The sequence below is a fragment of the Kineococcus deserti genome (assembly GCF_050871945.1).
Taxonomy (GTDB): Bacteria; Actinomycetota; Actinomycetes; order Actinomycetales; family Kineococcaceae; genus Kineococcus.
The window spans coordinates 1-57,671 of sequence record NZ_JBJLSI010000027.1; the positions used below are offsets into that span (position 1 = coordinate 1).

Below are 57,671 nucleotides of genomic sequence, written 5' to 3' on the forward strand. Positions count from 1 at the left end.
CGCCTACGCCCAGGCGCTGGCCGACGAGCGGCGCGACGACGTGCGCGCCGTCCTGGAGTCGTGGACCTCGGTCCGCGACGCCCTCACCCCGGCCCGCTGTCGGGCGCGGGGGGGGGGGGGGGGGGGGGGGCCCCCCCCCCCCCCCCCCCCCCCCCCCCCGACGTGGCCGGGGCGTCCTTCGAACCGGTCGCGCGGTGTGCGGCCCGGGCGTTCTCCGGGGACAGGTTCTCCGGTGCGGCGACGGTTCCGACGTCGGAGATGTTCTGGTCGGTCATCAGTTCCCCTTCACGGCGGTGGCCAGCGCCTGGTCCAGGTCCCACAGCACGTCCTCGACGTCCTCCAGGCCCACGCTGATGCGGATGAGGTCCTCCGGGACGCCGGCGGCCTGCAGCTGCTCCGGCGACAGCTGCTGGTGGGTCGTGGAGGCCGGGTGCAGCACGAGGGTGCGCGCATCGCCGATGTTGGCCAGGTGCGAGCACAGCTGGCAGCTCTCGATGAACCTTTCCCCGGCCGCGCGGCCGCCGACGACACCGAACGAGAACACCGCGCCCGGCCCCTCGGGCAGGTACTGCCGGGCGCGCCCGTGGTGCGGGTGCGAGGGCAGCCCGGAGTAGCGGACCCAGGACACCCGCTCGTCGGCCTCCAGCCAGGCCGCGACGCGCTGGGCGTTGGCGACGTGCTCACGCATCCGCTGCGGCAGCGTCTCCACACCCATGAGCAGCAGGAACGCCGAGTGCGGCGACAGGGTCGCGCCGATGTCGCGCAGCTGCTCGCTGCGCAGCTTGGTCAGGAAGCCGTACTCGGCGAAGTTGCCCCACCAGCTCAGGCCGCCGTAGGAGGCGACCGGCTCGGTCATCGCCGGGAACCTGCCGTTGTCCCACGGGAAGGTGCCGGCGTCGATCACCACACCACCCAGCGTGGTGCCGTGGCCGCCGAGGAACTTCGTGGCCGAGTGGATGACGATGTCGGCGCCGTGCTCGATGGGGCGGCACAGGTACGGCGTGGCCGTGGTGGCGTCGACGACCAGCGGGATGCCGGCCTCGTGGGCGACGTCGGCCAGGGCGCGGACGTCGGCGATGACGGTGGAGGGGTTGGCGACCAGCTCGGTGAAGACGAAGCGGGTCTTGTCGGTGATCGCGGCGCGCACCGTCTCGGGCTCGGGGTCGACGAACACGGTGTCGACGCCGAAGCGGCGCAGCGTCACGTCGAGCTGGGTGACCGTCCCGCCGTAGAGGTTGTTGGAGGCCACGACGTGGTCGCCGGCGCCGGCCAGGGCGGCGAAGGTCAGGAACTCCGCCGACTGCCCGCTGGCGCAGGCCAAGGCGCCCAGGCCGCCCTCGAGGGAGGCCATCCGCTCCTCGAAGGCCGCCACCGTCGGGTTGGAGATGCGCGAGTAGATGTTGCCGTACTTCTGCAGCGCGAAGAGGTTGGCGGCGTCGGCGGCGTCCTCGAAGACGAAGCTGGTCGTCTGGAAGATCGGGACGGCCCGCGCGCCCGTCGTCGGCTCCGGGACCGCGCCCGCGTGCACGGCGCGGGTGCGGAAGCCCCAGCTGCGGTCGTTCGGGCTGCTCTCTGCACTGCTCACAGGGGCGATCCTGCCACCCGGGGCGCCCGCGGTCGCCGCCTACACTCCACCCGTGGCCGGACGCATCCATCCAGACGATCTGATCGCGGTCAAGGAGCGGGTCCGGCTCGACGAGGTCGTCGGCGAGCAGGTCGCGCTGCGCTCCGGCGGGGTCGGCTCCTTCAAGGGCCTGTGCCCCTTCCACGACGAGCGCACCCCCAGCTTCACGGTCCGCCCCGCGACCGGACGCTGGCGCTGCTTCGGCTGCGGGGAGTCCGGCGACGCCATCGAGTTCGTCATGAAGATCGACGGCCTCGGGTTCGCCGACGCCGTGGAGCGCCTGGCCCAGCGCGCCGGCGTCCAGCTGCGCTACGTCGACGACGGCGGCCGCGCCGCCCAGCGGCCGGCGGGCAACGCCGGCCAGCGGCAGCGACTGCTGGAGATGCACAAGGTCGCCGAGGAGTTCTACAGCCGCCAGCTGGAGGCCCCCGGCCCGGCCGAGACGGCGCGCGGTTTCCTGGCCGCGCGCGGGTTCAGCCGTGAGGACGCCGCCCGGTTCGGGGTGGGTTTCGCGCCCAACACGGGCGATGCGCTGCTGCGTCAGTTGCGCGCCAAAGGGTTCGGTGAGGAAGAACTGGTCACCTCGGGCCTGGCCGGGCAGAGCCAGCGGGGGCTGTACGACCGGTTCCGCGGCCGGTTGGTGTGGCCGATCCGGGACGTGTCGGGGCACACGGTGGCCTTCGGGGCGCGCCGGCTGTTCGACGACGACCGCATCGAGGCCAAGTACCTGAACTCCCCGGAGACCCCGGTCTACAAGAAGTCGCAGGCGCTGTACGGCCTGGACCTGGCCAAGCGGGAGATCTCGCGCACCAAGCGCGTCGTGGTGGTCGAGGGCTACACCGACGTCATGGCCTGCCACCTGTCCGGGGTCGGCACCGCCGTCGCCACCTGCGGGACGGCGTTCGGCGAGGAGCACGCCCGGATCGTCCAGCGGATGCTGGGCGAGCCCGACGGCTCGGCCGAGGTCGTCTTCACCTTCGACGGCGACGCGGCCGGGCAGAAGGCCGCGATGAAGGCCTACGAGCTGGACCAGAGGTTCAGCGCGCAGACCTACGTGGCCGTCGCCCCGAACGGCCAGGACCCCTGCGACCTGCGGTTGTCGGCCGGGGAGACCGCTGTGGCGCAACTGGTCGACGGCCGGGTGCCGCTGTTCGAGTTCGCCATCCGCTCCACCATCGAACGCTTCGACCTGAACTCCGAGAACGGCCGCCTCGCGGCGCTGGACGCGGCCGCGCCGATCGTCGGCGCGATCCGCGACCGCGGCCTGCAGCAGCGCTACGCGATCAACCTGGACCGCTGGACGGGGTTCCTCGACGAGCGGTTCGTCCTGGACCGGGTGCGGCGCGCGTCCGGGAACCCCCCGCAGCACCAGGGCAGGCCGCCGCAGCAGCCGGCCCCCCGGCCGGCGGTGGACCTGAACGACCCCGTGGCCCAGCTGGAGCGGCAGGTGCTGTCCTGCGTGCTGCAGGCGCCGTGGGCGGTCGCCGAGGTCTTCGACGCCCTCGAGCAGGACGCGTTCGGCGCGCCCGGGCACCGCGCCGTCCACGACGCCGTCGTGGCCGCCGGGGGGCCGGTGGAGGCACCGCAGGGACCGGCGTGGCTGGCCTCGGTGCTGGAGTACGCCGACGGCCCGGTCGCGGCGCTCGTCGACGAGCTGGCCGCCACCGACCTGCCCGTCACCAGCGAGGAGGAGCTGGAGCGCTGGGGGCGGTCGCTGGTGGCGGCGCTGGCCGGGCAGTCGGCCACCCGCGCGGTGGCCGAGGCGCGGCGGGCGCTGCAACGACTGGACCCGGCCGGTCAGGCCGAGGAGTACCAGGCGGCCTCGGCGGAGCTGTTCCGGCTGGAGGCGGCCCGGCGGACCTGGCAGGAACGGGCGCAGGGACTGGGGTGAGGGCCCCGGTGCTGCCCCGGTGCTGCCCCGGCGGCACCCCGGCGGCACCACGGCGTCGCCACGCGCGGGGGCGTCACGGACTGGCCCGCAGGGCTGGTAACGTTGGACGCGTCGTCACGGGGGGTTCACCTCCTGCGGACGTCAAGTAGTCCCGCATAGCTCAATTGGCAGAGCAGCCGGCTGTTAACCGGCAGGTTGTTGGTTCGAGTCCAACTGCGGGAGCTTCCGCGAAGGGGGCGCACCGGTCGGTGCGCCCCCTTCGCGCGTCCCGGGGAGCCCGGCGTGCGGGACGAGCCGGCCGACCCGGCAGCACCCGGGGGTCGCTGGCGGACACCTGCAGGATTTCGTGACAGGTGGCCTCTTCGGGAGGATCGTGCTGCGGCATGGACGCACTGGCCCAGCCGGCCGACCTCGACCTGGAGTGGGGGGACTCGGAGTGGGCCGGTCCCGCGTGGACCGTCCCGGTCGAACCCGTGGCCGCCGGACCGCTCGCCGCCGCAGCGGCGCCGGTCGATCCCGTGGTCGCGGTGGCCGAGCGGCTGGCCGAGGCGGCACTGGGGATGGTGGACGTCCTGTCGGTCCACCTGGGGGACCGGCTGGGTCTCTACCGCGCGCTCGCCGGCGCCGCGGCCACTCCCGCCCAGCTCGCCCACGCCACCGGCAGCCAGCCGCGCTACGTCCTGGAGTGGTGTCGCCAGCAGGCCGTGACGGGTTTCCTGCAGTCACGTCCCGACGGCCGCTACGCGCTGGCTCCCGGGGTCGCCGAGGTCCTGCTCGACGAGCACCACCTGCGCTACAGCGCACCGCTGGCGCGGATGCTGGCCGGGCTCGCCGTGCAGGTCCCGCGACTCGTCGAGGCCTACCGGACCGGTGGGGGCCTGAGGTGGGCGGAGTTCGGCGCCGACGTGCGCGAGGCGCGGGCCGCGGCGCGCCGGCCCTGGTTCGAGAGCGCGCTCGTGGACGCGGTGAACTCCGAACCGCGGCTGGCCGCGCGGTTCGCCTCCGCCGGCCGGATCGCGGACATCGGCTGCAGGGCGGCGTGGTCCAGCATCGCGATGGCGCGTGGCTGGCCGGCGGCCGAGGTGGTCGGGTTCGAGGGGGACGAACTGTCGGTCGTGCTGGCCCGCGACAACGTCCACGCCGCGGGGCTGCGCGGCCGCGTCGAGATCCGTCGTTCCGGCCTCGCCGACCTCGCCGGTACGGCCGCACCGGGTGCGGTGGGCGGCTTCGACCTGGTCACCGCGTTCGATTCGGTGCACGAGACGCCCCACCCGGTGGCGGTCCTGCGGGCTGCGCGGGAGGCGCTGGCCCCGGGCGGGGCGGTGCTGGTCGTCGAGGAGGCGGTGGGCGACGTCCCCGGCCCGGTGGGCGATCCCGCCGAACGGATGCTGCACGGTCTGAGCCTGCTGGGGAGCCTGCCCGACGCCATGACGGCCGGGGGCTCGGCGGCCACCGGCACGGTGATGCGCCCCGCGACGCTGGCCACGTACGCGGGGGAGGCGGGTTTCTCCGTCGTCGAGCCGCTGCCGGTCCAGGGGTGCGCCCGGCTGGGGTTCACGTTGCTGCTGCCGTGAGGCGGGAGGGGTGACAGCGGTCCGGGGGTGGAGGATCCTGCGGGGGCATGGACACACTGGCAGAGCCGGCGACGACGCCGGCCGGCGCGGACCCTGCCGCCGCCCTCGCCGAGCGGCTGGGCAACGCCTGCGTGGAGATGATGGACGTGCTCTCGGTCCACCTCGGGGACCGGCTGGGGTGGTACCGGTCCCTGGCCGCGGCCCCCCGCAGCGCCGAGGAACTGGCCGCCGCGACCGGGACGCAGCCCCGGTACGCCCTGGAGTGGTGCCGGCAGCAGGTGGCCACGGGGCTGCTCACGGAGGAGGGGGAGGGCCGGTACCGGTCGGCCCCCGGGGTCGCCGAGGTGGTGGTCGACGAGCACAGCCTGCTGTACACGGCCGCGATGTGCCGGCAGGTCGTGGGGTTCGCCGCCCAGGTGCCGGCGCTGCTGCACGCCTACCGCCACGGCGGCGGGGTCAGCTGGGAGCAGTTCGGCCCGGACGTCCTGCAGGCGCAGGCGGACATGAACCGGCCCTGGTTCGAGCGGGAGCTGGCCGGGGCGATGGCGTCGGTCCCGGAACTGGCCGACCGGCTCGCCGGGACGCCGCGGATCGCCGACATCGGCTGCGGCGCCGCCTGGTCGACCATCGCCATGGCCGAGGGGTGGCCGTCGGCGCACGTGGTGGGGATCGACGTCGACGAGCCGTCGGTGGCGCTGGGCGGGCGCAACGTCGAGCAGGCCGGGCTGGCCGACCGGGTCGAGGTCCGGCTGGCCGACGCCGCCGCGTTGCCGGACGCGGGCACGTTCGACCTCGTGACCGCGTTCGAGTGCGTGCACGACCTGCCGTACCCGGTGGCGGTGCTGGAGTCGGCGCGCCGGGCCCTGGCGCCGGGAGGGGCCGTGCTCGTCGTCGACGAGGCCGTCGGCGACGTGCCCGCACCGCCCGGTGACCTCCTCGAGCGGCTGATGCACGGCTTCAGCATCCTGTGCTGCCTGCCCGACTCGATGACGCACGAGGGCTCGGCCGCCACCGGCACCGTCATGCGCCCGGCGACCCTGGCCGGCTACGCCCACGAGGCGGGCTTCTCGAGGGTGACGCAGCTGCCGGTCGAGGGTTTCGCGTTCTTCCGGTTCACGCTGCTGGAGCCGTGACCCGGGCGCCCGGGCAACTCGGTACGCTCCCGGGGTGGGCCGGTGCCGGCCCGCGCCCGGGGCGGTAGCTCAGCCGGTCAGAGCAGGGAACTCATAATTCCTCGGTCGTGGGTTCGAGCCCCACCCGCCCCACCCCGCGGCCCGGTCCGCCGGAGGTCGTCGTGTCATCGTGCGCGATCCTCGATCACCGAGCAGGATCGAGGAGTGATGCTGAGACTGCCCGGGACGTACCGGGCGCAGGGAGACACGTCCCTGCTGGCCGAGACGTTGACCCGCCGGGGAACCGTCGTCGGCCACCGCGTGCTGGACGTGGGCACCGGAGGAGGGGCGCTGGCCCTGGCGGCGGTGCGGGCGGGCGCCCGCACGGTCACGGCCGTCGACCTGTCGCTGCGCGCGGTCCTGTCCGCCCGGCTCAACGGGATGCTGCACCGGGCACCGCTGCAGGTGCTGCGCGGCGACCTGTTCGCCCCGGTGCGGGGCCGGACCTTCGACGTCGTGCTCGCCAACCCGCCGTACGTCCCGGCCGAGACGGAGGTCCTGCCGCGGCACCGGCCCGGCCGCTCCTGGGACGGTGGACGTGACGGCCGCGCGGTCATCGACCGCATCCTCGAAGGCGTCCCCGCCGTCCTGGCTCCCGGCGGGCGGCTGCTCATGGTCCACTCCGCCCTGGCGGGGGAGGAGCAGACGCTGGACGGCCTGCGCCGGCAGGGTTTCGAGGCGGAGGTCGTGGCCCGGGCCGACGAGCCGTTCGGCCCGGTCATGCGGGGGCGCGCGGAGATGCTGCGCTCCCGGGGGCTGCTGGAGCCCGGGCAGACGCACGAGGAGCTCGTGGTGGTCGAGGCCGTCGCGCCGTCGCGCACGATCGACGTGCGGGGATCGGACCTGCAGGACGCGCGCGAGGGAGGCTTCGAGGATGTCGCCTGACCGGCCGCACCGTGTCGTCGTCACCGACGGGCCCCTGCTGGTGGAGGGCCCGGTCGACATCGACCTGCCCGACGGCCGGCGCGTCAGCTCGCAGCGTCCCGTGACCGCCGTGTGCGTGTGCGGGCGCAGCGCCCGCTACCCCATCTGCGACACCAGTCACCGCACCCGCCGACCGAAGAAGTCCGAGGAGACGTCGTGACCACCTCCGTCACCAGCCCCGTGCGCCGTGCGGCGCCCGTCCTGCCGCAGGCCCGCGGTCCCCTCAGCGCCGCGGTGCTGCGGTACCTGCGCGAGCCGGGCGCGGACCTGCCCCTGGCGCGGGAGGTCGCCGGCGCCGACCCCTTCGGCGCCGACCTGCAGCTGGCCCTGTACGTCTGCTACGAGCTGCACTACCGGGGTTTCGCCGGTGTCGGGGACGACCTCGAGTGGGCGCCGGAACTGCTCGCCTTCCGGCGGGAGCTGGAGTCGGTGTTCCTCCCGGCGTTGCGGGCGGCCGTCCCCGGTGGCGACGACGTCGCCGCCGAGGTGACGTCGCTGATCACCGAGGTTCCGGGGGAGGCGGGCCTGTCGCACCACCTGCGGCGCCGTGGTGAGCTCTGGCAGTTCCGCGAGTACATCGCGATGCGTTCGGCCTACCACCTCAAGGAGGCCGATCCGCAGGCGTGGGTGATCCCGCGGCTGGAGGGAGCGGCCAAGGCGGCGCTCGTCTCGGTCGAGCACGACGAGTACGGCGCCGGCCGTGGGGAAGCCATGCACGCCAGGTTGTTCGGCGACATGATGCTCGAACTCGGGCTCAGCGACGAGTACGGTGCCTACCTCGACCACGCTCCCGCGGAGGTCCTGGCCGAGGTGAACTTCATGTCCATGGCCGGCCTGCACCGCTCCCTGCGGGGCGCGCTCGTCGGGCAGTTCGCCGTCGTGGAACTCACGTCCTCACCCGGTTCGGCGCGACTGGTCGCGGCCGCCCAGCGACTGGGCCTGGGGCCGGCGACGATCGGGTTCTACGCCGAGCACGTGGAGGCCGACGCCGTCCACGAGCAGGTCGTGCGGCACGGCATCATCGCGCCGCTGGTGGAGCAGGACCCCGCGATGGCCGCCGACGTGGTGTTCGGCATGCAGGCCGCCACCCACCTGGACGAGCGGCTGGGGGGACGCCTCATGGCCGCGTGGGCCGCGGGGGAGTCGGCGCTGGTGCGGGAGCTGGAACCGGTGGGCTGAACCGGCCCGGGCTCACCAGAGCTTCTTCCCCCACGAGAACCCCTTGAACAACCGCACGTGGACCCGGCCGTTGCTGGAGACGGTCAGCCGGCCGAAGCGCTTGGACACGCTCGCCCCGCGTTCGCTCAGGTGCGCGTCGAACCCGCGGCCGAGGCGTCTGGTGCGGCGGAAGCGGAAGGGCACGGTCGGCTCCTGGGGCAGGTGAGGGGGTCGGTTACCGGTCCAACGCGCGGGGACGCCGGAGCGTCCCCGGCGGTGCGCTCTCGCTAGTGGGCGGCTCGAGCGCGCAGCAGCTGCAGGACCCGTCCGCGGGGCGTGTGGATCCTCCGGGGCGGCACGGGCGTCGTGGCGTGCACGACGATCGGCCAGCCCGCCGGTGCAGCCGGCCAGGACGGGTCGGGGCGCCAGCCGGCGGGCGGCAGCCACCCGTCGGGGGCGGCCGGCCAGCCGGGGGCCGGGTTGAAGCGTGCAGCCATGGTTCTGGAGTACCTCTCGGTGCCGTGCGACACGGACGTCAGCTGGTGTCCTCCAGGAGTTCGGGCTGCGGGCGGTGTGACGACAGCCGCTGATCGGGTGACCCCCGGTCGCTCACAGGGCCCGGCCCATGGCCGCCAGCACCTGCGGCAGGGTCGGCGCCCCCGTGGCGCGGAAGACCTCGGCGCCGGCGGCGGTGCGCACCACGACGGTGGGGGTGCTCAGCACGCCGGCCGCCGCCGCCCGTTCGGTCTGGTCGGCGACGTCGACCTCCTCGACGCGGGCCTGCGGCACCAGCCGGCCCGCCTCGGCGACGACGGCGCGGGCCGCGCGGCAGGGGGCGCAGAAGGCGGAGGTGAACAGCTCGAGGACCACGGTGGGGCAACGCCGTGGGCGGCCGGCGGCTTCCCGGGCGACGCCCTCGCCCGGCGGGCAGCCGCCGGGGGGCTCAGAGCAGGTAGCGGTAGAGCGGTTCGGCCGCCGAGATCCGCTCGAACGTGGGGGGAGCGGCGGCCATCCGCGCCAGCAGTCCGGGCAGGTCCTCCGGGCCGGGGATCTCGATGCCCACCAGCGCCGGCCCGAACTCGCGGTTGCTGCGCTTGACGTACTCGAACAGCGTGATGTCGTCGTCCGGGCCGAGCACCTCGTCGAGGAACCGCCGCAGGGCACCGGGTTCCTGCGGGAAGTCGACCAGGAAGTAGTGCTTGCGCCCCTCGTGGACCAGGGCGCGCTCGATGATCTCGGCGTAGCGGCTGACGTCGTTGTTGCCGCCGGAGACGACGGCCACGACGCTCTGCCCGCGCTCGACCTGCACCGCACCGGCCAGCGCGGCCGTGGCCAGGGCACCGGCGGGTTCGGCGATGATGCCGTCGGTCTGGTACATCGCGAGCATCTCGACGCAGATCGCCCCCTCGGGCACGGCGACGAGTTCGACGTCGTGCCCGGCGACGACGGCGTGCGTCACGTCGCCGACGCGGCGCACCGAGGCGCCGTCGACGAACGTGTCGAGGTCGTCCAGCTTGACCGGCCCACCGGACTTCAGGGCCGCCGCCATGGACTGCGCCCCCTCGGGTTCGACGCCGACCACGCGCACGTGCGGGTGCCGTTCACGCACCCAGGTCAGCACACCGGCCAGCAGCCCACCGCCGCCGACGGGGACCACCAGGACGTCCGGCGGGGCCTCCCCGAGGTCGGCGAGCTGGGCGAAGACCTCCACGGCGACCGTCCCCTGACCCGTCAGCGTCCGGACGTCGTCGAAGGCCGGGACCATCGTCGCGCCGGTGCGTTCGGCGTCGGTGGCCGCTGCCGCGGCCGAGTCGTCGTAGGTGTCGCCGAGCACGATGGTCTCGACGAACTCCTGGCCGAGGGCCGCGATGCGGTCCCGCTTCTGGCGCGGTGTCGTGCGCGGCACGTAGATGCGTCCGCGCACCCGCAGGGCCGCGCACGCGTAGGCCAGTCCCTGCGCGTGGTTGCCGGCGCTGGCGGTCACGACGCCCCGCTCGCGCTGCTCGCCGGTGAGCTGGGCGACGAGGTTGTAGGCCCCGCGCAGCTTGTAGGAGCGCACGACCTGCAGGTCCTCGCGCTTGACCCGCACGTGCGCCTCGGTGATCGCCGACCAGCGGGCGTTGGTGCTCAGCGGCGTGCGGGTCACCACCGGGGACAGCCGCTGGGCCGCGGCCTCGACGTCCGCGGCGGTGGGCAGCACGGTGGTCAGCGCGGTGGGCACGGCGTCGAGCGACATGGGGAGGATCCTGCCCGTGCCACCCGGGCCGTGGCCAACGGGGGTGCACTCCGGCGGGCGGGGGGAGGAAGGTGCGCCGGACCGGGAAGCGCCTCACGGCGCATCGCCGCTCGTAGCGGCTTCACTTGGGACCCGGGGCTACCGCGGCCCGACGCCCTCCCATTGTAACGAGACGGCTTCGGGTGCCAACCCTCGCCGTGTCCCGGATCAGCCGAGTTCGCCGGCTCGCCAGCGCGTGGCGACGTGCTCGAGCTGTTCGGCCGTGCGCAGCAGCCGGGCGGCCGACCGGGTCAGCGTGGTCGCGGCGTCCTCCTCGGTGGGGGGCACGAGGGCGTCGGCGTGGTGGGCGCGGCCGACGGCCAGGATGCGGCAGAAGGCGGCCGCCCGCTCCAGCGTCACCGCGAAGTCCCCCTCGGCCACGCCGGTCAGCACGGCGTCGACGACGGCGACGACCTCCTCGGGGCCGGGGGGGTCGGCGACCCCGGCGACGACCTCGAGCACGGGTGCGTGCCGACGGCCCTCGGCGTACTGGCGGGAGACCGCCACGGGCTGGCGCAGCACCCAGGTGCGCAGGACGTACAGCCGCCACAGGGCGCCGGCCAGGGAGTCGGCGGGCGCGTCGGCCCACAGCTCGGCGATGACCTCCAGCCCTTCGTCCTGCGCGAGGCGGACGACGCGCCGGGTCACCTCGGCGTCCCGGGCGCTGCGGGCGCCGTGGACCAGGGCGCTGGCCGCGGCGTGCGCCGCCTCCTGGACGGCCGAGGGGTCGACCCCGCCGGCGATGGCGACGATCGCGTCGTCGCCGGGCATGGCGGGGCGGTGGTGGCGGCGGGAGGGCTGTGCGGGATCTGGCACCCGACGATGGTGTCACCGGGCTCCGACCCCGACGAATCGGCTCCGGGGGCCCCGACGGCGCGGGGGACCGGCGCCCTCGGAGCGGGTGTCAGCCGCGGAAGGGCGGCGGCGGAGCGGCCAGGGTGGCGCGCGGGCAGTCCTGCAGGCGCAGGCCGCCGTGGCCGAGCGCCTCGTCGCACAACGACTCCACGCTCCAGCCGAGCTGGCTGCCGAAGAGCGTGACCGTCACGCGGTAGATGGTGATCTCGTACTTGGTCGGGGTGCCGTAGGCGACGTGGATGCGGCCGATGAGCTCGGCGCCGGCGGCGTTCTCCGGGCCGTTCCACGGGCGGTCGTAGCGGCTCCACAGCGAGGGGCCGGCCTGCCAGACCCCGCCGTTCTGCACGTCCCGCAGGGCCAGCTCCACGAGGACGTCGCGGGCCGCCTCCTCCGGGACGATCGCGGCCGGGCGGATGACCTCGGAGATCTCACCTGCGGCGGCGCGGGGCGCGGGCCGGTCGAGCTGGTCGTCCACGCGGATCTCCTCGGAGCGGGCGGGTACGGGGCGGTCGGGGTGTCCATCGGCACGGACGGGTGCCGGCCTGAGTCGTCCGCGGCTCGTGGAGGAAGTGTGGGGGCGGTGGTCCGCACGGTGATCGGTGAGGCATGATGACCGGGTACGAAGCAACACGCCTAGTAGTTGAAACGCCACAGCCAGTCGCTTCTGTGTGACGTGAGGTCGTAGGGGAAGACGTTCCTCACACCGACGCAGAAGGAGACAACGGCATGTCCGGTGCGACGACCCGCGGCGTGCTCTTCGTGCACTCCGCACCGCGAGCGCTCGTCCCGCACATCGAGTGGGCAGCCGGCGGTGTCCTCGGTGTGCGCACGTCCTTCGACTGGACGAGCCAGCCGGTCGCTCAGGGCTGCCTGCGGGCCGAGGTCTCCTGGCAGGCGCCGCAGGGCAGCGGTGCCCTGCTGGCCTCCGCACTGCGCGGCTGGGCGCACCTGCGCTTCGAGGTGACCGAGGAACCGTCCCCGGGCTGCGACGGCGGCCGCTGGAGCCACACCCCCACGCTGGGGATCTTCCACGCCGTCACCGACGTCCACGGCAACGTCCAGGTCCCCGAGGACCGCGTCCACGCAGCGATGGCGCTGCTGGCCAACGGTGAGGCGGGCGCCGCGCGGCGCGCCCTCGCGCTGGCCGTCGGCGAGGCCTGGGACTGCGAGCTCGAGGCCTTCCGCCACGCCGGCGACGACACCCCCGTGCGCTGGCTGAACCAGGTCGGCTGACCCCGGCGATCGAGGGGTCAGCCCCTGCGGTCGAGGACTCGAAGCGTCGTCGAGTCCTCGACCGCAGGGGCTGACGGAGCCGGCGCGCAGCGCCGGACCTCGAGCGCGGGGTGGATCCCGCAGGTCAGTACGCGGCGAAGACCGCGCTGACGTTGTGGCCGCCGAAGCCGAAGGCGTTGTTCAGGCCGATGAGGCGGCCCTGCGCCGGCAGCGGACGCGGGTCCTTGCGGACCACGTCGAGGCTGACCTCGGGGTCGAGGTCGTCGACGTTGATGGTCGGCGGGGCCATCCGGTCGCGCAGGGCGAGGATCGTGAAGATGCTCTCCACCGCGCCGGCTGCGCCGAGCAGGTGCCCGGTCATCGACTTGGTCGCCGACACCGCGATGCCGTCGACGGCGTCACCCAGGGCCAGCCGCAGGCCCTTGTCCTCGGCGACGTCCCCGACCGGGGTCGAGGTCGCGTGCGCGTTGACGTGGACGATGTCGGCCGGGCTCACACCCGCCTGCGCCAGGCCGTCCAGGATCGCCCGGCTGACCCCGGCGCCCTCCGGTTCGGGAGCGGCGACGTGGTAGGCGTCGGCCGACAGTCCGGTGCCCAGGACCTCGGCGTGGATGCGCGCACCGCGGGCGGTGGCGTGCTCCTCGGACTCCAGGACCAGGATCCCGGCGCCCTCACCCAGGACGAAGCCGTCGCGGCCGGTGTCGAAGGGGCGGGAGGCGCGCTCGGGGTCCTCGTTGCGCCGGGACATGGCGTGCATCGAGGTGAACGAGGCGATGGGCAGCGGGTGGATCGCCGCTTCGGTGCCACCGCAGATGACGATGTCGGCGCGGCCGGTGCGGATCATGTCCACGCCGTAGGCGATGGCCTCGGCGCCCGAGGCGCACGCGCTGACGGGGGTGTGCGCGCCGGCGCGGGCGGTGAACTCGATGCTGATCGCGGCCGTCGGGCCGTTGGCCATGAGCATCGGCACCGTCAGCGGCAGGACGCGGCGGGCGCCCTTGGCCTTGAGGGTGTCGTAGGCCGTCAGCAGCGTCCAGATGCCGCCGATGCCGGTCGCGACGACCGATCCCAGCCGCAGCGGGTCCACCTCGGGGGAGCCGGCGTCGGCCCAGGCCTCGCGGGCCGCGATGACCGCGAACTGCTGGGACGGGTCCAGGCGCTTGATCTCGCGACGCTCGAGCACGCTGTCGGCGCGCACGGCGGCCTGGGCGGCGAAGGTCACGGGGAGCTCGAACTCCTCGATCCACGGGTCGCTGATCGGGCGGGCACCGGAACGGCCGGCGAGCGCGGCCTCCCAGCTGGTGCGGACGTCGCCGCCGAGCGGTGTCGTGGCGCCCAGCCCGGTGACGACGACGCGGCGCGACGAACTCGACGAGGTCGACGGGGTCGTGGTCATGGTCGGTCAGCTCCTCCTGAAGCTCTGACGGCGAACGGTGTCGGTGCGGGTGGCCGGCCCGCGGACGCGGGCCGGCCGGTCGTGCTGATCAGCCCTGCGCCTGCGAGATGTAGGCGACGGCGTCGCCCACGGTGCGCAGGTTCTTGACGTCCTCGTCGGGGATGCGGACGCCGAACTTCTCCTCCGCGTTCACGACGATCGTCATCATCGACAGCGAGTCGATGTCGAGGTCGTCGGTGAAGGACTTGTCCGACTGGACGCTGTCGGTGGGCAGGCCCGTCTCCTCGTTCACGATCTCGGCGAGACCGCTGAGGATCTCCTGCTCACTGGCCATGCGTTGCTCCTCCATCTGGTCGGCGCCCGCGGGGACGCCGGAACGACCCGACCGCGGGTGCGCGGTCGGGAGTGAACATCCGGCTACGGGAGCCGGACGACCTGGGCGGCGTAGGAAAGTCCTGCGCCGTAACCGATCAGCAGTGCGAGGCCGCCCGAGGGGGCGTCCCCGTCGGCCATCGCGCGTTCCATCGCCAGCGGCACCGAGGCCGCGGACGTGTTGCCCATGTCGACGATGTCGCGGGCGACGTGGACGCTCTCGGGCAGCTTCAGCTGCTTGACCATCGCGTCGATGATCCGCGCGTTGGCCTGGTGGGCGACGAACACGTCGATGTCCTCGGCGGTCACGCCGGCGGCGTCCATGGCGGCCTGGGCGACGGGGGCCATCTGCCACACCGCCCAGCGGAACACCGACTGGCCCTGCTGCTCGAGGAAGGGCCACCTCGCGGCCTCGGTGGCCAGCGCGTCGGGGTTCCCCGAGGGGTTCCCCCCGGAGTTCACGGTGGAGTCCTGGCGCAGTTCCAGCCAGGAGAACTTCGACTTGATGAGCTCGGACTGGCCGCCGTCCGAACCCCAGACGGTGGGGCCGATGCCCGGTTCGTCGGAGGCGCCGACCACGACGGCGCCGGCGCCGTCGGCGAACAGGAACGCCGTGGAGCGGTCGTGCTGGTCGGTGAAGTCGGACAGCTTCTCCGCGCCCACGACGAGCACGTTGCGGGCCGTCCCGGCGCGGACCAGGTCCCCGGCCAGGGCGACGCCGTGGCAGAACCCGGCGCAGCCGGCGGAGACGTCGAACGCCGCCGCGGGGGTCGCGCCGAGGCGGTGGGCCACGACGGCCGCCGCCGCGGGCGTCTGGAACGGGTAGGAGACGGTCGCCAGGATCACCGCGTCGACGTCGGAGCCGGTCAGGCCGGCCGCGGCCAGCGCCTTGGCGCCGGCGTCCTCGCTCATGTCGACGACCGAGACGTCGGGCGCGGCCCAGCGGCGGGTCCTGATGCCGGTGCGCTGCTGGATCCACTCGTCGGAGGAGTCGATCCAGGTGCACACCTCCTCGTTGTCGATGACGCGCGGCGGGCGGTGGGCGCCGACGCCGAGGATGCGGGCCTCGCGGATCGGGGCGCTCTTGAGCGTGGTCACAGGGAGGCCTCCGTCGCGAGGTCGGGGTCGGCGGTGTGCGCCGCGCCGCCGTGCTCGGCGATCATGGCGCGGGCCTTGTCCAGGTCGTCCGGCGTCTTCAGGGCGAGGACCTCCACGCCCTTCAGCGCCCGCTTGGCCAGGTTGGCCAGGGTGCCGGCCGGCGGCACCTCGATCAGGCCCGTGACGCCGAGACGGGCGAACGTCTCGGTGACCAGGTCCCAGCGGACGGGCCGGCTGACCTGGGCGACGAGCCGCGCCAGGAACTGCGCGCCGTCGGTGACGAGCTCACCGTCGGCGTTCGCGGCGATCGGCACGCGTGCGGTGCCCGCGTCGATGCCGGCGGCGAGCTGCTCGAGCGCGCCGACGGCCGGGGCCATGTGCTCGGTGTGGAAGGCGCCGGCGACCTGCAGCGGGATGACCCGGGCCTTGGCCGGCGGGTTCTCCTTCAACGCCTCCAGCGCCTCCAGGGTGCCGGCGGCGACGGTCTGCCCGCCGCCGTTGGCGTTGGCGGGGGTCAGGCCGAGCTCGCCCAGGCGGGCGGTGACCTCGTCGGGGTCGCCGCCCAGGACGGCGCTCATCCCGGTGGGCCGCACGGCGGCGGCCGCAGCCATCCCGCGGCCGCGTTCGCGGACCAGCACGAGGGCCTGCTCGGGGGTCAGCGCGCCCGCGGCGGCGGCGGCGGTGAGCTCACCGACGGAGTGACCGGCGACCACGGACGCGACGCCGGCGAGCTCGGCGGGGGAGGCGAACAGCTCGCGCAGGCCCAGGAGTCCGGCGGCGACGATGAGCGGCTGGGCGACGGCGGTGTCGCGCAGGGTGCCGGCGTCGGAGACGGTGCCGTGCGCCACGAGGTCGTCGCCGACGACGGCCGAGGCCCACCGCAACCGGTCCGCGACGCCCGGCAGTTCGAGCCAGGGTGCGAGGAAGCCGGGGGCCTGCGAACCCTGGCCGGGGAAGACGAAGACGAGCACCGGTTCAGCCTGCCTCTCCGGTGCCCGCCGGGGCGGTCACGACGCGAACCGAGTTCACGCGCGAGTCTTGTAGGGATCCTCCAAGCGGCCTCGTCCGGCCCCGGTCGCTGACCGTGACGATAGCTGGACTGTGCGTAGAACCGGTTCAGCGACCCGTGCTCGGTCCGTCACTGCGGGAACCGCCTCCCACCTGCGACAACCGGCCCAGGGCGAGTGCCGTCTGCAGCACGAAGCGCTCCCGCGGCGCGGTGGGCGTCCACGCGCACACCTCGGCGACCCGGCGCAGCCGGTAGCGGACGGTGTTGGCGTGGACGTACAGCGAGCGTGCGCACGCCTCGAGCGACCCGCCGTGCGCGAGGTAGGCCGTCAGGGTCTCCAGCAGCGCCCCGCCGGCCTCGAGGAGCGGGACGTAGGCGCGGTCGACGAGCGCGCGGCGGGCCGTGGCGTCCCCGCTCAGCGCGCGCTCGGGCAGCAGGTCGTCGGCCAGGACCGGGCGCGGCGCCTCGGGCCAGGCGCGGGCGGCGACGACCCCGGCCAGCGCTGCGCGCGCCGAGCGGGCCGCGACCGGCAGGCTGTCCACGGTCGGTCCCACGACGACCGGACCTGGGCCGAACTCGCTGCGGGCCAGGCGCTCGGCGGTCGCGACGGGGTCGAGGACGCCGGACAGGACGACGACCAGCCGGTCGCCCTGGACGCCGACGAGCGCCTCGCCGCCGGCCTCCTGGGCCAGGGACCGCACGCGTGCCACCGCTCCCACCGTCGGCTGCTCGCTGGAGGGGCCGATGACGACGGTCGTCGCGGCGTCCAGCGCCCAGCCCAGCGCGGCGGCGCGGGAGGCGATGGTGTCCTCGCCGTCACCGCGCAGGACCGCGTCGACGACCAGGGCCTCGAGGCGGGCGTCCCAGGCGCCGCGGGCCTCGGCGGCGCGGGCGTAGACGGCGGCCGCGGCGAAGGCGACCTCGCGGGAGTAGCGCAGCAGCGCCAGCCGGGCGCGCAGCTGCTCGTCGGGGCCGCCGTCCTCCCCGTCCCCGACGACGGCGTCCAGGCCCTCCTCCACGACCGTGATGGCCGTGCGCACGAGTTCCACGGTCTGCTGCAGGGTGACCGAGCGCATGAGCTCGCGGGGGGCGGTGCCGAAGACGCCGGTCGCGGCGCGCACGTCGTGGGCGGGGTCGGTCAGCCAGCGGACGAAGTCGGTGAACCCGGCCTGCGCCACCAGGCCCACCCACGACCGCTCGTCGGGCGGCAGGGAGGAGTACCAGGGCAGTCCGGTGTCCATCCGCGCGGTGATGGCCGAGGAGAACGTGCCGGCGGCCGCCTCCAGGCGCTTGACCGTCTCCCGGGAGACCGCGGGACCGGCCGCGAGCGCGACCTCGCCCTGCACCCCGGTGTCCTCCTCGCCGGTGGGGTCGGCCGGGGGGACGGCGGGGAGGGCGGCCTCGTCCGCGGACGGTGCGGGGTTGTCGGCGGACACGGTGGCGAGCGTACGGCCGACGGTCGTCGGGGGTGAGCCGGCCGAGGGTCGGCGCGGCGTCGCGCCGGTCCTGCCCGCTCGATCGGCGCGTCAATGCAATTGCAGTGAGTGATCAATCGGTGACTGTAATCATTTGGTTGCTGTGTGTGGAAGTTTGCGGGCCGGCGCCGGCTCGACGCGCACCCGGCGGTGGGGGGTTCCCGAAACTCGGCGCGGATCCGGTTGAGAGAGAGCACATGTCACGCTCCGCAAATGCGTGCAGAACAACGCGTCGATGATCGCGGGCTCTTATGGGCCAATTGCGGAACGGAATGCCTGCAAGGTTGTTCGAGTGGTTGACACGGCACTCACAGCTACTTCAAGGTGAGCGTCACGTTCTCCAGCCGGGTGGGGGCGCCGCAGCGATGCGGTGGTTGGAGGAAACGTCGCAACACTGCAAGCCCGCCCCCTCGTGTCCATGCCGGAACGCTGCTGGGTGGTGCGCGACATGTCCTCTGTCCATCGATCTCCTTCCTCGTCGGTCCTGACAGCGGGTGGGTGGAACCCCCACGTCCAGGCCGGCCGGCGCAGCGGTACCGCCGTCGTCCCCGACCTCGTCACCCCACCGACCCCGCGCGTGTCCGCGACCGTGGTTCCCCACGCCCGCGCCTCCGCCCCCGCCCCGTCCACCGGGGTGACCGTGCTGCTGTGCGACGTGCGACCGGTCGCCGCGCACGGGATCAGCGCCGCCGTGCAGCAGCACGGCATGCGCGGAGAACGGCTGCGCGACCTCGCGGACCTGCCGACCCGGCTCGCCGAGGAGACCGGCACCTTCGTCGTCCTGACCTCCCTGGAGACGATGCGCTCCGCCTCGCCGTTCCCCCGGCGCATCGGCGAGGCGCGGGTCGTGCCGGCCGTGCTGCTGGAGGACCCCAGTCCCGCCCAGCACATGGCGGCCCTGCGGGCCGGGGCCCGCGCGGTGACCCACTCCGGCGCGCCGCTGGCCGAGCTGATCGCGGTGCTGTCGGCCGCCGCCCGCGGGGGCACCGTCCTGTCGGCGCCGGTGGCGCGAGCCCTCGTGATGCCGCTGGCGGGTGTCCGCACCCCGGACGTCCCGGCCGAGGAGCGCAACTGGCTGCGGCAGCTGGCCCGCGGGGTGTCCGTGGCCGAGCTGGCCCTGCGCAGCTCCTACTCCGAACGCGAGATGTACCGGCTGCTCAACCGTGCCTACCAGCGGCTGGGTGCGGCCAACCGCACCGAGGCCCTGCTGGTCGCCCAGCGCGCCGGGTTGCTCGCGGTCTGAGGAGCCGGGCCGGACGGGGGCGGCGATGAGCACCGGCTCGGGGACCACCTCGTCCCGCCCGGCCGGGTCCTCAGCGTCCCAGCAGCTCGGCGGCGGTCCCCAGGTCGCCGGGCTCGCGCAGTCCGAGCAACCGGGCACCCGGGTGCGCCCGGCGAGCCATGCCGCTGAGCGCCCCGGCCGGCGGAAGCTCGACGAACGTCCCCGTCCCGGCCCGGCCCAGGGTCGCCGTGCACAGGTCCCAGCGCACCGGCGCGGCGACCTGGAGCACCAGCCGGCGCAGCACCTCCGTCCCGCTGGAGACGACGGCGCCGTCGGCGTTGGACAGCAACGGCCGCCTCGGGTCCGCCGGGACGACACCTGCGGTGGCCGCCCGCAGGGCGTCGACCGCACCGGCCATGGCCGGGGTGTGGAACGCGCCCGCCACGGGCAGCCGGCGGACGGCCGATCCCCGCGGGGGGTCCTGCACGAGCGCGTCGAGGGCCTCGACCGGTCCACCGACCACGAGCTGCCCGGCGCCGTTGTGGTTGGCCGGCAGCAGACCGGCGCGCGCGACCGCGGCCTGCACCTCCGCCGGATCGCCGCCCAGCACGACCGCCATGCCCGAGCGGCCACCGGCGCCGTCGTCACCGCAGCAGGCCGCCATCGCCCGTCCGCGGGCCGCGACCAGCCGCAGGGTCGTCACGTCGTCGAGCACCCCGGCCAGGGCGGCGGCGGTCCACTCCCCGACGCTGTGCCCGGCCAGGAAGCCCGGCGTGTTGCCGCCGGTGCGGTGCAGCAGTTCGCGCCCCACCAGCAGGGACGTCGCGACCAGCAGCGGCTGGGCGACCTCCGTCGGCAGGATCCGCTCGGCCGGCCACTGCGTCCCCGCCGCGACGAGGTCGAGGCCGGCGGCCTGCGACCACTGCTCCAGGCGACGGGAGGCGCCGGGCAGGTCCAGCCAGGGCGTGAGCTGTCCCGGGCGCTGCGCCCCCTGTCCCGGAGCCAGCAGCACGCTGGTGCCCGGATCCAGGGCTGGTTCCGGCCCCGTCGCACCGGGCTGGGTCACGGGCTGGGGCACGGGCTGGGTCACGGGCTGCGTCACGGGAGTGGCCTCCGGCGGTGGGATCGCGGCGCCCGGGCGGCTGCCCGGTGGCGGGGTGGAGGCTCCCCGGCGGCCGGGGGTGCGGGCAAGGCACCTCGCAGCTGGTCACCACCTGTCTGCCAGCACCCGGCAGTGATCTGTCCCGAAAGGTCCTGCGGCCGAACGTCGCCGTCCGCCACGCTGGAGCCACCCAGCCTCCAGCCGAGCGGCCCGCCCAGGCGCGCGCCCGCGCGCGGAGAAGCACGCCAAGGAAGCAGGTGCACAGTGCACATCGGCCGCCCACCCTCCCGACCGGTCGCATCCGAGCGGGGCCTCTCGTGACCGGCCCCGGCGCGGCCCCGGCATCCACCACACCGCTGGTCGTCCTGGCCGGTGTGCCGGAGGTCTACGGCCACGGCCTGACCCACGCGCTGCAGGCCGCCGGCGCCGACCGCGTCGTGCGCACCGACACCGCCGAACTGCTGCCGCTGCTCGAGAAGGAGCAGCCCGGCCCGACGGTGGTCATCGTGCCCGAGGCGGTCGCCGGCAGGGTCCGGTCGTCGCTGCAGGCGCTCCCGGCCCCGGGCCGGGTCGCCCTCGTGCACCTCACACCGGGTGCCGGGCGCAACAGCTTCGCCACCGCCGTGCGGTCCGGTGCCCTCGGCGTGCTGGACCCCGACGCCGAACTCGAGGTCGCCGTCGAGGTGGTGCTGTCGGCCGCGGCCGGCCGGGTCCTCGTCCCCGAGCACGTGCTGTCGGCACTGGCCGAACCGCCCGAGGAGACCGGTGGAGGGCCGGAGTTCACCGCCCAGGAGCGCGAGTGGCTGCGGGTGCTGGGGCAGGGCGGCACCGTGGCGGCGCTGGCCCGGTCGGCGTCCTACTCCGAGCGGGAGATGTACCGGCTGCTGGCCAAGCTCTACCGCCGGCTCGGCGCGCGCAGCCGCACCGAGGCGCTGCTGCGCGCGGTGGGCTGGGGACTGCTGGACGAGCACTGGGAGCAGGAACCGGGACCGCGGGCCGGGGAGACCGGAGCGGGCGGGGCGTGAGCACGGGCGTGGGCGGAGGACCGGGCGGGGAACTGGGCGGGGAACTGGGCGGGGCGGTGGCGCATCCGGATGCCGGGTGCTGCCCAGCCCACCGCCGCGTCGCTGGCAGTTCCGGCACCACCGCCTGGCACGGTCATGACACGCGGTGCCGGAAGCCCGCCCGCGGCGTTGACCCCGGAGCGGGCTGAGGACAGGCTCGGTCCTGCTCGGCCGTGGACCGACCGGAACCGCACGGTGCTCTCGGTCACGGAGTTCCGCCCGACGGTGCCACGCACCCGTCACCCGTCCAGGCCCCGCCCGGTCCCCGCTCTTCCTCGCCAGTTCCGGGACCGCGGTCGCGGCCGGCCCGAACACCGCCCGCCCCGGCGCCTGCGCGTGCCGGAGGACGGTCACGTCCTCACGAGGAGCCTCCATGACGTCGGCACCGCAACACCTGCCCGGGACGACCGGACCGCTCGACCGTGCGGTCAGCCGCAACCTGATCGTGGCGAAGATCGCGCCCGGCGCCGAGCCGGAGGTGGCCCGCATCTTCGCCGAGTCGGACGCCACGGACCTGCCCCACGCGCTCGGGGTCACCGAACGCAGCCTCTACAGCCTGGGTGACCTGTACGTGCACCTCGTGGAGTTCGACCGCAGCGCCGAGCAGGCCATGGGGAACGCGGCCCGGGAACCCGGGTTCGCGCAGATCAGCCGCGAACTCCAGCCCTACATCTCGCCCTACCTGTCGACGTGGCGCTCGCCCGCCGACGCCTCCGCCCGCCGCTTCTACACCTGGCGTCCCGAACGGTGAACGACGTCCGCGGAGACCGTGGGCACGACCGCGGTCCAGAGCAGGGCTCCGGTCAGCAGCGTGAAGGAGAACGACGATGACCACGACGACGACCCCGCCCACCGCCGCCACCGGGTGGGTCAAGTGCACCGGCTGCGGCCGGCCGCTGTACCTGCCCCGGCTCGTGCGCGAACTGGAGGTGTGCCACGAGTGCGGGCACCACCAGCGGTTGTCGGCGCGAGCCCGGATCACCCAGTTGACCGACCCGGACAGCTTCGCCGAACTGACCCCCGAACCCTCCCCGCACGACCCGCTGGGTTTCACGGACACCGTGGCCTACAGCGAACGGCTCGAGCGGGCACGCCGCGCCACCGGGGAGCAGGAGGCCACGGTCCTGGGCACCGCCCGCATCGAGGGCGAACCCCTGGTCCTGGTGGTGATGGACTTCCGCTTCCTGGGCGGCAGCATGGGCAGTGCCACGGGCGAGGCCGTCGTGACGGCCGCGGAGGAGGCCGTGCGCCGTCGGCTGCCCCTGGTGGTGGTCACCGCCTCCGGCGGTGCCCGCATGCAGGAGGGTGCGCTGTCGCTGGTGCAGATGGCCCGGACGAGCCAGGCGATGGCCCTCCTCGACGAGGCGGGTCTGCTGTCGGTGGTCCTGCTGACCGATCCCACGTTCGGCGGGGTCACCGCCTCCTTCGCCTCGCTGGGGCAGGTCCTGATCGCGGAAACCGGTGCGGCGGTCGGTTTCGCGGGCCGGCGGGTCATCCAGCAGACCGTTCCGCAACCGTTGCCGGCCGACTTCCAGCTCGCCGGGCAACTCCTGGCGCACGGGCTGGTGGACCGCGTGGAACCGCGCGACGGCCTGCGCCCGTTGCTGGCCCGCCTCCTGCGGTTGCACCGCCCGGCCGATGCGCCCGCCGGAGCGGGTCCGGGCCGGCTGCCGGCCCAGCGCACGAGCACCACCGCAGCCACCGCGGAGTTCTCCGGTCCGATCCCCGTCTCCGGGGAACCCGTGCCCGGCGGGACCGCGACCCCCGACCCCTGGGACGTGGTCCGCGCGGCCCGGCACCCCGACCGGCCCACCACGCTGGACTACCTCGAACTGGCCTTCGACGACTTCGTGGAACTGCACGGCGACCGCGCCCACGGCGACGACCGGGCGGTCGTGGCGGGGGTGGCGCGGATCGGGGAGCGCAGCGTCGTCGTCATCGGGCACCAGAAGGGGCACGACACCCGTGAACTGGTCGCCCGGAACTTCGGCATGCCGCACCCGGAGGGTTTCCGCAAGGCCCTGCGACTGCTCGAGCACGCCGAACGGTGCGGGCTGCCCGTCGTCACCTTCGTCGACACCCCCGGCGCCTACCCCGGGGTGGCGGCCGAGGAACGTGGTCAGTCCATCGCCATCGCGCGGGCCATCGCCCGCTCGAGCCGGTTGCGGGTCCCGGTCGTCAGCGTCGTCACCGGCGAGGGGGGTTCGGGTGGGGCGCTGGCCCTGGCCACGGGAGACCGGATGCTGATGCTGGAGAACACGTTCTTCTCCGTGATCAGCCCCGAGGGGTGCGCCGCGATCCTGTGGCGCGACGCGCAGGCCGCCGCGCAGGCCGCCCGGGCGTTGCGACTGACGGCACCGGACCTGCTCCGCCTGGGCATCGCCGACCGGATCGTCCCCGAACCCGACGGTGGCGCGCACACCGATCCGCTGCAGGCCGCGGCCCTGGTGGGGCACGCGGTGACCGAGGCCCTGGAGGAACTGTGCGCGCTGGATCCCGAGGAACTGGTGCGCCGGCGCAGCCTGCGACTGCGGTCGGCGGGTTCGGCCCGGGCGAGGGGGGGAGCGCTGTGAACGTCGAACCCGTGCAGAACGCGCACCCCAACGGCGCGCCGGCGACGAACGGCGCCGTCCCGCCGGCCGTCCCCGGCCACGAGGGCGCCCCCGCCACCGTGCACGAACTCGCCGACCACGCGCTGTCGTTGTCCCGGTCGTTGCCGGGTCCCCTGCAGCGCCTCGTGGTCGAGTCCGGGTCGGCGCGCGTGGAGGTGGACTGGCACAGCCGGGAGACCGTCGTACCGCTCGGGCCCGTCGTGGCCGCCGCGGCGGTGCCCGTCGTCCCCGGCGCCCCGGTGGCCGAGGAGACGGCGGGCCCGGAGGCGGGAACGCACACGGTGCGCGCACCGCTGGTGGGGACCTTCTACACCGCGGCCTCGCCGGGGGAACCGCCGTTCGTCGCGGTGGGCGACACCGTCGCGGCCGGGCAGACGGTGGGGATCGTCGAGGCGATGAAACTCATGAACCACATCACCGTCGACGTCTCAGGGACGGTGGTCGAGGTCCTGGCGGGGAACGGGGAGCCGGTGGAGTTCGACCAGCCGCTGCTGCGCGTCGCGCCCGCGACCCCCGGGGTGGGGTGAGAGGTGTTCTCCAAGGTCCTCATCGCCAACCGGGGCGAGATCGCCCTGCGGGTGGCGCGCGCGTGCCGCAGCCTGGGCATCGAGGTCGTCGCGATCCACTCGGCGTCCGACGCGGACTCCCCGGTGGTCCGGCTGGCCGACCAGGCCGTCAACGTCGGCCCGGCCCCGGCCCGGTTCAGCTACCTCAACATCCCGAACGTCGTGGAGGCGGCGCTGCAGACCGGCGCCGACGCCGTCCACCCCGGCTACGGGTTCCTGTCGGAGGACCCCGACTTCGCGCAGGTCTGCGCGGACGTGGGCCTGACGTTCATCGGCCCGCGCCCGGAGGTGATGGCCCGGCTGGGCAACAAGGCCACCGCCCGCTCGGAGATGGCCGCGGCGGGACTTCCGCTGCTGCCCGGTGTCGTCGAACCGGTCGCCACCGCGGAGGAGGGCGCCGCGATCGCCGACGACATCGGGTACCCGGTGGTCATCAAGGCGGCCGCCGGCGGCGGCGGCCGGGGCATCACGGTCGTGCGCGACCCGGCGCAGTTCCGCCGGGCGTACGCCGAGACCCGGCGGACCGCGCACACCGTGTTCCGCGACAGCACCGTCTACGTCGAGCGCTACCTGGACCGGGCCCGCCACATCGAGGTCCAGGTGCTGCTGGACGAGCACGGCGCCGGGGTCCACCTGGGTGAACGCGACTGCTCGGTGCAGCGTCGCCACCAGAAGCTCGTCGAGGAGGCCCCCGCCGCCGGGCTGAGCCCCGCGCAGCGCGAGGAGATCGGGGCCGCCGCCGTCCGCGCGGCGCAGGCCGTCGGCTACACCGGGGTCGGCACCTTCGAGTTCCTCCTCGACCAGCAGGGCCGGTTCTCCTTCATGGAGGTGAACTGCCGCATCCAGGTCGAGCACCCGGTCACCGAGGTGGTGACGGGCCTGGACCTGGTGCGCGAGCAGATCCGCGTCGCGGCCGGCGAACCGCTGGGTTTCACCCAGGCCGACGTGCGGCTGGAGGGGGCGGCGATCGAGTGCCGGCTGAACGCCGAGGACCCCACCCGGGGTTTCGCCCCGGCGCCGGGTCTGCTCGAGGTGTTCGACCTGCCCGGCGGCCCGGGGATCCGGGTGGACACCGGCTACACCGCGGGGGCCCGGATCAGCCCCCACTACGACTCCCTGGTCGCCAAGCTCATCGCGTGGGGCGCCGACCGGGAGCAGGCTCTGGCCCGGATGCGCACCGCGCTGGCGGAACTGCGCATCGACGGGCCGGGGGTCGCCACGACCAGGGACCTGCACCTGCAGGTCCTGGCCGACCCGGTGTTCCGGGCCGGTGCGCACCACACGGGTTTCCTCGAGACCAGCGCTGCGCTCAGCGCCTGAGGACGTCTCGGGGCGACCGGTCGAAGGAGGTGCTCGGAGGAATCCGCACCTGGAACTGCTCGGGGGAATCGAACGACCTGCCTCCACCACCCGCAGGACGAACAAGAGGGAGCACACCGTGACCGTCCAGAACAGCACCTTCACGCTCGAGGACCTGATGGACCTGCTCGTCGCCAAGGTCGGGCTGCCGGCGTCGGCGCGCACGGACGACCCCGACGCGATGTTCACCGACCTGGGACTGGACTCGCTGGCGTTCCTGCAGTTGCAGACCGAACTGCAGCAGACGTACGGGGTTCCGGTCGACGAGAACGCCCACGCCGAGGACCACTCGCTGGGCGCGATCGTCCACTCGGTGCGGCACTACGCGACGATCGGGGCGCAGGCGTGAGTGCTGACGTCCAGCAGGGTCCCTCCGAGCCGGGCCACGTCGACAACGCGATCGTCATCGACGCTCCGATGGACCTGGTGTGGGACATGACGAACGACGTCGCGTCCTGGCCGGACCTGTTCACCGAGTACTCCGCCGCGGAGGTCCTCGGGCAGGACGGGAACACGATCCGGTTCCGCCTGTCGATGCACCCCGACGCCTCCGGGACGGTCTGGTCGTGGGTCTCCGAACGGACCCCCGACCCGGTCACCCGGACGGTGGTCGCCCACCGCACCGAACCCGGGCCGTTCGAGTTCATGGACATCCGCTGGTCCTACGAGGAACGGCCCGACGGTGTCCTGATGCGCTGGGTCCAGGACTTCCGGATGCGCCCGCAGGCCCCCGTCGACACCCCCACGATGACCGACCGGATCAACGCCAACACGAAGATCCAGATGGAGGTCATCCGGGGCAAGGTCGAGGCGGCCGCCCGGGCGGCCGAGGGATCGGCCCCGACCGCGGGCCAGAAGGAGGCGAGCCACTCGTGACGACCGAGGTCCGTACCGACCAGCCGCGCGACGGCCACCCCGACGTCGGGTCCCCGGACCCCGTCCGGGCGCACCAGGCGCAGGCGCCCCGTCCCTCCGACATCCGCACCGTCAGCGCGGCCGACGTCCCGGCCAACCGCCGTCGCGGCGGGGACGTGCGCACGGTGCTGGCACCGTCCACCGTCGGGTCGACGACGGGTTTCATGGGCACCGTGACGCTGCAGCCGGGGGAGGTCGTCACCGAGCACTGGCACCCGTACTCCGAGGAGTTCCTGCTGGTGACCAGCGGTGAGCTCGGCATCCGGCTGGACGGGGAGCTGCGCACGCTGCGCGCCCAGGAGGGCGTCTGCGTGCCGATCGGGGTGCGCCACCGGCTGAGCAACGACTCCGCCGAACCGGCGACCGCGGTGTTCACCCTGGCCCCGCTGGCCCCGCAGCCGCGGCTGGGGCACGTCGACACCGAGCAGCTGCCGTGAGCGCCCCCGTGGGTGAGCGGCGCGTCGTCGTCACCGGTGTCGGGGTGGTGGCCCCGGGCGGGCCGACCCGCCAGTCGTTCTGGCAGCTGCTGGTGGACGGGCGCACCGCCACCCGACCGATCAGCTTCTTCGACGCCTCCCGGTTCCGGTCCCGCATCGCGGCCGAGGTCGACATCGACTTCACCGCGCGGGGTCTGAGCACGCACGAGATCGCGCGGACCGACCGCTTCACCCGGTTCGCGATGGTGGCCGCCGACGAGGCCGTGGCCGACTCCGGGCTGGACCTGGCGTCGGGGACCGGGGTCGACCACGACCGGCTCGCCGTCAGCCTGGGCAGCGCCGTCGGCGCGACCATGCGGCTGGAGGACGAGTACGTCCAGGTCAGCGACTCCGGGAAGGACTGGGTGGTGGACGCCGCCTACGGCACCCGCTTCCTGGACCGCGTCCTGATCCCCAGCAGCGGTGCCTCGGAACTGGCGGCCCGCTTCCACGCCCACGGCCCGGCCTCGGTCATGTCGACCGGCTGCACCTCGGGGCTGGACGCGGTCGGGTACGGCTACCAGCTGGTGCAGGACGGCGACGCCGACGTGGTCCTGGCCGGCGCGGCCGACGCCCCGATCTCGCCGATCTCGGTGGCGTGCTTCGACGCCATCCGCGCCACCTCGGCCCGCAACGACGAACCCGGCACGGCCTCGCGTCCCTTCGACGCGACCCGCGACGGTTTCGTCATGGGTGAGGGCGGGGCGGTGCTGGTGCTGGAGGAGTACGAGCACGCCCGCGCCCGCGGTGCCCATGTCTACTGCGAGGTCGCCGGCTTCGCCAACCGCTGCAACGCCTTCCACATGACGGGGCTGCGTCCGGACGGCACCGAGATGAGCCGGGCCATCGACGACGCGCTCGGCCAGGCCCGCATCGATCCGGGAACGGTCGACTACGTCAACGCGCACGGTTCGGGCACCAAGCAGAACGACCGCCACGAGACGGCCGCGGTCAAGCGCAGCCTGGGGCAGCACGCCTACGAGGTGCCGATGACGTCGATCAAGTCGATGGTGGGTCACTCGCTGGGGGCCATCGGCTCCATCGAGCTGGCCGCCTGCGCGCTGGCCATCGAGTTCGGCGTGGTCCCGCCCACGGCGAACCTGGAGAACCCCGACCCCGAGTGCGACCTCGACTACGTCCCCAAGACCGCCCGGGACGCCCAGATCGACGTCGCCGTCTCGGTCGGCAGCGGTTTCGGCGGCTTCCAGTCCGCCGTCGCGCTCACCTCGCCCCGCTGGAGCCGGTCGTGAGGCGCGCGGTCGTCACCGGACTGGGCGTCGTGGCGCCCACGGGGGTCGGCGCGGCCGAGCACTGGCACAGCGTGCGCGCGGGCCACCTGCGGGTGGGACCCCTGGAGGACTACGACTCCTCCGGCTACGGCGTCCACCTGGCCGGGCGGGTGCGGGGTTTCACCCCCGAGGACCACGTCGAACCGCGGCTGCTGGTGCAGACCGACCGCTGGACGTGGATGTCGCTGGCCGCCACCGCGATGGCCCTGGCCGACGCGGCGTGGGACCCGGCCGAGCACGACCCGTACGACACCTCGGTCGCCCTGGCGGCGTCCTCGGGGGGCAACGAGTTCGGGCAGCGGGAGATGACCGGGCTGTACGGCCGGGGACCGCAGGCGGTCACGGCCTACCAGTCGATCGCCTGGTTCTACGCGGCCAGCACCGGCCAGGCCTCCATCCGGCACGGCACCAAGGGCCCGGCCAGCGTCCTGGTCACCGAGGCGGCCGGCGGGCTGGACAGCCTCGGGCACGCCCGCCGTGTCGTGCGCCGGGGAACCCCCGTCGTCGTGGCCGGGGGCACCGAGGCGTCCCTGTCGCCGTACGCCCTGGCCTGCCAGTCGGTCGGTGGCCGGTTGTCGCCGGCGCGCGACCCCCGCGCGGGGTACAAGCCGTTCGACGCCGCCGCCTCCGGGTACGTGCCCGGCGAGGGCGGGGCGGTGCTGGTGGTCGAGGACGCGCACCGCGCCGCCGAACGCGGTGCACCGCAGGTGTACGGGGAGATCGCCGGGTACGCCGCGACCCACGACGCCGCCTCGCCGTCGGACCCGCTGAGCGACCCGGGCCAGTACGCCCGGGCCGTGCGGCGGGCGATGGGTGACGCGGGCGTCGGGCCCGACGAGGTGGACTTCGTCGTGGCCGACGGTGCGGGGGTGCCCGAACTCGACGCCGCCGAGGCGCAGGCGCTGCGGATCGCCTTCGCCGGCCGGGCCGCGCCCGTCCCGGTCTCGGCGCCGCAGGGCCTGTCCGGCCGGCTCAGCGTCGGCGGCTCGGCGCTGGCCGTGGCCACGGCACTGCTGGCGATCCGCGACGGCGTCGTGCCCGCGGTGGGCAACCTCGACGAACCCTCCCCGGAGGCGTACGGGCTGGACCTGGTGACCACCCCGCGCGAGACGCCCGTGACCACGGTCCTGGTGGCCTCCCGCGGACTGGGCGGGTTCAACAGCGCGATGGTGCTGCGGGCCGCTCAGGAGACCACGGGAGGCGATCGGTGAGCACGGTGCGGACGCTGCTGCGCATGCGGGCCCTGCCCGGGCGCGAGGCCGACTTCGAGGCGGCCTGGCGCCGGGCCGCGACCGGGATCAGCCGGGTTCCCGGCAACCTGCGGCAGGAACTGCTGCGCAGCCGGACCGAGGAGAGGTGGTTCGCGATCGTGAGCGACTGGGTGGACGAGGAGTCGCTCGCCGCGTTCAGCCGCAGCGCCGCGCGCGAGACGCTCACCGAGGCGCTGCGGGACCTGCGCGAGGACGCCGGCCGGGAGGTGTTCGAGGTGCTCGCGGAGGTTCCGGGAGCGGGCCGGAACCCCGGGCACGTGCGGGGCGCGGTCCGGGTGGACATCTCCACGTCGGTCAAACCGGGCGAGGAGGAGGCGTTCGAGAAGGCCTACCTGCTCGTGTCCGGCCGGGTCGGCGGCCGCGGCGGTCACCTGCGTGAGGAACTCCTGCAGGACCCCGCGACCGGACGGTTCCACATCTTCGCCGAGTGGGAGACCGCCGAGGGGTTCCGGCAGTGGGTCGAGGACCCGGCCCACCTGGCCGACTCGGCGGCGCTGGCGCGGTGGCTGTCGGTCGACTTCGAACGGGTCGTCTACGAGCTGCGCGCCCGCCCCGAACCCGGCCCGGACGAACCCCTCGCGTGGGAGTTCGTCCCCGGTGCCGTGCGCGTCGACGTCTCGACCACCGTCGCGGCGGCCGACGAGGCGGAGTTCGAACGGGCGTACCTGACCGTCGCCGGGCGGGCCCGGGACCGCAAGGGCCACCTGCGCTCGGAACTCCTGCGCGATCCCGACACCGGGCGCTTCCACCTCGTCGACGAGTTCGAGGACGAGGAGCCGGCGGGGAACTGGCTGGCCGACCCCAACGACCTCGGCGAGGCGGAACCGCTGGCGCCGTGGCTGTCGGCCGACCTGCGCCGCCGCGTGCTGCCGATCCGGCGGCGGCCGGCGGTGGGGGTGGGGTACGCGACCACCCCGGCGGCCGCGGCCACCACCGTGGACGCGCCGGCACCCGTCGCCGCACGACCCGACTCCCCGCCCGCGCCGCGGGTGGCCGAACCGGTCCGCACGGGTTCCACCGCGCCGGTCACCACGACGGTCGCCGCGAGCCCGCCGGGCAGCACCGACCCCGAGGTGCTCGTCGTCGGGGCCGGCCCGGCCGGCATGACGCACGCCCTCGAACTGGCCCGGCGCGGGATCCGCGTGCGGCTGGTGGAGGCGCGCGCCGAACCCTCGGCCCAGGCCGACAAGGCCATCGGCATCCACTGCCGCACCATGGAGATCTGGGAACGGCAGGGCATCGTCACCGAGGCGATGGACGCCGGCACCTGGCTGTACGGGCAGACGGTGCACGTCAACGGCGTCCTGACCCACCAGACCGACTGGTCGGGGCTGGAGGAGGTGCCGTTCGCGCACCTGGGCCTGCCGCAGTACGAGACCGAACGGCTGCTGGCCGACGCGCTGGCCCGTCACGGGGTCCGGGTCGAACGCGGGGTGGAACTGCTCACCTTCGCCCAGGACGCCGACGCCGTGACCTGCGTGCTGGGGACGGCCGAGGGGGAGGAGGTCGTGCGCACGCAGTACCTCGTCGGGTGCGACGGCGCGCACAGCACCGTCCGGGCCGGGCTCGGGCTGACGTTCGAGGGCGGCCTGTCGATGTTCCCGCAGCTGTTCATGCTCGGGGACGTCGACCTGGACTGGGACATGCCCGCCGGGCACCTGCTGCGGTTCGTCCGCATCGAGGACAACGGCGACTTCACCGGCATGCTCGTGTGCGTTCCGCTCAAGGGCGCCCACCGGTACCGGGTGGCGACCATGGCCCCGCAGCGCTTCGTCGACGCGGTCGGCACGGGGGTGGTGCCCGCGGGGTTCTGGCAGGAGTACGACCCGCCCGAGCTGGCCGACATCCAGGAGGTCGTCGACGAGCTCGCGCCGGCGGGCACCACGGCGAGCAACCTGCGCTGGTCCTCGATCTTCCGGATCAAGCACGGCATCGTCGACCGCTACCGCGACGGCCGCGTCTTCGTGGCCGGCGACGCCGCGCACCTGCACCCGCCGGCCGGTGGGCAGGGCATGAACACCGGGATCCAGGACGCCTGGAACCTCGGCTGGAAACTGGCGCTCGCGGTGCGCGGCGGGGCCGCCGAGGGACTGCTCGACTCCTACGAGGCCGAACGGCGGCCGGCCGGGCGGGCGATCGTGGACCGGGCGGTGAACCTGGCGTTCACCGACGAGATCGACATGGACGACGCCAAGGCGCAGTTCCTGCTGGAGATGCAGATGACGATGAACTACGCCGGCAGTCCGCTGGTCGGCGAGTTCCTCGACGCCTCCGTGGGCCCGCTGGGCGGTCCCGAGCCCGGTCACCGGGCGCCCGACGCGACCGGTCTGCGCCGGTTCGGCGTGGCGCACGACCTGCGGGTGTTCGACCTGCTGCGCTCGACGCGGTCGGCCCTGCTGCTGTACGCCGGTCACGGGGTGGAGGCCGAGGGGTTCGCCGCCCTGGAGTCCCTGGCGTCCCAGGCGCAGGTCGCCGCCGGCGGTGAACTGGACGTGCACCTCGTCGTCAGCCCGGACGCCGTCGTGCCGGCGACGCTGGGGCTGGGGGTGCACCGCGACGTGCGGGGGACCTACCGGGAGGCCTACGGCCTGCCGTCGTCCACGGGCGTCACCGCCGCCCACGTGGTGCGCCCGGACGGCCACGTCGGTTTCCGTTCGCTGCCGGCGCAGGCGTCGGCGGTCCTCGAGCACCTCGTCGTGGTCTTCGCCTGACGGCGACGGGTGGTGGCCGCCACGACGGGGTGGCCGGTGACGGCGGGTGCGGGTGCTCGAACAGCGGGGCACCGCATCCGCCGTCACTGCTGGCGGAACGGCCGGGAACTCGGCCGGGAACTCAATTGGGAACCCCACCGGGAACTCCGCCGACGGCGGAGTTCCTGCGGGCGTTGCTGCCCGCCGCGGTGCAGGTCGTGGAGGTCACCGGGGACGTGGGCGAGCACGTCCCGGGCGCCGACGTGGACCTGACGCCGGTCGCCCGGGCCGGGCCGGGGCGCCGGGCGGAGTACCGCACCGGCCGCTGGTGCGCCCGGCAGGCGCTGGACCGGCTCGGCGTCCCCGGTGCGACGTCGGCGCCGTTGCCGCCCGGACCGCACCGGGCACCGTCCTGGCCCGACGGCGTCGTGGGCAGCATCACGCACTGCACCGGCTACCGGGCCGCGGCCGCGGCGTTCCGCACCGGTTTCCGCGCCCTCGGGATCGACGTCACGGCCGACCACGCACTGCCCCCACGGGTCCTGGACGTGCTGCTGGTGCCGGGGGAACGCGGTGCGCTGACCCGCGCCGCGGTCGAACTGCCCGGTCACCACGTCGACCGGATCCTGTTCAGCGCCAAGGAGTCCCTCGTCAAGGCCTGGTCCGGGCGGCCGGGTTTCCGGGGGTTCACGGGTTTCCGCGTCGAACTGGCCGACGGCGTGTTCACCGCGCACGCGCTGGGCACCCAGGAGGTCGTGCGCGGCCGGTGGGGGGTCGCCGGCGGTTTCCTCGCGACCTGCGTGGTGGTGCCCGCGACCGCCGGGCCGTCCCGCGATCGCTGAGGGTCGGCGGTCGGCGGCCGAACGAGGGCGCGGTCCCGGTGGCCCCGGCGGGGATCTGCCAGCGCGGTGGGCTGCTGCGGGCCCGCGACGTCTGGTCCGATGGCGAGGTGACGACCGGACCGGGAGACCGACCCGCTGCGACCGCCACCACCCCCACCACCAGCGCCGACAGCGGCACCACGAGGCACGTCGCGAGGCACGCCGCGAGGCCGGCCGCCTCCGGGCTGTTCGGCCGCAGCCTGCTGTTCACCGTGGTCGCCGCCGCGCAGCTGGTGACCGGGGCGCTGGTCTCACCGGTGCTCGCGCACGTGCTGGACGACCCGGCGCAGGTCGGGCTGCTGTCCGCCGCCATCGCGCTGCACCAGCTCCTCGTCGTGCTGGCCCTCGTCGGCACCGACCAGGCCGTGGTCCTGCAACGCGCCCAGGACGGGCACGACCGCGAGGTCCGGGCGCTGGCGGCGGCCGCCGTCGCCCTCACCCTGGGGGTGACGCTGCTGCTGTGGGGCACCGCCGTGTGGTGGTCGCCGCTGTTCGGGTTCCCCGACGGCACGGTCGCCCTGCCGGGTCTGGTCGGGGTGACGGTGTGGTGGACGGTGCCGTCCACCGCCGTGATGATCGCCCTGGGGCTGCTGCTGGCCGGTGACCGGCTGCGCGCCTACACCGTCGTCAGCGTGCTCGCGGCGATCGGCGGCCAGGTCGCGGGCCTGAGCGCCGTCCTCCTGTGGGGCGGCGGCGCGACCACCTACGCGTGGGGACTGCTGGGCGCCGACCTGCTCGCCGCCGTCGTCGGCTGGCGGCTGACCCGGCCGCGCTGGCGGGGGATGCTCAACCCGCGCGTCCTGGCCCCCGCCCTCGCCCTGGGCGCCCCGCTGATGGTGGGGCAGCTGTCGGTGTTCGTGCTGAACGCCGGCGACCGCGTCGTCATCCAGCGCCTGGCCGGGGCCGGTGAACTGGGCCGCTACCAGATCGCCTACACCGTGGGTTTCCTGGCCCTGCAGCTCATCAGCCTGGCCGGGGGTTCCTGGCTGCCGCGGTTCGCCCAGATCGCCGACCCCACCCGCCGCCGGCGGCTGATCGCCACCACCCGCGACCACGTCTACCGGTTGCTGACCCCGGTGCTGCTCGGCCTGACGCTGGCCGCGCCCGTGGTGCTCGTGGTGGCCGCCCCGCCCTCCTTCGCCCCGCGCGACCTGCTGGGCGTCGTCGTCCTGGTCGCGATCAGCGCCTACCCCGTCGCCGCCGCCACCGCGAGCAGCCGGGTCCTGGTCACCGAGCGCCGCACCCGGCCGCTGGCGGTCTGCACCGCGCTGGCGGCGGCGCTGAACATCGCGCTGAACCTGCTGCTGATCCCCGTCGCCGGGATCGCCGGCGCGGCCGGGGCCACCGCGATCGCCTACTCCGTGCAGGCCCTGGCGCAGCGGACGGCCGTCCGCGCCCGGCCCGGTGAGTGGCCCGGGACGCCACCGCGCGTCCTGGCCGAGGTCGCCGCGGTCGTCGTGCTCGTCCTGGCGATGGTGGCGCTGCCCGCCACCACGGCCTTCGACGCCGTCCGGTTCGGCCTCGCCGTGGCCTGCCTGCCGTGGTGCCTGGTCCGGCTGCGCCGGGCCAGGGCGGCCGTGTGAACGCCGCCCCGGCCCCTGCCCCGGGCCTGTGCCGGCCCGGGTCGGTTCACGCGGACTCGCGACCGGTCGAGGTCAGCACCGTGCCCGTGGGCGTCGTGCGGAACGTCGTCGTGCTCTGGCCCACGCCGCCGGCGGCGTGGGCCCGCCGGCTGCGCAGGTAGGCGGCCGGCCCCTTGAGCATCCCGCCCACCTCCAGCCTCACCAGGTGCGGGTCCTTGGGACGGACGGGGTAGGCCGGGGGCACGGCGTGCCGCGCCTGCGACCACTGCGCGGACCACCGGGTGAGGGCGCGGTGCGCGACCGCCCACCCTGCGACGGGGGTCCGCCGGACCAGCGCCAGCAGGTGCCGCGGGTCGTCGAGCACCAGGCACGTGAGCAGCGCCGTGAAACCCGTCCCGTTGCTCACCAGCTGCCGCTCGAGCTGGGCCCGCTCGCGCCGGTGGGTGTGGTGCACGAGCGCGGTCGGTTCGTAGCCGAGGACGCCGCCCCCGGTGAGCAGCCGCACGAACACGGCCAGGTCCTCGGCCCCGAGCGTGGGGGTGGCCGGCCCCAGCCGGAGGTCGAAACCGCCGACGGCGCGCAGGCGCTCGGTGCGGAAGGCCATGTTCGCCCCCGCCCCGTAGGCGCCGATCCCGTACACGGCGAAGGTCCGCACGCGCTCGCCGCCGGGGGCGCGGACGTCGACCAGTCCCCACCGGGGCCGGTCCCGGCGGCCGTGGGCGGGGTGCAGCGAGACCGGCGCGAAGGTGCGCGGACCGCTGAAACCGCCGTAGTACTCCTCGTACTGCTGCTGGGCGGGTGTGAGCAGTTCCGACGGCATGATCAGGCCGGTGACCGCGTCCTCCTCGGGGTGCTCGGCGAAGCGGCGCACCAGGGCCGACAGCCACCCGGGGTCCACCCTGACGTCGTCGTCGGTGAAGGCGATGACCTCGCCGCGCGCCACCCGCAGCCCCGCGTTGCGGGCGGCGGCGGTGCCGGGCCGCGGCTCGTGCAGCACGCGCACCTGCGGCAGGCCGCGCAGCAGCGCCGGGAGCGGGTCGTCGGCGGGCAGCTGCGGGCGGTTGTCGACGAGGATCACCTCGGTGGCCGGGTGGTCCAGCGCCACCAGGCTCTCCAGGCAGTGGCGCAGCTCCGTCACCCGGGACACGATCGAGGGCACCACGACGGTCGCCGTGGGGAGCCGCTGCGCGCGGACCACCGGCCGGGGTGTGTGCGAACGCCCGACGCCGGCCGACCGCACCGCCAGCGCGACCTGCTCGGCCGACACCGGCAGCCGGACCGTGACGGCCGCCAGGGGAACCCCTGCGACCCGGATCAGCACGTAGGCCCCGTCGTAGGGCTCGTCGTCGGGGCCGTGGGGGCCGGCCGCGTCGGGGGACGCGGCACGCACGGCCGCGACGACGGCGGCGGTGACCTGCGCGGGGTCGGCCGAGTCGCTCGTGGCCTCCAGCACCAGACGCGGGGCGAAGACGGGCTCCTCCTCCCGACTGCGTCCACGGCGGGTGCGGCGCACGGCCGTGGTGCCTGATCCGGTCACGGGGCATCCTCCTCGTGAGGCATCCTGGAAGTGCTGGGGAACTGCGCGGGATCGTCCGGCGGCGGACGTGGTCGTCCGGTTCTGCATGCTGCTCGACGGGCACCGGCGCCGGGGCGGCCGTGGACCGGACCGGCGCGATGCTGCCAGCGGGAGGCTGCATGCTGCCTGGGCACGGCGGGAACCGGGCCATCGTGGGTTTCGTCCGTGCTTGTGGGGACGAGTGCCACCACGCTGGCGCGATGGTCACCACGGACAGCGACACCACCACGGCCGCCGCCCCCGACCCCGCCCACGGGAACTCCCCGGACCGGACCTGCGCGAACTCGGCGCCCCGCAACCCGCAGGGCGTCCGCACGGGCGTCGTCGAGGACCGGTTCCCCCCGGACCACCCCTGGCCCCGGTCCTTCGCCGAACGGTTCGCCCAGGTCGCGCAGCGGTGCGGCGACGAACCCGCCCTGGCCACGGCCACCGACACCCTCAGCTACCGCGAGACGGCCGACCGCGTGGCCCGCACCGTGCGCGCCCTGACCGAACGGGTGGGCCGACCGCGCGCCGGGACGTCCGGGGGGCCGCCGACCACCGTGGGCGTGCTCATGGGCAGTTCGATCGACAGCCTCACGGCGCTGCTGGGCGTGGTGTGCTCCGGTCACCTCGCCGTCCCGCTGGACGGGCAGCTCCCGCTGGCCCGCCTGCAGGAGATCGCGGTGCTGGCCGACCTCGCGATCTGCCTGACCGACGGTTCACGCCCGGACCAGGCACGCGCCCTGCGCGAGGTGGTTCCCGAGGTCGTGACGACCGGGCGGTTCCTGGCGGAACCGCCGGCCCCCTGGAACGGGAACTCGAACGGGAACTCGAACGGGAACTCGGACGGGAACTCGAACGGGCACCTGAACGGGAACTCGCACGCGAACGCGAACGGGACGGTCCACCCCGACGGGGCGACCCGCCCGGCGGCCGTGCCCGGCGGCAGCGATCCGCTCGTGGCCGTGTTCACCTCCGGATCCACCGGATCCCCCAAGGGAGTGCTGCAGACCCACGACCTGCTGCTGGCGGGGGCCGCGACCTCGGGGACCCGGTTCGGGATCGGACGGGGCGGGAAGGTCGCCCTGGTGCTCACCCCGGCGTACGCGGCCGGCATGCAGACCCTGGCCGCCGCCGTGCTCAACGGTGCCTGCGTGTGGGCCCACGACCCGCGCGAGCACGGTGCGCGCGCCCTGGCCCAGGCGATGACGGTCCACGGCGTCACGCACGTGTACGCGACACCGCACCTGCTGCGCTCGCTCACGGCCACGCTGCCGGCCGAGGGCGGGTGGCCGACGCTGGAGGTCGTCATCACGGCGGGGGAGGCCGTCTTCGGGCGAGACGTCGCCGAACTCGCCCGGCACGTGCGGCCGGGCACGGTGTTCTGGAACTGGACCGGTTCCTCCGAGACCGGTGCCCTGGCGGGTTTCCCCGTCGTCTGCGGGGATCCCGTGCCCGACGGGGTCGTTCCCGCCGGGTTCCCCGAGCCCGGCAAGGAGATCCACGTCCTGCGGCCCGACTCCTCACCGGCGCCGGCCGGCGAACCGGGGGAGGTGTTCGTCGTCTCGGCCGAGCTGTCGGCCGGGTACTGGAACGACCCCGAGCGGACGGCCGAGCGGTTCGTGCGCGGCGCCGACGGGCGCACGACCTACCGGACGGGTGATCTGGGCCGCTACGACGACCAGGGACTCCTGCACCTCATGGGCCGCGTCGACGGTGCCGTGAAGGTGCGCGGGTACTTCGTCCACCTCACCGAGGTCGAGGCGGCGGTCCTGGCCTCGCCGTCGGTGGCCGAGACCGCCGTCGTCGCGGTCACCTCGGGCGGGACCAACCGCCTCGTGGCCTACGTCGCCCCGGCGCCGGAGGCGCCCGTCGAGTCACCGGCGGCGTTGCGCCGCAGGCTGCGCGAGCGTCTGCCGGAGTTCATGGTTCCCGCCGACGTGGTTCCGGTCGCGAGGTTGCCACGCAACCACCGCGGCAAGGTGGACCGTTCGGCTTTGCCGCCGGTCCCGCCGCGCGGAGGCGCCACCGCGCCCGACGGTGCCACCGAACTGGCCCTGGCGCGCATGTGGGCCGAACTGCTGGGACTGACCGGTTCCGACCCCGTCGGCCCCGACGACGACTTCCAGCAGCTGGGGGCCGACTCGCTGACCGTGGAGGAGATGCTCACCCGCGTCGAGCGGGACTTCGCGGTCACGCTGCTGGCCGCCGACCTGGTGAGCGCGCCCACGTTGCGCGAGTTCGCGCAGCGGATCGAATCGGGTTCGGCGTTGCCCCGGCACGCGACGGCGGTGGCGCTGAACTCCGCGACGGCCACCCCCGCGCTGTTCTGCTTCGCCGGGGGTGGGGCGCTGGCGACGTCGTTCGCGCCGCTGGCCGGTCTCGTCCGCGACCGCCGCGTCGTGGGTTTCCACGCGCGGGGACTGCAGGCCCGGGGCCTGCCGGACCGCAGCGTGCGGGCCGCGGCCCGCCGGCACCTGCGCGACCTGCGCCTGGTGCAACCGCGCGGGCCCTACGTCCTGGTCGGGCACTCCATGGGTGGCCTGGTCGCCCTGGAGGTCGCGCGGGAACTCACCGCCGCGCGCGAGGAGGTCGCGGCCGTCGTCCTGGTCGACACCTACCTGCCGCGCACGAAGGGACCGGCGCCGCAGCGCAACGGCGTGGCGGTCCGGCCACGCGACGCGGGGATCGAGCGGCCGCACGGTGGGTTGCTCGAGCGCGCCCGGTCGCTGGCCGGTCGCGTCCTGCCCGACGGGCTGCCGCCGCTGGCGCACGTGCCGCGCCGGGTGCGGGTCCGGCTGGCCGGTGTCGTCCCGTCCCGGCACGACCAGCTGCAGGTGTTCTACGACCACGGTCAGCTGCTCGCCCGGCGCCACCACGTCGAGCCCTACCCGGGCCGCGCCGTCTGCGTCCTGTTGCGGGACAACCCCGACGGCGAGCGGGCGTGGGAGAGCGTGCTGACGGGGAGCCGGCAGTTCGTGACCATCGACTGCGACCACAACTCGGTCCTGCGTGAACCCCACGTCGCGCGGCTGGCCGCCGTGGTGCAGGCCGAACTGGCCCGCGCGGGGGTGGTCGGCTGACGTCCTCGGGCAGGCGACTGCCAGGCGGACCAGGTTCCTGGGCGGTGCCCGGCGTGGAGACTGGTCCCGGAAGGCGTCGTCCCTTCGAGGAACTGCACGGCAAGCGACTCCACTCTTCCCCCCGTCTGGAGAAACGCATGGAACAGATCGATCACGACGTCCTCCCGGGACCGCGCATCAGCGTGGTGGTACCCACCTTCAACGAGGCCGAGAACCTGCCGCACGTCTTCGCCCTCCTGCCCGAGGTGCACGAGGTGATCGTCGTGGACGGCTGGAGCCAGGACGGCACGGTGGACGTGGCGCGCGAACTGCGGCCGGACGTCCGGATCGTGATGCAGAACCGCCGGGGGAAGGGGAACGCCCTGGCGTGCGGTTTCGCGCACGTGACCGGCGACGTCGTCGTGATGCTCGACGCCGACGGTTCGGCCGACCCCCGCGAGATCCCGAAGTTCGTGGAGGCGCTGACCAACGGTGCGCACTTCGCCAAGGGCAGCCGCTTCATGCCCGGTGGCGGCAGCGACGACATCACCTGGTTGCGTCGGCGCGGGAACCGTGCGCTGAACCAGCTGGCGAACGTGCTGTACGGAACGCGCTGGAGCGACCTGTGCTACGGCTACAACGCGTTCTGGACCGCCTGCCTGCCCGTCCTGCAGCTGGACCACCTGGGCGAGATCGCCGACGAGCGGCGCTGGGGTGACGGTTTCGAGATCGAGACCCTCATCAACGCCCGCGTCGCCAAGGCCCGGTTGTCCATCTGCGAGGTGCCCAGCTTCGAGTACCCGCGCCTGCACGGCCGCAGCAACCTCGACACCTTCCGCGACGGGATGCGGGTGCTGCGTGCCCTGGCCGTCGAACGGTGGGGCCGGCCCGGTCGCGGTGCCGCGGCCCCGACGGTGGAGGTCCCCCGCCAGGTCGAGACCAGCCGTCCCGAGGTGGCGGCCTCGCCGGACCACTTCGACGTGCGGTCCTGACCGCGGGGCGCTGCACGCCGCGGGGTCGCGGCAGGCCGGCCCCGGAGGTGACGGACGACGCGACGGGCGAGAGGGCCGGAACCCCGGTGGGTTCCGGCCCTGCGCACGTTCCGGCCCCCTGCGCGCCCGGGGTGCCGGCAGCAGGCTCAGGCGGCGAGGTCCTCCAGGTCGGGCACGACCGCCGCGGGGTCGGGCTGCGCGGCGATCTCGTCGGCCAGCCGGCGCGCCGCCCCCCGGTGGCGCTCGTCGCCCAGCAGCCGCGCGACGGCGTCGTGCACGGCGGCCGGGTTCAGGTGCTCGGGCAGCAGGTCCAGGCCGCACCCCTGCCGGCGCAGGGCGGCGCTGTTGGGGAACTGGTCGTGCGCCCGCTGCGGCAGGGCCAGCTGCGGCAGACCGGCGGCGGAGGCGCCCAGCAGCGTCCCGCTGCCGCCGTGGTGCACCACGACGTCCACCAGGTCGAACACGCGGGCGGCGGGCACGAACTCCTCCAGGTGCACACCCGGCGCCAGCGGCCCCAGGTCGGCGGGATCCACGTCGCCGCCGACAGCGGCCAGCACGTCGACGTCCAGGTCGGCCAGGCCGGCCAGCACGTCCCGCAGCACCGCCACCTCGCCGGCCGTGACGGTGCCCAGGGTCAGGTAGACCACGGGGCGGGTGCGCGGTTCCCGCAGCCACTGCGGCACCGGCTGGTCGTCCTCGGTCCAGGCGCTGGGCCGCACCGGCGCCGCGGGCAACGGCAGCGACGTCCCCTGCCGTCCCAGGGCGGCGGGCCAGACGTCCAGGTGCAGCTGCCCGAACACCTCCGGGCCCTCCGGGACCCGGTCGGCGCCGGCACCGCTGCGTCCCAGGGCGCTCAGCGACGCCGCGCAGGTCGCCTCCATCTGCGGCGGGGACCACGGGCCCACGCCGTGCCGGACGGCCGGCACCCCCGCGCGGGCCGCGGCCACCGCACCGCCCATCGCCAGCTCCTCGTAGACGACCAGGTCGGGCCGGGCGTCGTCGAGGACGTCGGACAGCTGCTCGTCGAGCGCGGCGGCCAGGACGTCGCCGAACATGGCCGCCGCCACCTGCCAGCGGTCGGGGGGCTCGAGCCGTCCCAGCCCCGGCCGTTCCCTCATCACCTGCCCCACGGCGGCGCCGATGTCGGCCTCCACCCGGTGCACCGTCCACCCGGCCGCGTCCAGCCGGGCGGCGGGTGCCCCACCGGTGGCCAGGGCGACGTCGTGGCCGGCCGAGCGCAGGGCCTCGGCCATCGGCATCACGGGGTAGACGTGCCCGAACGCGGGCAGGCTGCTGATGAGGACTCGCACGGTGCTCTCCTGGGGGGTCGGGTGCTCGGGTGGACACCCCGCCGTGCCTCAGCCGGCGGGGTCTGGGGCCCGCGGCCGCGCGCTGGAGTGCCGCGGCCGCGAGGAGGGGGAACGAGAGGGACGCGGCGTGCGCTGCCGCGAGGTCGTGACGTGCGCGCCTGAGCCGCGGCGGCCCGGAGCCAGGACGGCGAGGCAGGCGGCGGCCACCACCAGGACGCCGGAGGCGACGAGGAAGGCGTCGGCCAGACCGGCCGCGAAGGCGTCGGCCACCGCGACCCGCAGGGCCTCACCGGCTGCTCCCAGGGAGGCCGCGGTGCCCTGCGCCGGTCCGGCGCCGGACAGCGCCACCTCGGCCAGCGGCGGGGCGAGCCCGACCAGCGCCGGGTGCAGCTCGGTGCGGTAGGCCGCGAGCAGGACCCCGGACAGCACGGCGATGCCCAGCACGCCGCCGACCTCGCGGGCGATGTCGTTGACGGCGCTGGCCACCGACCGCCGGTCCTCGGGCAGCCCTTCGAGGATCAGCGTGGTCCCGGGGACCATCGAGGCCCCGAACCCCGCGCCGAACAGGACCAGGCTGACCAGCAGCGCCCACAGCCGCGGATCGGTCGCGGTCAGCCCCAGCCCCAGGAAGCCCGCGGCCATCAGGACCAGACCCAGGACGGCGGGCCAGCGCCGGCCGGCGCCGCGCGCCCCCAGCGCCGACCCCGCCCCGGTGCCGACCGTGGAGACCACGAGCACCAGCGCGGCCTGCAAGGGGGAGTAGCCCGGGACGATCTGCAGGTACTGCGGCAGCAGGGTGAACAGCCCCAGCGCCGTGGCGAACTGCACCCCCACCAGCAGGGTGCCCGTGGACAGCCCGCGGTTGACGAACAACCGCACGTCCAGCGCCGGTTCGCGCGCCGTCAGCTCCCGCAGCACGAAACCGGCGGCGGCGGCCAGCCCCGCGACCAGCGGCACCAGCACCCACGTCGAGCCCCAGCCGTGCAGCGGTGCCTCCAGGACGGCGAAGACGACGCCGCCCAGGGCCAGCACGGCCAGCACCGCCGCGGGGGCGTCCAGGGAGAGCCGGGGGTCGCGGTGCTGCGGCACGAGCGCCAGCACTCCGGGCACCAGCAGCACCGCCAGGACGCCGAAGAGCAGCTGCACGCTGCCCCACCAGAACGCCTCCAGCAGGAGCCCGGCGGCCAGCAGCCCGACGACGGCGCCGGCCGCGCTGACCGCGGACCAGACGCCGACGGCGAAACCGCGCCGCTGCGGGGGGTAGGCGGCCACCAGCGCCGACAGCGTCACCGGGAACACCGCGGCCGCTCCCACGCCGCTGACGGCGCGCAGGGCGATGAGCGTCTCGGGGGAGGTGGCGAAGGCCGCGCCCACGTTCCCCGCACCGAAGACGGTCAGGCCGGCGGCCAGCACCATCGGCCGGCCGAAGCGGTCCGCGGCGATGCCCGCGGGCAGCAGCAGCGCGGCGAAGAACAGCGCGTAGGCGTCGACGGCCCACGTCAGCTCCGTCTGTCCCGCCCGCAGGTCCGCGCCCAGCGCCGGCAGCGCCAGCGACAGCGAGGAGTTGCCGGCCATCACCAGGCACAGCGGGGTGCACAGCAGCACCAGCAGCGCCCGCAGACGCGCGGGTGTGGGCGCGGACCGCTCCGGCGGTGCGGGGTGCGGGACGGCTGGGCGGGTGGGGCTCCGGCGCTGCGCGCCGGCTCCAGGGCGGGTGGGGCTCGGGCGAGAGACCACGGGTCCTCCGGGGCCGGTCGGGTGTCCCGATCACCCTGCGCGAGGTCACCGGGGCGCGAGAACCGGTCGTGGCCCCGACGGTCAGTCCGCCGCCCGCCGCGTCACGTCCCTGCCCGTACCGGTCCCGGAACCGCCGGTTCGGGAGTGAACCGCCTTCCCGCGGTGCCGAACGCGGTCACCGGGCGAGGGCTCCCGGGCCGTCGGCGCCGCCGCGTGACCGACGGGTGCGACGACGCGGCCACCGCCGCCGCGCCCACCACGCCCCCACGGCCGGAGAACGCAGGAGCCCCGCACCGTCGGACGGTGCGGGGCTCTGCGGAACGTCGTGCGGACGGGTCAGCTCTCGCCGCCCGCGTTGCCGGAGCGGCCGGCGCGCACGTCGTGCAGCTGGTACTTCTCGATCGCCTGGCCCGGTGCGCGCCAGTCGACCTCACCGCGCTTGGCGAGCATCTCCAGGGCGCGGACCGCGACCGACGGGCCGTCGATGTGGAAGTACCGGCGGGCCGCGGCGCGGGTGTCGGACAGGCCGAACCCGTCGGCGCCGAGCGAGGCGAACTCACCCGGGACCCACTGCGCGATCTGGTCGGGCACCTGGCGCATCCAGTCGCTGACGGCCACGACCGGGCCGCTGGCGTCCTTCAGCTTCTGCGTCACGAACGGCACCCGGGACTCGTCGCCGGGGTTGAGGAACGCGTGCTCGTCGCAGGCCAGGCCGTCGCGGCGCAGCTCGTTCCAGCTCGTCACCGACCACACGTCGGCGACGACACCGAAGTCGTCCTTGAGCAGCTGCTGGGCCTCCAGCGCCCACGGCACCCCGACGCCCGAGGCGAGCAGCTGGGTCCGCGGACCGTCGCCCTCACCGGTCGAGATCCTGTGCATGCCGCGCAGGATGCCCTCGACGTCGACACCTTCGGGCTGCGCCGGCTGGACCATCGGCTCGTTGTAGACCGTCAGGTAGTAGATGACGTTCTCGGGGTCCTCGCCGTACATGCGGCGCAGACCGTCCTTGACGATGTGCCCCATCTCGTAGGCGTACGCCGGGTCGTAGGACACGACCGCCGGGTTCGTCGCCGCCAGCACCAGCGAGTGCCCGTCGCCGTGCTGCAGTCCCTCACCGGTGAGCGTGGTCCGGCCGGCGGTGGCGCCGATCATGAACCCGCGGGCCATCGTGTCGGCCGCGGCCCAGATGTTGTCGCCGGTGCGCTGGAACCCGAACATCGAGTAGAAGACGTAGATCGGGACCATCGGCTGGCCGTGCGTGGCGTACGACGACCCGGCCGCGGTGAAGGCCGCGATCGAGCCGCCCTCGTTGATGCCGACGTGCAGGATCTGCCCCTGCTCGGACTCCTTGTAGGCGAGCATCAGCTCGCGGTCCACGGAGGTGTACTGCTGCCCGTGCGGGTTGTAGATCTTGATCGTCGGGAACAACGAGTCCATGCCGAACGTGCGCGCCTCGTCGGGGATGATCGGCACGACCCGCGCGCCGAACTCCTTGTCCCGCATGAGGTCCTTGAGCAGCCGGACGAACGCCATGGTGGTGGCGATCTCCTGCTTGCCCGACCCCTTGGCCGCGATCTTGTACGCGTCGTCCGCCGGCAGGTGCAACGGCGCGTGCTGGACGCGGCGCTGCGGGACCGGCCCGCCGAGGTCGGCGCGGCGCTTGCGCAGGTACTGGATCGACTCGTCGCCGTCGCCGGGGTGGTAGTACGGCGGGCGGTAGGGGTCCTTCTCCAGCTGCTCGTCGGAGATCGGGATCCGCAGCGAGTCGCGCAGGAGCTTGAGGTCCTCGAGCGTGAGCTTCTTCATCTGGTGCGTGGCGTTGCGCCCCGCGAAGTGCGGGCCCAGGCCGTAGCCCTTGATGGTCTTGGCCAGGATCACCGTCGGCTGACCGGTGTGGTTCATCGCCGCCTGGTAGGCCGCGTAGACCTTGCGGTAGTCGTGGCCGCCGCGCTTGAGGTTCCAGATCTGCTCGTCGGACATGTCGTCGACGAGCTTCTTGGTGCGCGGGTCGCGGCCGAAGAAGTTCTCCCGCACGAACGCGCCGTTCTCGGCCTTGAACGTCTGGTAGTCCCCGTCGGGGGTGGCGTTCATGAGGTTCACCAGGGCGCCCTGGTGGTCGGCGGCGAGCAGGGTGTCCCACTCCCGGCCCCACAGGACCTTGATGACGTTCCACCCCGCACCGCGGAAGAACGCCTCGAGCTCCTGGACGATCTTGCCGTTGCCGCGGACCGGGCCGTCCAGGCGCTGCAGGTTGCAGTTCACGACGAAGGTGAGGTTGTCGAGTTCCTCGTAGGCCGCGAGCTGGGCGAAACCGCGCGATTCCGGCTCGTCCATCTCGCCGTCGCCGAGGAAGGCCCACACGTGCTGCTGGGAGGTGTCCTTGAACCCGCGGTTGTGCAGGTACTTGTTGAACTGCGCCTGGTAGATCGCGTTCGCCGGGCCCAGGCCCATCGAGACGGTCGGGAACTCCCAGAAGTCCGGCATGAGCCGGGGGTGGGGGTAGGACGACAACCCGTTCGGCGCCTTGGAGACCTCCTGGCGGAACCCGTCGAGCTGCTCGGTGCTCAGCCGGCCCTCCAGGAAGGCGCGGGCGTAGACGCCGGGGGAGGCGTGACCCTGGATGAAGACCTGGTCACCGCCGCCGGCGTGGTCCTTGCCGCGGAAGAAGTGGTTGAAGCCGACCTCGTACAGCGTGGCCGACGAGGCGTACGTCGAGATGTGACCGCCGACGCCGATGCCCGGCTGCTGGGCGCGGTGCACCATGACCGCGGCGTTCCAGCGGATCCAGGCGCGGTAGCGACGCTCGACCTCCTCGTCGCCGGGGAACCACGGCTCGCTCTCGGGGCCGATGGTGTTGATGTAGTCGGTCGCCGTGAGGCTGGGGACCCCGACCTGGCGTTCACGCGCGCGCTGCAGCAGCTGCAGCATCAGGTAGCGGGCCCGGTTCTGCCCGCGTTCGTCGACGACCCCGTCGAGGGAGGCCAGCCACTCGGCCGTCTCCTCCGGGTCGATGTCGGGCAGCTGCGAGGGCAGGCCGTTGAGGATGGGGCCCTTGCCGGCGGGGGCGTTGCCCGCTTCGTCGCGTCTGGCCACGGTGGTGGTCCTCCCGCTTGATCGAGGGTCCCGCGGTCCGGTCGGAAGCAGCGGGGGCCCAGCTCTTGATGGGATCAGGTTAGGACGGACGTCGTGGCCCGCCCCACCCCGGTCCCCGCTTCCCGCTCGCGCTCCGGCACGACCCGGTGCTCGCCCGCGTAGACGTTGGCCCGCGGCGGCCGGACGAACCCCAGCAGGGTCATGCCCGCCGCCCGGGCCAGCGAGACCGCCAGCGAGGAGGGCGCCGAGACCGCGACGAGCACGGGGACCCCGGCCATCGCGGCCTTCTGCACCAGCTCGAAGGAGGCCCGGCCGGAGACGACCAGGACGCTGTCGCGCAACGGCAGCGCCCCCTGGCGCAGCCCCCAGCCGACGACCTTGTCGACGGCGTTGTGCCGGCCGACGTCCTCGCGCAGGACGCGCAGCTGCCCCGCGGCGGAGAAGAGGCCGGCGGCGTGCAGGCCGCCGGTCTTGTCGAAGGTGGACTGCGCCTGGCGCAGCGCGTCGGGCAGCCCGGCCAGGACGGCCGCGTCCAGGCGCAGGTCGTCCCCCTCCAGCGGGGCGGGCACCCGCGCCAGGACGTCCTCGACGCTGGCCGATCCGCACACCCCGCACGCCGAGGTCGTGGTGAACGGCCGCGCCACCCGGTCCCCGGCCAGCCGGCTGCCGGGGCGCGCCGTGATCTGCAGCAGGTTGTAGGTCGGCTCGCCGTCGGGCCCCACGTCGGTGCAGTGCCGCATCGCCACGACGTCCCCGGCCTCGTGCAGCAGTCCCTCGGCGTGCAGGAAGCCCAGCGCCAGCTCGACGTCGTCCCCGGGGGTGCGCATCGTGACGGTCAGCTGCTCGCCGTCGACCTCCAGCTGCAGCGGTTCCTCGACGGCCAGGGTGTCGGCGCGCGCAGCCGCCGTCCCGGCGTCCAGGTCCAGGCGCAGCGTGCGCGTGCGGACGGTCACCCTTCCCACCACCCCACCCTCTCACCTCCGCGCCGCAGCGCTTCCCGGACGGCCCCGCGGAGGAACGCGTGGAGGACTCGTGAGGGTCGGACTGGCGCTTCGTCTTGCGCGCAGGAGGCCTTCTCCGCTCCACTAGGAGGTCACGACGATCAGCGTCCCCCACCGGGAGGGGGCCTCGAGGAAGGCAGGACATCAGGTGGGTGCGACCGCGGACCCTGCGGCCGATGTGGCGGCAGTGGCCAAGCTGGGCTTCAAGTCCGGACAACTGGTCCAGGAGTTCGGCTGGGACGAGCAGGTCGACGAGGACTTCCGGCAGGCCGTCGAGGCCATCGTCGGCAGCGAGTTGCTCGACGAGGACGCCGACGACGTCGCGGACGTCGTCCTGTGCTGGTACCGCGAAGGCGACGGTGACCTGGTCGACGCGCTCGTCGACGCCATCACCAACCTCGCCGACGGCGGCATCGTCTGGCTGCTGACGCCGAAGAAGGGCCGGGCCGGGCACGTCCAGGCCTCCGAGATCGACGAGGCGGCACCGACGGCCGGCCTGCACGCGACGAGCAGCGTCAGCGCGTGCGCCAACTGGGCCGGCACGCGGATGACGACGCCCAAGAACGGCCGCCGCTGAACCTGTCGGTCGGGGACGGCTTCCCCGTCCCCGACGCCGTCCTGCCCGACCAGCACGGGGATGGGGTGGCCCTGCGCGAGCTGTGGGAGCAGGGACCGGCGCTGCTGGTGCTGGTCCCTGCCGCCTTCTCGACGCACTGCACCGCCGAGCTGGGGGCCCTCGCCTTCGAGATCGACCGCTTCGACGCCGCGGGCGTGCAGCTGGCGGCCCTGTCGTGCGATCCCGTGCCGGCGTTGCGGGCGTGGGCCGACGACCGGATCTACCCGTTCCCGCTGCTCAGCGACTTCTGGCCGCACGGCCAGGTCGCGCGGGCGCTGGGGGCGTTCGACGCCGAGCGCGGGGTGGCGCAGCGCCTGTCCGTCCTGGTGCAGGACGGGCGGGTGCGGTGGCTGCTGCGCGGCGAGCACGGCGCCCCGCGCCCGCTCACGACGCACCTGGCGGCGCTGGACGGGCTGTGAGGGTGGGCCCGGCCGGTCTCGAACCGACGACACCCGCGGTGTAAACGCGGTGCTCTACCAACTGAGCTACAGGCCCTGGCCGGGGCCTGCGCAGGCCCGGCGGGACCACGGTAGCCGTTAGTGTCTGCCTCCGTGATCCCCGCGCCCCCCGACCCACAGGCCCCGCCGCCGTCGCTGCAGCAGGTCGTCGACGCGATCGAGGCGATGCACCCGCTGGAGTGGGCCCAGCCGTGGGACGCCGTCGGGCTCGTCGCGGGCGACCCGACCGCGCCGGTGCGCCGGATCCACTTCGCCGTCGACCCCGTCGAGGCGGTGGTCGAGGAGGCCGTCGCGGCGGGCGCGGACCTGCTGGTCACCCACCACCCGCTGCTGCTGCGGCCGGTGAACTCGGTGGCCGCCACCACCTTCAAGGGACGGGTGCTGCACCGCGCCATCCGCGCCGGACTGGCCATCTACGTCGCCCACACCAACGCCGACGCCGGGGCGCCCGGCGTCTCCGACGCCCTCGCCCGCGTCCTCGACCTCGACGACCTCGTCCCGCTGGACCCGCTGCCCGGCCGGCCCGACCTGGGGATCGGGCGGGTCGGCACCCTCGCCGCCCCCGAACGGCTGGCCGACTTCGCCGACCGCGTCGCCGGCGCGCTGCCCGACACCGAGCAGGGCGTGCGGGTGGCCGGTGACCTGGACGCCCCCGTGCAGCGGGTCGCCGTCTGCGGCGGGTCGGGCGACAGCCTGTTCGAGCAGGTGCGCGCCAGCGGCGCCGACGTCTACGTCACGGCCGACCTGCGCCACCACCCGGCCTCGGAGGCCCGCGAGCGCGCCGTCTTCGCCGAGCAGGGCCGCCCGTTCCTGGTCGACGTGGCCCACTGGGCCAGCGAGTGGCCCTGGTTGGCGGGCTGCGCCGACCGCCTGGTGGCCGCGCTCGCCGCCGACGGCCGTACCGTGGACGCCCACGTGTCCACCACGCGCACCGACCCCTGGACGTTGCGCGTCCCCAGCAGAGGAGAGTGACCGGCGGATGCCCAAGGCTCCGGCGATCGACCAGCAGCGCCTGCTGGACCTGCAGACCGTCGACACCCGGCTCGCGCAGCTCGCGCACCGCCGGGCGACGCTGCCCGAGCAGGCCGAGCTCGACGGTCTGGTCAAGGAGCGCCAGCGCTCCAACGACATCCTCATCGCCGCCCGCACCCTGGTCGGTGACGTCGAGCGCCAGGTCGCCAAGGCCGAGGCCGACGTCGCCCAGGTGCGCGAGCGCGCCGCCCGCAACACCCGGCGCCTGGAGGCCGGCACGGGGTCGGCCAAGGACCTGCAGGGGCTGCAGCACGAGCTGGAGTCCCTGGCCCGCCGCCAGAGCGTGCTGGAGGACGAGGAACTGGTGGTCATGGAGCGGCTGGAGCAGGTCCAGTTCGCCGCCGCCGAGCTCACCACGACCGACACCGAGCTGGCCGAGCAGATCGAGGACGTCACGGCCCGCCGGGACGCCGCGCTGGGCGAGATCGCCACCGAGGAGACGGCCGTCCTGGCCCGTCGGCAGGCCATCGTCATGGGCATCGACGACGCCCTGGTGAGCCTCTACGAGAAGGTCCGCGCACCCCGCGGCGGTGTCGGCGCGGCCCTGCTGCGCTCGCGGCGCTGCGGCGGGTGCCAGCTGGAGCTGAACGCCTCCGACCTCGGCGAGATCCGCAAGGCCGCCTCCGACGACGTGGTGTTCTGCGAGGAGTGCGGGCGGATCCTGGTCCGCACGGAGGAATCCGGCCTGTGAGCGAGGAGGGCCGCGTCGGCGGCTGGAGTGCTGGGACGCTCCGGCGGAGCCGTGTGCGGGCCGGCACGAAGCCGTCGACCCGGGCGGCCCGACCGGGTGAACGGTCGTCGCTGTGAGCAGGACCCTGCGGGTCGAGGCCGACGGCGGGTCCCGGGGCAACCCGGGCCCGGCGGGCTACGGCGCGGTCGTCAAGGACCCCGCCACGGGTGAGGTGCTGGCCGAGGTCGCCGAGTCGATCGGCCGGGCCACCAACAACGTCGCCGAGTACCGCGGGCTCATCGCCGGGCTGCGGGCCGCGGCCTCGATCGACCCCGGCGCGCGCGTGGAGGTCCGGATGGACTCCAAGCTCGTCGTCGAGCAGATGTCGGGGCGCTGGCAGGTCAAGCACGCCGACATGCGCAAGCTCGCCGAGGAGGCGCGCGCCCTGGCCGGTTCCCACGTGGACTACGGCTGGATCCCGCGTGCGCAGAACTCGCACGCCGACCGGCTGGCGAACGAGGCCATGGACGCCGCGGCCGCGGGCCGGCAGTGGCAGCGCGTCACCGGCCCGGAGGTCTCCGGAACGCAGACCGCTGCGGCGCCAGCCGATCCGGACGCCCCGCCGACCGTCGTGGTGCTCGTCCGGCACGCCTCGACGGCCCTGACCGAGCAGCGCCGGGTCTCGGGCCGCTACGGCGAGGACCCCGGGCTGTCCGAGCGCGGCCAGGCCGAGGCGCGGGAGGCCGCGGCCTGCCGCGACGTGCGGGGCGCCGACGTGGTCATCAGCTCCACCATGCGCCGGTCCCAGCAGACCGCCCGGGTCATCGCCGAGGCCCTGGGCGTCGAGGTGCTCACCGACCCGCAGTGGGACGAGACCGACTTCGGCGACTGGGACGGCCTGACGGCCGGGGAGGTCGTCAAGCGCTGGCCCGCCGAGTTCGCGGCCTGGAACGAGTCCGGCACCGCGGCCCCGCCCGGCGGGGAGTCGCTGCGCACGGTGGAGGAGCGGGTCCTGGCCGCCCGCGACGCGCTGCTGAGGCGCTGGGCGGGCAAGCGCGTCGTCCTGGTCACCCACGGCGACCCGCTGCGCGTCCTGCTGCGCTCGGTGCTCGGCGCCGGGCCGGCGCTGCAGCGCCGCATCCACGTCGACCCCGGATCGCGGACGCTGCTGCGCTACCGGGCCGACGGGACGTCGGAGGTGCTGGCGGTCAACCGCGTCTGACGGTGCCGCCCGCCCCCGGCGGCGCCGGGGGCGTCGAGCCGGCTGGGCCACCAGACCCGGTGGCCCAGCAGGGCGAACAGCGCCGGGACCAGCAGCGTCCGCACGAGCAGGGTGTCCAGCAGCACGCCGATGCCGACGACGACGCCGATCTGGGTCAGCACGATGAGGGGCAGGACCCCCAGCACCGCGAAGACGGCCGCCAGCAGGATCCCGGCGCTGGTGATGACCCCGCCGGTGACGGCCAGGCCCACCCGGGTGGCCTCCCGCGTTCCCCGGGCCGGGGTCTCCTCCCGGATCCGGGTGACGAGGAAGATGTTGTAGTCCACGCCGAGGGCGACCAGGAACAGCAGCGACAGCAGCGGCACCTGGTTGTCCAGCGCCGGGATCCCGGCCAGCCCGAACAGCACGTCCGCCGCGCCGAGGGCCGCCAGGTAGGTCGCCAGGACGGTGGCGACGAGCAGCACCGGGGCGAGGAGCGAGCGCAGCAGGACGACCAGCACCACGAGCACGACGACCACGACGAGCGGCGCGACGACGAGCAGGTCGCGGACGGTGGCGGCGCGGGTGTCCAGGGCCTGCGCCTCGGTGCCCCCGACGAGCGCCTGGTCGTCGACCGCGTGGACGGCCTCGCGCAGCGCCTGCACCGTCTCCCGGCTCGCGGCCGACCCGGGGGTGGCCTCGAGGGTGGCGAGCAGTTCGGTGGTCCCGCCGGCGCTGCGCCCGGGCCGCACGGAGCCGACGCCCTCGACGCCGCCGGCCGCCGCGAGCACGGGCTCCGGATCACCCGTGACGAGGATCTGGGCGGGTTCGGCGGCGGTGCCGGGGAAGTGCTCGGACAGGGTCCGCGAGCCCTCCACGGATTCGGCGGAGACCCGGAACTGCTCGGTCTGGGACAACCCCAGCCGGGCGCCGAGCAGGCCGGTGCCCAGGACGGCCAGCAGCAGCACGGAGCCCACGACGACGCGGCCGGGGCGGGCCAGCACGACCCCGCCGATGCGCGCCCACACTCCCGTCCGGGTCGTGTCGGGCGAGCCGACGGTGGGCACGAACGGCCAGAACAGCCTGCGGCCGCAGACGACCAGGGCGCTGGGCAGCACGAACAGCCCGGCCACCAGGGCCACGACGATGCCGATGGCCGCGTCCCGGCCGATGGTCCGGTCGTTCGGCAGCACCGCGGCCTGCAGCGTCAGCAGCGCCAGGACGACGGTCGTGGCGCTGGCGGCGACGGCCGGTCCGGCGCCCTTCAGCGCGGCCCGCATGGCCAGGCGGCGGTCGGGTTCGCGGCGCAGTTCCTCGCGGTAGCGGGCGATGAGCAGCAGCGCGTAGTCGGTGCCGGCGCCGAAGACCAGCACGCTCGTGATGCCCGTCGCGGAGGGGTCGACGGGGGTGTCGGTGAGCCGGCCGACGGCCTCCAGCAGCCGGGTCGTGACCTGGTCGGCCACGCCCACGACGGCCAGCGGGACCAGCCACAGCACGGGGGAGCGGTAGGTCACGATCAGCAGCAGCGCGACGACCGACGCCGTCACCAGGAGCAGCCGGGTGTTGGCGCCGGAGAAGGAGTCGGCGATGTCGACGCTGAACGCCGGGCCGCCGGTCACCTCGACCGTCAGGCCCTCGGGCAGGTCGGCCCGGGCCCGTTCCCGCACGTCGGCGACGGTGGCGGCGAGGTCGTCGCGGGGCACGTCGACGTCCACGGTGACCGGGACGAGGGCCGCCCGGGCGTCCTGGCTGGGGACCGGGGTGCCCAGCGTCGCCGCGGCCTGCAGGTCCTGCGGGGTGAGGGCCCCTTCCCGGGAGTAGACGACGAGCAGCGTGCCCCGGCCGTCGTCGGGGAGCGCGTCGGCGAGTCCGGCGGCGCGGACCGACTCCGCGGAGGCCGGGGGCAGGCCGGTCGCCCCGCTGCCCTCGGGGGCCTGGCCACCCAGGACGTTGACGCCGCCGGCGAGCAGCACCGCCACGAGCAGGACGATCCACGCCGACACCCGGCCGGTCAGAACCTTCACGACAACCTCATTCGCTTGACCTCTCAGTGACTGAGATGTCTAGCGCGGAAAGGGTAGGGTGGCAACCCGATGACCATGTACCGATCGCGGGCGAACCCCCGCGCCCGCCGCGAGCAGGAGATCGTCGACGAGCTGCGCGACCTCGTCGCCACCTCCGAGCGCATCGCGCACGCCTTCGCCCACCGCAACGGCCTGCACCCCACCGACCTGCAGGCGCTCATCCACGTCATGCGCCGCGAGGTCGCCGACGACCCGCTGACGGCCGGTGAGCTCGCGGGGCTGCTGAACCTCACGACCGGCGCGGCGACCGGGGTCGTCGACCGCCTCGAACGGCACGGCCACCTGCGCCGCGACCGCAGCGAGACCGACCGCCGCAAGGTCTTCCTGCGCTACGGCGACCCCGGCCAGGAGCTGGCCGCCGAGTTCTTCGGCCCGCTCGGGCGGCGCAGTTCGGCCGTCCTGGAGCAGTTCGACGACGCCGAGCTCGAGACCGTGCACCGGTTCCTGTCGGCGATGGGGCGGGCCTTCGCCGAGCACCACGCCGAGTTGTGAGCCGCGCGGCGGACCGGCCGGTCAGCTCGTGAGCTGCAGGGCGGCCGTGGCGGCCGGGACGCAGACCGCGACCCCGACGAGGCCGAGCAGCGCGAACCGGGGCATCGAGATCCGCACCCCCCGCGCACGGCAGCGGTCCAGCCACAGCAGCGTCGCCAGCGAGGCCCACGGGGTCACCAGGGGGCCGAGGTTCACCCCGACGAGCACCGCGACGAGCCGGGCGGCGCTGCCGGCGAGGGGTTCGACGGCGAGGTAGGCGGGCAGGTTGTCGGCGACGTTCGCCGTCAGCGCCGCCGTCCCGGCCAGCTGCAGGTGGTCGGCGAAACCCTCACCGCCGCCGGCCAGCGGCCGCAGCAGGTCCTCCAGCCCGTGCACCTGGGCGGCCTGCACCACCAGGAACAACCCCCCGACCAGGACGACGGTGCGCCAGGGCAGCAGAGCCGGCCGCAGCACCTCCCGGCGGCGCAGCGCGAACACGACGACGAGCACGACGGCGGCCACGGTGGCCGGGACGACGGGTTCCACGCCGCTGACGAACGCCGGCGCGAGCAGGCAGCACACCACGACCGAGGTCCGGAACAGCACCGGGTCGCGCGGTGGGGCGGGCGGAGGCGGATCGTAGGTTCCCCGCAACTGCCGCCGGTGGGCCAGGCCCAGCACGAGCACCGCGCCCACCAGGCCGGCCAGGAACGGGGCCCAGGTCAGCCCGGCGAAACCCGCGGTCCCGCCGACCCCGAGGCCGCGCAGGGTGTCCAGGGCGATGAGGTTGGTGAGGTTGCTGACCGGCAGCAGCAGCGAGGTCGTGTTCGCCAGCCACACCGTCGTCAGCGCGAACGGCAGCGGGTCCAGCCGCAGCTGGGCCGCCAGCGCCAGCACCACGGGGGTGAGCAGCACGGCCGTGGTGTCCAGCGACAGCACGACCGTGGCGAGCGTTCCGAGCGCGACGACCAGCAGCCACAGCACCCAGGTCCGGCCCCGGCCGATGCGTGCGGCCAGCCGCGCGGCCGCGTCGAAGACCCCCGCGGCGTCGGCCAGTTCGGCCACGACCGTCACGGCCAGCAGGAAACCCAGGACCGGGCCGGCGCGGCCGGCGACCTGCGCGACGTCGTCCCCGCTCAGCAGGCCGGTGACGACGGCGAGGGCCCCGGCGATCCCGCACACCCACCACACGTCAGGGCGCCTGGACCTGCAGGGTCCACGACCCGCCGCGCCGGGCCGGTTCCAGCAGCTCGGCGTCGAACGCCTCGCCGACGGCGTCGTGCAGCGCGCCCGGCGTGCGCGGGGCCCTGCCGGCGCGGGTCAGCAGGTGCCGGGCGACCAGCCCGCGGGTGTGCTTGGCGGCGTGCGAGACGACCTTCCCGCCGGACAGGACGCGGACGGCGACCGTGCGGGCCGCGGTGTCGGCGTCGGGCACCCAGGCCGCCGCGTACGCGGCCGACCGGCAGTCCACGACGACCCCCTCGGGCCGCAGGACCTCGGTCAGCTGCGGCCGCCAGAACGAGGCCAGCGACCCGATGCCCGGCAGGTCGGTGCCCATCGACAACCGGTACCCCGGCACGCGGTCGCGCGGCTGCAGGACGCCCCACAGCGCGGAGAACACCAGCACGCGGCGGGCCGCCGCGGCCGGGACCGAGGACAGGTCCAGGGCGTCGTAGAGGACACCGGTGTAGATCCGGGCCGCCGTGGCGGTGGGGCGGCTGCGCAGCGTCGTGTTGGCCGCGACGACGTCGGCCAGGCTCGCCCCGGCCCCCAGGACCGTGGCGGCGTCCGGCCGCGCGGAGACCGTGACGAGCGCGTCGAGCACCTGCTCGCGGGCGGTGGTCAGTTCCGGGTGGGACAGGGCGCCGGGACGGACCGGGGTGCCGCGACGCGGGCCGGTCCACTTGGTCTCCGACGGGGGGAGCAGCACGAGCACGAGGGACGAGCCTACGTGCCCGACGGCCTCGCCCGGTGCCCTAGTCTGGTGCACGGACGAGTCGGCCGGGCGACCGCGTCGGCCGGGTTTCCCGGTCGCCGAGGAAAGTCCGGACTCCACAGGGCAGGGTGGTGGCTAACGGCCACCCGGCGTGAGCCGCGGGACAGTGCCACAGAAAGGAAACCGCCTCCCCGGGGAACCGGGGCGGTAAGGGTGAAACGGTGGTGCAAGAGACCACCAGCGTGCTGGGTGACCAGCACGGCTAGGCAAACCCCACCCGGAGCAAGACCAGACAGGCAGCGTTCGAGGGCGGCCCGCCCGAGCTGCCGGGTAGGTTGCTCGAGGCGTGCGGCAACGCACGTCCCAGATGGATGGTCGCCGCCCGCTCCTTCGAGCGGGAACAGGATCCGGCTTACAGGCCGGCTCGTCCCCTCACCTCACCGCGTCGCCGACGCGGCCACCGGCCGGGCGTCGCCCGCGACCGTGTCGTGCAGCACCGCCTCGACGGCCGCCACGGTCTGGTCCAGGGAGAAGTGCCGCACGACGTGCCGGCGGCCGGCCAGGCCCAGGCCGGGGTCGGTGCTGCGCCACCGGAGGTTCTCCACCAGCTTGCCGGCGAGGGCGGCCTCGTCCCCGCGGGGGAACAGCAAGCGGCGCAGGTCACCCGTGAGGATCTCGGGGATCCCGCCCACCGCGCTGGCCACCACCGGCCGGCCCGAGGACAGGGCCTCGATGACGACCCGGCCGAACGGCTCCTGCCACTGGGCCGGCAGGACGACGAGGTCGCTGGCGTGCAGCAGGTCCGTGACGTCGTCCTGGGCCGGGAGACGGACGACGCCGTCGGCCCGGTCCCATCCCCGCGGAACCGCCGAGGCGTCGTCGGGGGAGGCGTTGCCCGCGCACACCAGGAGCGCCTCGGGGACCTGCCGCCGCACGTGGGGCCAGGCCCGCAGGAGGCTGCCCAGGCCCTTCTCGGGGACCAGGCGGCCGTAGTGCAGCACGACGGGGACGTCCGGCGGCAGGGACAGCCTCGTGCGGGCGAGGACCTGCTCGTCCGGTCCGCCGGCCGGGTAGCGGGCGGGGTCCACGCCGTTGTGGACGACGACGACCTTGTCGGCCGGGACCCCGGCGTCGACCCACTGCCGCTCGATGAAGTGCGACACCGCGATGAAGGTGTCCACGCCGCGGGCCAGCGCCCGGAACGTCCGGCCGCTGGGGTGGTGGCGCAGGTGCACCACGACGGGGCGCCGCGCGCGCCGCGACGACTTCCCGCCGGCCACCGCCCACAGCATGTGTTCCGGACGGTGGCAGTACACGACGTCGGCGTCGCTGCGCTGCACGGCCCGCACCCCCGGGACGAGGCG

Annotated in this window: 51 protein-coding genes, 3 tRNA genes and 1 other RNA gene (1 of these 55 running past the window's edge); 32 read left to right on the forward strand and 23 right to left on the reverse strand. The window is 74.7% G+C overall.

What is annotated here, in order from left to right; translation table 11 throughout:
• Positions 1-274: 274 nt before the first annotated feature.
• A complete protein-coding gene (locus tag ACRYR2_RS18220; RefSeq protein ID WP_432564316.1) occupies positions 275-1,585 on the reverse strand; it encodes an O-acetylhomoserine aminocarboxypropyltransferase/cysteine synthase family protein in 1,311 nt (436 codons plus the stop codon).
• A 52-nt stretch (positions 1,586-1,637) separates the two neighbouring features.
• On the opposite strand from ACRYR2_RS18220, the gene dnaG reads away from it, so the two are divergent.
• From dnaG to ACRYR2_RS18260, 8 genes are all read left to right on the forward strand, one after another.
• Positions 1,638-3,515, forward strand: a complete 1,878-nt coding sequence (gene dnaG / locus ACRYR2_RS18225; RefSeq protein ID WP_432564317.1) for a DNA primase — start codon at positions 1,638-1,640, stop codon at positions 3,513-3,515.
• Between the two features lie 149 nt (positions 3,516-3,664).
• Positions 3,665-3,737 (forward strand) — tRNA-Asn (locus tag ACRYR2_RS18230).
• Positions 3,738-3,898: 161 nt separating this feature from the next.
• A complete protein-coding gene (locus tag ACRYR2_RS18235) occupies positions 3,899-5,089 on the forward strand; it encodes a class I SAM-dependent methyltransferase (protein ID WP_432564318.1) in 1,191 nt (396 codons plus the stop codon).
• A gap of 47 nt (positions 5,090-5,136) precedes the next feature.
• A complete protein-coding gene (locus tag ACRYR2_RS18240; RefSeq protein WP_432564319.1) occupies positions 5,137-6,222 on the forward strand; it encodes a class I SAM-dependent methyltransferase in 1,086 nt (361 codons plus the stop codon).
• A gap of 58 nt (positions 6,223-6,280) precedes the next feature.
• Positions 6,281-6,354: transfer RNA gene (locus tag ACRYR2_RS18245), tRNA-Ile, on the forward strand.
• Between the two features lie 75 nt (positions 6,355-6,429).
• Positions 6,430-7,146, forward strand: a complete 717-nt coding sequence (locus ACRYR2_RS18250; RefSeq protein ID WP_432564320.1) for a HemK2/MTQ2 family protein methyltransferase — start codon at positions 6,430-6,432, stop codon at positions 7,144-7,146.
• Positions 7,136-7,345: a CDGSH iron-sulfur domain-containing protein gene (locus tag ACRYR2_RS18255; RefSeq protein ID WP_432564321.1), complete on the forward strand. Its 210-nt coding sequence runs from the start codon at positions 7,136-7,138 to the stop codon at positions 7,343-7,345. The genes ACRYR2_RS18250 and ACRYR2_RS18255 overlap by 11 nt, the downstream gene beginning before the upstream one ends.
• Positions 7,342-8,364 carry an iron-containing redox enzyme family protein gene (locus tag ACRYR2_RS18260; protein ID WP_432564322.1) on the forward strand — a complete coding sequence of 341 codons (1,023 nt, stop codon included), beginning with the start codon at positions 7,342-7,344 and terminating at the stop codon, positions 8,362-8,364. Before ACRYR2_RS18255 ends, ACRYR2_RS18260 begins: the two co-directional genes overlap by 4 nt.
• 12 nt (positions 8,365-8,376) lie before the next feature.
• On the opposite strand, the gene ACRYR2_RS18265 is transcribed toward ACRYR2_RS18260, so the two are convergent.
• From ACRYR2_RS18265 to ACRYR2_RS18290, 6 genes are all read right to left on the reverse strand, one after another.
• Positions 8,377-8,547, reverse strand: a complete 171-nt coding sequence (locus ACRYR2_RS18265; RefSeq protein ID WP_432564323.1) for a hypothetical protein — start codon at positions 8,545-8,547, stop codon at positions 8,377-8,379.
• A gap of 83 nt (positions 8,548-8,630) precedes the next feature.
• Positions 8,631-8,840, reverse strand: a complete 210-nt coding sequence (locus ACRYR2_RS18270; RefSeq protein WP_432564324.1) for a hypothetical protein — start codon at positions 8,838-8,840, stop codon at positions 8,631-8,633.
• Between the two features lie 112 nt (positions 8,841-8,952).
• Positions 8,953-9,213: a thioredoxin domain-containing protein gene (locus ACRYR2_RS18275; RefSeq protein ID WP_432564325.1), complete on the reverse strand. Its 261-nt coding sequence runs from the start codon at positions 9,211-9,213 to the stop codon at positions 8,953-8,955.
• Between the two features lie 73 nt (positions 9,214-9,286).
• Positions 9,287-10,579: a threonine ammonia-lyase IlvA gene (gene ilvA / locus ACRYR2_RS18280; protein ID WP_432564326.1), complete on the reverse strand. Its 1,293-nt coding sequence runs from the start codon at positions 10,577-10,579 to the stop codon at positions 9,287-9,289.
• 207 nt (positions 10,580-10,786) lie between these two features.
• A complete protein-coding gene (locus tag ACRYR2_RS18285; protein WP_432564377.1) occupies positions 10,787-11,389 on the reverse strand; it encodes a hypothetical protein in 603 nt (200 codons plus the stop codon).
• A 133-nt stretch (positions 11,390-11,522) separates the two neighbouring features.
• Positions 11,523-11,948 carry a hypothetical protein gene (locus tag ACRYR2_RS18290; protein WP_432564327.1) on the reverse strand — a complete coding sequence of 142 codons (426 nt, stop codon included), beginning with the start codon at positions 11,946-11,948 and terminating at the stop codon, positions 11,523-11,525.
• Between the two features lie 251 nt (positions 11,949-12,199).
• Here ACRYR2_RS18290 and ACRYR2_RS18295 point away from each other — a divergent pair, with 251 nt between their 5' ends.
• Positions 12,200-12,706 carry a DUF3145 domain-containing protein gene (locus tag ACRYR2_RS18295; RefSeq protein ID WP_432564328.1) on the forward strand — a complete coding sequence of 169 codons (507 nt, stop codon included), beginning with the start codon at positions 12,200-12,202 and terminating at the stop codon, positions 12,704-12,706.
• Between the two features lie 124 nt (positions 12,707-12,830).
• Here ACRYR2_RS18295 and ACRYR2_RS18300 read toward each other — a convergent pair whose 3' ends face one another.
• The 5 genes from ACRYR2_RS18300 to ACRYR2_RS18320 all read right to left on the reverse strand — a co-directional run bounded on the left by ACRYR2_RS18300 (position 12,831) and on the right by ACRYR2_RS18320 (position 18,017).
• Entirely contained in the window at positions 12,831-14,102 is a 1,272-nt protein-coding gene (locus ACRYR2_RS18300) for a beta-ketoacyl-[acyl-carrier-protein] synthase family protein (RefSeq protein WP_432564329.1), read from the reverse strand.
• 88 nt (positions 14,103-14,190) lie between these two features.
• Positions 14,191-14,436: an acyl carrier protein gene (locus tag ACRYR2_RS18305; RefSeq protein WP_432564330.1), complete on the reverse strand. Its 246-nt coding sequence runs from the start codon at positions 14,434-14,436 to the stop codon at positions 14,191-14,193.
• Positions 14,437-14,519: 83 nt separating this feature from the next.
• Positions 14,520-15,572 (reverse strand): beta-ketoacyl-ACP synthase III, encoded by a 1,053-nt coding sequence (locus ACRYR2_RS18310; protein WP_432564331.1) that lies wholly within the window; start codon positions 15,570-15,572, stop codon positions 14,520-14,522.
• Positions 15,569-16,543: an ACP S-malonyltransferase gene (locus tag ACRYR2_RS18315; protein WP_432564332.1), complete on the reverse strand. Its 975-nt coding sequence runs from the start codon at positions 16,541-16,543 to the stop codon at positions 15,569-15,571. Before ACRYR2_RS18315 ends, ACRYR2_RS18310 begins: the two co-directional genes overlap by 4 nt.
• A 145-nt stretch (positions 16,544-16,688) precedes the next feature.
• Positions 16,689-18,017, reverse strand: a complete 1,329-nt coding sequence (locus ACRYR2_RS18320) for a PucR family transcriptional regulator (RefSeq protein WP_432564333.1) — start codon at positions 18,015-18,017, stop codon at positions 16,689-16,691.
• Positions 18,018-18,633: 616 nt separating this feature from the next.
• Here ACRYR2_RS18320 and ACRYR2_RS18325 point away from each other — a divergent pair.
• On the forward strand, positions 18,634-19,299 hold the full coding sequence (locus ACRYR2_RS18325; protein ID WP_432564334.1) for a hypothetical protein: 666 nt from the start codon (positions 18,634-18,636) through the stop codon (positions 19,297-19,299).
• 70 nt (positions 19,300-19,369) lie between these two features.
• Here the strand turns inward: ACRYR2_RS18325 and ACRYR2_RS18330 are convergent, their stop codons facing one another.
• Positions 19,370-20,380 (reverse strand): ACP S-malonyltransferase, encoded by a 1,011-nt coding sequence (locus tag ACRYR2_RS18330; protein WP_432564335.1) that lies wholly within the window; start codon positions 20,378-20,380, stop codon positions 19,370-19,372.
• Positions 20,381-20,697: 317 nt separating this feature from the next.
• On the opposite strand from ACRYR2_RS18330, the gene ACRYR2_RS18335 reads away from it, so the two are divergent.
• The 13 genes from ACRYR2_RS18335 (at position 20,698) to ACRYR2_RS18395 (ending at position 35,086) form a co-directional block, all read left to right on the forward strand.
• Positions 20,698-21,405, forward strand: coding sequence for a helix-turn-helix domain-containing protein (locus ACRYR2_RS18335; RefSeq protein WP_432564336.1), 708 nt, complete (start codon positions 20,698-20,700; stop codon positions 21,403-21,405).
• A gap of 412 nt (positions 21,406-21,817) precedes the next feature.
• A complete protein-coding gene (locus ACRYR2_RS18340; protein WP_432564337.1) occupies positions 21,818-22,195 on the forward strand; it encodes a TcmI family type II polyketide cyclase in 378 nt (125 codons plus the stop codon).
• Positions 22,196-22,271: 76 nt separating this feature from the next.
• Positions 22,272-24,017, forward strand: a complete 1,746-nt coding sequence (locus ACRYR2_RS18345; protein WP_432564338.1) for an acetyl-CoA carboxylase carboxyltransferase subunit alpha — start codon at positions 22,272-22,274, stop codon at positions 24,015-24,017.
• Positions 24,014-24,583 (forward strand): acetyl-CoA carboxylase biotin carboxyl carrier protein, encoded by a 570-nt coding sequence (accB, locus tag ACRYR2_RS18350; protein ID WP_432564339.1) that lies wholly within the window; start codon positions 24,014-24,016, stop codon positions 24,581-24,583. Before ACRYR2_RS18345 ends, accB begins: the two co-directional genes overlap by 4 nt.
• A gap of 3 nt (positions 24,584-24,586) precedes the next feature.
• A complete protein-coding gene (locus ACRYR2_RS18355; RefSeq protein ID WP_432564340.1) occupies positions 24,587-25,942 on the forward strand; it encodes an acetyl-CoA carboxylase biotin carboxylase subunit in 1,356 nt (451 codons plus the stop codon).
• A 118-nt stretch (positions 25,943-26,060) separates the two neighbouring features.
• Positions 26,061-26,330 (forward strand): acyl carrier protein, encoded by a 270-nt coding sequence (locus ACRYR2_RS18360; RefSeq protein WP_432564341.1) that lies wholly within the window; start codon positions 26,061-26,063, stop codon positions 26,328-26,330.
• 68 nt (positions 26,331-26,398) lie between these two features.
• On the forward strand, positions 26,399-26,857 hold the full coding sequence (locus tag ACRYR2_RS18365) for an SRPBCC family protein (RefSeq protein ID WP_432564378.1): 459 nt from the start codon (positions 26,399-26,401) through the stop codon (positions 26,855-26,857).
• Between the two features lie 101 nt (positions 26,858-26,958).
• Entirely contained in the window at positions 26,959-27,333 is a 375-nt protein-coding gene (locus ACRYR2_RS18370; protein WP_432564379.1) for a cupin domain-containing protein, read from the forward strand.
• On the forward strand, positions 27,330-28,622 hold the full coding sequence (locus ACRYR2_RS18375; protein WP_432564342.1) for a beta-ketoacyl-[acyl-carrier-protein] synthase family protein: 1,293 nt from the start codon (positions 27,330-27,332) through the stop codon (positions 28,620-28,622). Before ACRYR2_RS18370 ends, ACRYR2_RS18375 begins: the two co-directional genes overlap by 4 nt.
• Complete coding sequence (locus tag ACRYR2_RS18380) at positions 28,619-29,872, forward strand: beta-ketoacyl synthase N-terminal-like domain-containing protein (RefSeq protein ID WP_432564343.1); 1,254 nt, start codon at positions 28,619-28,621, stop codon at positions 29,870-29,872. Before ACRYR2_RS18375 ends, ACRYR2_RS18380 begins: the two co-directional genes overlap by 4 nt.
• Positions 29,869-32,643: an FAD-dependent monooxygenase gene (locus ACRYR2_RS18385; protein ID WP_432564344.1), complete on the forward strand. Its 2,775-nt coding sequence runs from the start codon at positions 29,869-29,871 to the stop codon at positions 32,641-32,643. The genes ACRYR2_RS18380 and ACRYR2_RS18385 overlap by 4 nt, the downstream gene beginning before the upstream one ends.
• A gap of 125 nt (positions 32,644-32,768) precedes the next feature.
• Positions 32,769-33,464, forward strand: a complete 696-nt coding sequence (locus ACRYR2_RS18390) for a 4'-phosphopantetheinyl transferase family protein (protein WP_432564345.1) — start codon at positions 32,769-32,771, stop codon at positions 33,462-33,464.
• A gap of 38 nt (positions 33,465-33,502) precedes the next feature.
• Entirely contained in the window at positions 33,503-35,086 is a 1,584-nt protein-coding gene (locus ACRYR2_RS18395) for a lipopolysaccharide biosynthesis protein (protein ID WP_432564346.1), read from the forward strand.
• 46 nt (positions 35,087-35,132) lie between these two features.
• Here ACRYR2_RS18395 and ACRYR2_RS18400 read toward each other — a convergent pair whose 3' ends face one another.
• Positions 35,133-36,623 (reverse strand): glycosyltransferase family 2 protein, encoded by a 1,491-nt coding sequence (locus ACRYR2_RS18400; RefSeq protein ID WP_432564347.1) that lies wholly within the window; start codon positions 36,621-36,623, stop codon positions 35,133-35,135.
• Positions 36,624-36,862: 239 nt separating this feature from the next.
• Between ACRYR2_RS18400 and ACRYR2_RS18405 the strand changes: the two genes are divergently transcribed.
• Together ACRYR2_RS18405 and ACRYR2_RS18410 are read left to right on the forward strand one after the other, a co-directional pair.
• Entirely contained in the window at positions 36,863-39,727 is a 2,865-nt protein-coding gene (locus tag ACRYR2_RS18405) for a non-ribosomal peptide synthetase (protein WP_432564348.1), read from the forward strand.
• Positions 39,728-39,864: 137 nt separating this feature from the next.
• On the forward strand, positions 39,865-40,698 hold the full coding sequence (locus tag ACRYR2_RS18410) for a glycosyltransferase family 2 protein (protein WP_432564349.1): 834 nt from the start codon (positions 39,865-39,867) through the stop codon (positions 40,696-40,698).
• Positions 40,699-40,844: 146 nt separating this feature from the next.
• Here the strand turns inward: ACRYR2_RS18410 and ACRYR2_RS18415 are convergent, their stop codons facing one another.
• The 4 genes from ACRYR2_RS18415 to fdhD form a co-directional block, all read right to left on the reverse strand.
• Positions 40,845-42,008: a glycosyltransferase gene (locus ACRYR2_RS18415; protein WP_432564350.1), complete on the reverse strand. Its 1,164-nt coding sequence runs from the start codon at positions 42,006-42,008 to the stop codon at positions 40,845-40,847.
• Between the two features lie 48 nt (positions 42,009-42,056).
• Positions 42,057-43,745 (reverse strand): MFS transporter, encoded by a 1,689-nt coding sequence (locus ACRYR2_RS18420; protein WP_432564351.1) that lies wholly within the window; start codon positions 43,743-43,745, stop codon positions 42,057-42,059.
• A gap of 336 nt (positions 43,746-44,081) precedes the next feature.
• Positions 44,082-46,838 carry a pyruvate dehydrogenase (acetyl-transferring), homodimeric type gene (gene aceE, locus ACRYR2_RS18425; RefSeq protein ID WP_432564352.1) on the reverse strand — a complete coding sequence of 919 codons (2,757 nt, stop codon included), beginning with the start codon at positions 46,836-46,838 and terminating at the stop codon, positions 44,082-44,084.
• Positions 46,839-46,912: 74 nt separating this feature from the next.
• Positions 46,913-47,800, reverse strand: coding sequence for a formate dehydrogenase accessory sulfurtransferase FdhD (gene fdhD, locus ACRYR2_RS18430; RefSeq protein ID WP_432564353.1), 888 nt, complete (start codon positions 47,798-47,800; stop codon positions 46,913-46,915).
• Positions 47,801-47,987: 187 nt separating this feature from the next.
• Here fdhD and ACRYR2_RS18435 point away from each other — a divergent pair, with 187 nt between their 5' ends.
• Both ACRYR2_RS18435 and ACRYR2_RS18440 read left to right on the forward strand, forming a co-directional pair.
• Positions 47,988-48,416, forward strand: coding sequence for a DUF3052 domain-containing protein (locus tag ACRYR2_RS18435; RefSeq protein WP_432564354.1), 429 nt, complete (start codon positions 47,988-47,990; stop codon positions 48,414-48,416).
• Complete coding sequence (locus ACRYR2_RS18440) at positions 48,362-48,874, forward strand: redoxin domain-containing protein (protein WP_432564355.1); 513 nt, start codon at positions 48,362-48,364, stop codon at positions 48,872-48,874. The genes ACRYR2_RS18435 and ACRYR2_RS18440 overlap by 55 nt, the downstream gene beginning before the upstream one ends.
• Positions 48,875-48,877: 3 nt before the next feature.
• Here ACRYR2_RS18440 and ACRYR2_RS18445 read toward each other — a convergent pair.
• Positions 48,878-48,950, reverse strand: a tRNA-Val gene (locus ACRYR2_RS18445).
• Between the two features lie 56 nt (positions 48,951-49,006).
• Between ACRYR2_RS18445 and ACRYR2_RS18450 the strand changes: the two genes are divergently transcribed.
• The 3 genes from ACRYR2_RS18450 to ACRYR2_RS18460 all read left to right on the forward strand — a co-directional run bounded on the left by ACRYR2_RS18450 (position 49,007) and on the right by ACRYR2_RS18460 (position 51,837).
• Complete coding sequence (locus ACRYR2_RS18450) at positions 49,007-49,885, forward strand: Nif3-like dinuclear metal center hexameric protein (RefSeq protein ID WP_432564356.1); 879 nt, start codon at positions 49,007-49,009, stop codon at positions 49,883-49,885.
• A gap of 7 nt (positions 49,886-49,892) precedes the next feature.
• On the forward strand, positions 49,893-50,636 hold the full coding sequence (locus ACRYR2_RS18455) for a zinc ribbon domain-containing protein (RefSeq protein ID WP_432564357.1): 744 nt from the start codon (positions 49,893-49,895) through the stop codon (positions 50,634-50,636).
• Positions 50,637-50,748: 112 nt separating this feature from the next.
• Positions 50,749-51,837: a bifunctional RNase H/acid phosphatase gene (locus tag ACRYR2_RS18460; protein WP_432564358.1), complete on the forward strand. Its 1,089-nt coding sequence runs from the start codon at positions 50,749-50,751 to the stop codon at positions 51,835-51,837.
• On the opposite strand, the gene ACRYR2_RS18465 is transcribed toward ACRYR2_RS18460, so the two are convergent.
• Positions 51,789-53,840 (reverse strand): MMPL family transporter, encoded by a 2,052-nt coding sequence (locus ACRYR2_RS18465; RefSeq protein WP_432564359.1) that lies wholly within the window; start codon positions 53,838-53,840, stop codon positions 51,789-51,791. The genes ACRYR2_RS18460 and ACRYR2_RS18465 overlap by 49 nt on opposite strands.
• Before the next feature lie 69 nt (positions 53,841-53,909).
• Here ACRYR2_RS18465 and ACRYR2_RS18470 point away from each other — a divergent pair, with 69 nt between their 5' ends.
• Positions 53,910-54,392 carry a MarR family winged helix-turn-helix transcriptional regulator gene (locus ACRYR2_RS18470; protein WP_432564360.1) on the forward strand — a complete coding sequence of 161 codons (483 nt, stop codon included), beginning with the start codon at positions 53,910-53,912 and terminating at the stop codon, positions 54,390-54,392.
• 21 nt (positions 54,393-54,413) lie between these two features.
• Here ACRYR2_RS18470 and ACRYR2_RS18475 read toward each other — a convergent pair whose 3' ends face one another.
• A complete protein-coding gene (locus tag ACRYR2_RS18475) occupies positions 54,414-55,553 on the reverse strand; it encodes an SLC13 family permease (protein ID WP_432564361.1) in 1,140 nt (379 codons plus the stop codon).
• A 10-nt stretch (positions 55,554-55,563) separates the two neighbouring features.
• Positions 55,564-56,307, reverse strand: a complete 744-nt coding sequence (locus ACRYR2_RS18480; protein WP_432564362.1) for a YaaA family protein — start codon at positions 56,305-56,307, stop codon at positions 55,564-55,566.
• A gap of 57 nt (positions 56,308-56,364) precedes the next feature.
• Between ACRYR2_RS18480 and rnpB the strand changes: the two genes are divergently transcribed.
• Positions 56,365-56,738: RNase P RNA component class A (gene rnpB / locus ACRYR2_RS18485), an RNA gene on the forward strand.
• Between the two features lie 6 nt (positions 56,739-56,744).
• On the opposite strand, the gene ACRYR2_RS18490 is transcribed toward rnpB, so the two are convergent.
• Positions 56,745-57,671, reverse strand: partial view of a glycosyltransferase family 4 protein gene (locus tag ACRYR2_RS18490; protein WP_432564363.1) — the 3' portion only. Its footprint extends 219 nt past the window's final position; 927 of the gene's 1,146 nt are visible here — the last part of the coding sequence; its start codon lies off the right edge, out of view; the stop codon is at positions 56,745-56,747.

Excerpts from the sequence above, each read along its gene's own strand:
- ACRYR2_RS18285 (WP_432564377.1), bottom strand. The coding sequence starts at position 11,389 with ATGCCCGGCGACGACGCGATCGTCGCCATCGCCGGCGGGGTCGACCCC.
- ACRYR2_RS18345 (WP_432564338.1), top strand. The coding sequence starts at position 22,272 with ATGACCACGACGACGACCCCGCCCACCGCCGCCACCGGGTGGGTCAAG.
- ilvA (WP_432564326.1), bottom strand. The coding sequence starts at position 10,579 with ATGTCGCTCGACGCCGTGCCCACCGCGCTGACCACCGTGCTGCCCACC.
- ACRYR2_RS18235 (WP_432564318.1), top strand. The coding sequence starts at position 3,899 with ATGGACGCACTGGCCCAGCCGGCCGACCTCGACCTGGAGTGGGGGGAC.
- ACRYR2_RS18470 (WP_432564360.1), top strand. The coding sequence starts at position 53,910 with ATGACCATGTACCGATCGCGGGCGAACCCCCGCGCCCGCCGCGAGCAG.
- ACRYR2_RS18300 (WP_432564329.1), bottom strand. The coding sequence starts at position 14,102 with ATGACCACGACCCCGTCGACCTCGTCGAGTTCGTCGCGCCGCGTCGTC.
- ACRYR2_RS18410 (WP_432564349.1), top strand. The coding sequence starts at position 39,865 with ATGGAACAGATCGATCACGACGTCCTCCCGGGACCGCGCATCAGCGTG.
- ACRYR2_RS18455 (WP_432564357.1), top strand. The coding sequence starts at position 49,893 with ATGCCCAAGGCTCCGGCGATCGACCAGCAGCGCCTGCTGGACCTGCAG.
- ACRYR2_RS18295 (WP_432564328.1), top strand. The coding sequence starts at position 12,200 with ATGTCCGGTGCGACGACCCGCGGCGTGCTCTTCGTGCACTCCGCACCG.
- ACRYR2_RS18305 (WP_432564330.1), bottom strand. The coding sequence starts at position 14,436 with ATGGCCAGTGAGCAGGAGATCCTCAGCGGTCTCGCCGAGATCGTGAAC.
- ACRYR2_RS18250 (WP_432564320.1), top strand. The coding sequence starts at position 6,430 with ATGCTGAGACTGCCCGGGACGTACCGGGCGCAGGGAGACACGTCCCTG.
- ACRYR2_RS18365 (WP_432564378.1), top strand. The coding sequence starts at position 26,399 with ATGGACCTGGTGTGGGACATGACGAACGACGTCGCGTCCTGGCCGGAC.
- ACRYR2_RS18270 (WP_432564324.1), bottom strand. The coding sequence starts at position 8,840 with ATGGCTGCACGCTTCAACCCGGCCCCCGGCTGGCCGGCCGCCCCCGAC.
- ACRYR2_RS18340 (WP_432564337.1), top strand. The coding sequence starts at position 21,818 with ATGACGTCGGCACCGCAACACCTGCCCGGGACGACCGGACCGCTCGAC.
- ACRYR2_RS18240 (WP_432564319.1), top strand. The coding sequence starts at position 5,137 with ATGGACACACTGGCAGAGCCGGCGACGACGCCGGCCGGCGCGGACCCT.
- ACRYR2_RS18405 (WP_432564348.1), top strand. The coding sequence starts at position 36,863 with ATGGTCACCACGGACAGCGACACCACCACGGCCGCCGCCCCCGACCCC.
- ACRYR2_RS18255 (WP_432564321.1), top strand. The coding sequence starts at position 7,136 with ATGTCGCCTGACCGGCCGCACCGTGTCGTCGTCACCGACGGGCCCCTG.